The 55,639-nt window shown below is 70.2% G+C and carries 52 protein-coding genes and 1 other RNA gene (1 of these 53 only partly in view); 27 read left to right on the top strand and 26 right to left on the bottom strand.

Features of this window, described 5'->3' with window-relative positions; all coding sequences use genetic code 11:
* The 3 genes from ACFPZ3_RS23610 to ACFPZ3_RS23620 form a co-directional block, all read left to right on the top strand.
* Positions 1-1,094: the 3' portion of a penicillin-binding transpeptidase domain-containing protein gene (locus tag ACFPZ3_RS23610; protein ID WP_379516379.1), read on the top strand. It extends 763 nt beyond the left edge of the window; 1,094 of the gene's 1,857 nt are visible here — the last part of the coding sequence; its start codon lies beyond the left edge, outside the window; its stop codon occupies positions 1,092-1,094.
* A 603-nt stretch (positions 1,095-1,697) separates the two neighbouring features.
* Positions 1,698-2,081: a transfer-messenger RNA gene (ssrA, locus tag ACFPZ3_RS23615) on the top strand.
* A gap of 207 nt (positions 2,082-2,288) precedes the next feature.
* Positions 2,289-2,540, top strand: coding sequence for a hypothetical protein (locus ACFPZ3_RS23620; protein ID WP_379516380.1), 252 nt, complete (start codon positions 2,289-2,291; stop codon positions 2,538-2,540).
* A gap of 243 nt (positions 2,541-2,783) precedes the next feature.
* Here the strand turns inward: ACFPZ3_RS23620 and ACFPZ3_RS23625 are convergent, their stop codons facing one another.
* Together ACFPZ3_RS23625 and ACFPZ3_RS23630 are read right to left on the bottom strand one after the other, a co-directional pair.
* Positions 2,784-2,993 carry a hypothetical protein gene (locus ACFPZ3_RS23625; RefSeq protein WP_379516381.1) on the bottom strand — a complete coding sequence of 70 codons (210 nt, stop codon included), beginning with the start codon at positions 2,991-2,993 and terminating at the stop codon, positions 2,784-2,786.
* A gap of 184 nt (positions 2,994-3,177) precedes the next feature.
* Complete coding sequence (locus tag ACFPZ3_RS23630) at positions 3,178-3,396, bottom strand: EF-hand domain-containing protein (protein WP_379516382.1); 219 nt, start codon at positions 3,394-3,396, stop codon at positions 3,178-3,180.
* Between the two features lie 493 nt (positions 3,397-3,889).
* Here ACFPZ3_RS23630 and ACFPZ3_RS23635 point away from each other — a divergent pair, with 493 nt between their 5' ends.
* The 4 genes from ACFPZ3_RS23635 (at position 3,890) to ACFPZ3_RS23650 (ending at position 6,371) form a co-directional block, all read left to right on the top strand.
* Positions 3,890-4,546 carry a hypothetical protein gene (locus tag ACFPZ3_RS23635; protein ID WP_379516383.1) on the top strand — a complete coding sequence of 219 codons (657 nt, stop codon included), beginning with the start codon at positions 3,890-3,892 and terminating at the stop codon, positions 4,544-4,546.
* Between the two features lie 412 nt (positions 4,547-4,958).
* The gene (locus tag ACFPZ3_RS23640) at positions 4,959-5,384 is read left to right on the top strand and encodes a transposase (protein ID WP_379516384.1); all 426 of its coding nucleotides are present in this window, start codon (positions 4,959-4,961) and stop codon (positions 5,382-5,384) included.
* A gap of 139 nt (positions 5,385-5,523) precedes the next feature.
* The gene (locus tag ACFPZ3_RS23645) at positions 5,524-6,018 is read left to right on the top strand and encodes a DUF6232 family protein (protein WP_379516385.1); all 495 of its coding nucleotides are present in this window, start codon (positions 5,524-5,526) and stop codon (positions 6,016-6,018) included.
* Complete coding sequence (locus ACFPZ3_RS23650) at positions 6,015-6,371, top strand: hypothetical protein (protein ID WP_379516386.1); 357 nt, start codon at positions 6,015-6,017, stop codon at positions 6,369-6,371. The genes ACFPZ3_RS23645 and ACFPZ3_RS23650 overlap by 4 nt, the downstream gene beginning before the upstream one ends.
* 96 nt (positions 6,372-6,467) lie before the next feature.
* Here ACFPZ3_RS23650 and ACFPZ3_RS23655 read toward each other — a convergent pair whose 3' ends face one another.
* Positions 6,468-6,779 (bottom strand): hypothetical protein, encoded by a 312-nt coding sequence (locus tag ACFPZ3_RS23655; RefSeq protein ID WP_379516387.1) that lies wholly within the window; start codon positions 6,777-6,779, stop codon positions 6,468-6,470.
* A 221-nt stretch (positions 6,780-7,000) separates the two neighbouring features.
* On the opposite strand from ACFPZ3_RS23655, the gene ACFPZ3_RS23660 reads away from it, so the two are divergent.
* Positions 7,001-7,417, top strand: a complete 417-nt coding sequence (locus tag ACFPZ3_RS23660; protein WP_379516388.1) for a cyclic nucleotide-binding domain-containing protein — start codon at positions 7,001-7,003, stop codon at positions 7,415-7,417.
* Between the two features lie 18 nt (positions 7,418-7,435).
* The gene (locus ACFPZ3_RS23665) at positions 7,436-9,250 is read left to right on the top strand and encodes a glycoside hydrolase family 15 protein (RefSeq protein WP_379516389.1); all 1,815 of its coding nucleotides are present in this window, start codon (positions 7,436-7,438) and stop codon (positions 9,248-9,250) included.
* Between the two features lie 65 nt (positions 9,251-9,315).
* Here ACFPZ3_RS23665 and ACFPZ3_RS23670 read toward each other — a convergent pair whose 3' ends face one another.
* The 6 genes from ACFPZ3_RS23670 to ACFPZ3_RS23695 are packed head-to-tail and all read right to left on the bottom strand — an operon-like array spanning position 9,316 to position 16,819.
* Positions 9,316-11,682 carry a phosphoketolase family protein gene (locus tag ACFPZ3_RS23670; RefSeq protein ID WP_379516390.1) on the bottom strand — a complete coding sequence of 789 codons (2,367 nt, stop codon included), beginning with the start codon at positions 11,680-11,682 and terminating at the stop codon, positions 9,316-9,318.
* Positions 11,683-11,736: 54 nt separating this feature from the next.
* Entirely contained in the window at positions 11,737-12,363 is a 627-nt protein-coding gene (locus tag ACFPZ3_RS23675) for a GAF domain-containing protein (protein WP_379516391.1), read from the bottom strand.
* 23 nt (positions 12,364-12,386) lie between these two features.
* Entirely contained in the window at positions 12,387-13,733 is a 1,347-nt protein-coding gene (gene accC, locus ACFPZ3_RS23680; RefSeq protein ID WP_379516392.1) for an acetyl-CoA carboxylase biotin carboxylase subunit, read from the bottom strand.
* 10 nt (positions 13,734-13,743) lie between these two features.
* Complete coding sequence (locus ACFPZ3_RS23685; RefSeq protein WP_379516393.1) at positions 13,744-14,211, bottom strand: acetyl-CoA carboxylase biotin carboxyl carrier protein; 468 nt, start codon at positions 14,209-14,211, stop codon at positions 13,744-13,746.
* The gene (locus ACFPZ3_RS23690; protein ID WP_379516394.1) at positions 14,208-15,929 is read right to left on the bottom strand and encodes an acetyl-CoA carboxylase carboxyltransferase subunit alpha; all 1,722 of its coding nucleotides are present in this window, start codon (positions 15,927-15,929) and stop codon (positions 14,208-14,210) included. Before ACFPZ3_RS23690 ends, ACFPZ3_RS23685 begins: the two co-directional genes overlap by 4 nt.
* The gene (locus tag ACFPZ3_RS23695; protein WP_379516395.1) at positions 15,926-16,819 is read right to left on the bottom strand and encodes a tetratricopeptide repeat protein; all 894 of its coding nucleotides are present in this window, start codon (positions 16,817-16,819) and stop codon (positions 15,926-15,928) included. The genes ACFPZ3_RS23690 and ACFPZ3_RS23695 overlap by 4 nt, the downstream gene beginning before the upstream one ends.
* A gap of 127 nt (positions 16,820-16,946) precedes the next feature.
* Between ACFPZ3_RS23695 and ACFPZ3_RS23705 the strand changes: the two genes are divergently transcribed.
* Positions 16,947-18,713 (top strand): cyclic nucleotide-binding domain-containing protein, encoded by a 1,767-nt coding sequence (locus ACFPZ3_RS23705; protein WP_465263566.1) that lies wholly within the window; start codon positions 16,947-16,949, stop codon positions 18,711-18,713.
* A 45-nt stretch (positions 18,714-18,758) separates the two neighbouring features.
* Positions 18,759-19,298, top strand: a complete 540-nt coding sequence (locus ACFPZ3_RS23710; RefSeq protein ID WP_379516396.1) for a DUF4188 domain-containing protein — start codon at positions 18,759-18,761, stop codon at positions 19,296-19,298.
* A 236-nt stretch (positions 19,299-19,534) separates the two neighbouring features.
* Here the strand turns inward: ACFPZ3_RS23710 and ACFPZ3_RS23715 are convergent, their stop codons facing one another.
* On the bottom strand, positions 19,535-22,819 hold the full coding sequence (locus tag ACFPZ3_RS23715; RefSeq protein WP_379516397.1) for an ATP-binding protein: 3,285 nt from the start codon (positions 22,817-22,819) through the stop codon (positions 19,535-19,537).
* A 192-nt stretch (positions 22,820-23,011) separates the two neighbouring features.
* Between ACFPZ3_RS23715 and ACFPZ3_RS23720 the strand changes: the two genes are divergently transcribed.
* The 6 genes from ACFPZ3_RS23720 (at position 23,012) to ACFPZ3_RS23745 (ending at position 28,146) form a co-directional block, all read left to right on the top strand.
* Positions 23,012-24,553 carry a phytoene desaturase family protein gene (locus ACFPZ3_RS23720; protein WP_379516398.1) on the top strand — a complete coding sequence of 514 codons (1,542 nt, stop codon included), beginning with the start codon at positions 23,012-23,014 and terminating at the stop codon, positions 24,551-24,553.
* Between the two features lie 95 nt (positions 24,554-24,648).
* Positions 24,649-25,662 carry an ABC transporter permease gene (locus ACFPZ3_RS23725; protein ID WP_379516399.1) on the top strand — a complete coding sequence of 338 codons (1,014 nt, stop codon included), beginning with the start codon at positions 24,649-24,651 and terminating at the stop codon, positions 25,660-25,662.
* Between the two features lie 22 nt (positions 25,663-25,684).
* Complete coding sequence (locus tag ACFPZ3_RS23730) at positions 25,685-26,242, top strand: cupin domain-containing protein (protein WP_379516400.1); 558 nt, start codon at positions 25,685-25,687, stop codon at positions 26,240-26,242.
* A complete protein-coding gene (locus ACFPZ3_RS23735; protein WP_379516401.1) occupies positions 26,243-27,184 on the top strand; it encodes an ester cyclase in 942 nt (313 codons plus the stop codon).
* A gap of 42 nt (positions 27,185-27,226) precedes the next feature.
* Positions 27,227-27,637 (top strand): ester cyclase, encoded by a 411-nt coding sequence (locus ACFPZ3_RS23740; protein WP_379516402.1) that lies wholly within the window; start codon positions 27,227-27,229, stop codon positions 27,635-27,637.
* A gap of 5 nt (positions 27,638-27,642) precedes the next feature.
* Positions 27,643-28,146, top strand: coding sequence for an ester cyclase (locus tag ACFPZ3_RS23745; protein ID WP_379516403.1), 504 nt, complete (start codon positions 27,643-27,645; stop codon positions 28,144-28,146).
* A gap of 64 nt (positions 28,147-28,210) precedes the next feature.
* Here ACFPZ3_RS23745 and ACFPZ3_RS23750 read toward each other — a convergent pair whose 3' ends face one another.
* The 12 genes from ACFPZ3_RS23750 to ACFPZ3_RS23805 all read right to left on the bottom strand — a co-directional run bounded on the left by ACFPZ3_RS23750 (position 28,211) and on the right by ACFPZ3_RS23805 (position 39,629).
* A complete protein-coding gene (locus ACFPZ3_RS23750; protein ID WP_379516404.1) occupies positions 28,211-28,969 on the bottom strand; it encodes an alpha/beta fold hydrolase in 759 nt (252 codons plus the stop codon).
* Complete coding sequence (locus tag ACFPZ3_RS23755) at positions 28,966-30,105, bottom strand: 3-oxoacyl-ACP synthase III family protein (protein WP_379516405.1); 1,140 nt, start codon at positions 30,103-30,105, stop codon at positions 28,966-28,968. Before ACFPZ3_RS23755 ends, ACFPZ3_RS23750 begins: the two co-directional genes overlap by 4 nt.
* Position 30,106: 1 nt before the next feature.
* Complete coding sequence (locus ACFPZ3_RS23760; protein WP_379516406.1) at positions 30,107-32,422, bottom strand: beta-ketoacyl synthase N-terminal-like domain-containing protein; 2,316 nt, start codon at positions 32,420-32,422, stop codon at positions 30,107-30,109.
* Between the two features lie 18 nt (positions 32,423-32,440).
* Positions 32,441-33,703 (bottom strand): beta-ketoacyl-[acyl-carrier-protein] synthase family protein, encoded by a 1,263-nt coding sequence (locus tag ACFPZ3_RS23765; protein ID WP_379516407.1) that lies wholly within the window; start codon positions 33,701-33,703, stop codon positions 32,441-32,443.
* The gene (locus ACFPZ3_RS23770; RefSeq protein ID WP_379516408.1) at positions 33,700-34,092 is read right to left on the bottom strand and encodes a 3-hydroxyacyl-ACP dehydratase FabZ family protein; all 393 of its coding nucleotides are present in this window, start codon (positions 34,090-34,092) and stop codon (positions 33,700-33,702) included. The genes ACFPZ3_RS23765 and ACFPZ3_RS23770 overlap by 4 nt, the downstream gene beginning before the upstream one ends.
* Complete coding sequence (locus ACFPZ3_RS23775) at positions 34,089-35,339, bottom strand: beta-ketoacyl-[acyl-carrier-protein] synthase family protein (RefSeq protein ID WP_379516409.1); 1,251 nt, start codon at positions 35,337-35,339, stop codon at positions 34,089-34,091. The genes ACFPZ3_RS23770 and ACFPZ3_RS23775 overlap by 4 nt, the downstream gene beginning before the upstream one ends.
* A complete protein-coding gene (locus tag ACFPZ3_RS23780; protein WP_379516410.1) occupies positions 35,336-35,779 on the bottom strand; it encodes a hotdog family protein in 444 nt (147 codons plus the stop codon). Before ACFPZ3_RS23780 ends, ACFPZ3_RS23775 begins: the two co-directional genes overlap by 4 nt.
* Positions 35,764-36,312, bottom strand: coding sequence for a holo-ACP synthase (gene acpS / locus ACFPZ3_RS23785; RefSeq protein WP_379516411.1), 549 nt, complete (start codon positions 36,310-36,312; stop codon positions 35,764-35,766). Before acpS ends, ACFPZ3_RS23780 begins: the two co-directional genes overlap by 16 nt.
* A 5-nt stretch (positions 36,313-36,317) precedes the next feature.
* Positions 36,318-37,091, bottom strand: coding sequence for an SDR family NAD(P)-dependent oxidoreductase (locus tag ACFPZ3_RS23790; RefSeq protein WP_379516412.1), 774 nt, complete (start codon positions 37,089-37,091; stop codon positions 36,318-36,320).
* A gap of 16 nt (positions 37,092-37,107) precedes the next feature.
* The gene (locus tag ACFPZ3_RS23795; protein WP_379516413.1) at positions 37,108-37,506 is read right to left on the bottom strand and encodes an acyl carrier protein; all 399 of its coding nucleotides are present in this window, start codon (positions 37,504-37,506) and stop codon (positions 37,108-37,110) included.
* Positions 37,507-37,731: 225 nt separating this feature from the next.
* Entirely contained in the window at positions 37,732-38,661 is a 930-nt protein-coding gene (gene fabD / locus ACFPZ3_RS23800) for an ACP S-malonyltransferase (protein ID WP_379516414.1), read from the bottom strand.
* 5 nt (positions 38,662-38,666) lie between these two features.
* The gene (locus ACFPZ3_RS23805; protein WP_379516415.1) at positions 38,667-39,629 is read right to left on the bottom strand and encodes a ParB/RepB/Spo0J family partition protein; all 963 of its coding nucleotides are present in this window, start codon (positions 39,627-39,629) and stop codon (positions 38,667-38,669) included.
* Positions 39,630-39,935: 306 nt separating this feature from the next.
* Here ACFPZ3_RS23805 and ACFPZ3_RS23810 point away from each other — a divergent pair, with 306 nt between their 5' ends.
* The 3 genes from ACFPZ3_RS23810 (at position 39,936) to ACFPZ3_RS23820 (ending at position 43,599) form a co-directional block, all read left to right on the top strand.
* The gene (locus tag ACFPZ3_RS23810) at positions 39,936-40,085 is read left to right on the top strand and encodes a hypothetical protein (protein WP_379516416.1); all 150 of its coding nucleotides are present in this window, start codon (positions 39,936-39,938) and stop codon (positions 40,083-40,085) included.
* Positions 40,082-42,304, top strand: a complete 2,223-nt coding sequence (locus tag ACFPZ3_RS23815; protein ID WP_379516417.1) for a TOMM precursor leader peptide-binding protein — start codon at positions 40,082-40,084, stop codon at positions 42,302-42,304. The genes ACFPZ3_RS23810 and ACFPZ3_RS23815 overlap by 4 nt, the downstream gene beginning before the upstream one ends.
* A 158-nt stretch (positions 42,305-42,462) precedes the next feature.
* On the top strand, positions 42,463-43,599 hold the full coding sequence (locus tag ACFPZ3_RS23820) for a sensor histidine kinase (protein WP_379516418.1): 1,137 nt from the start codon (positions 42,463-42,465) through the stop codon (positions 43,597-43,599).
* 3 nt (positions 43,600-43,602) lie between these two features.
* Here the strand turns inward: ACFPZ3_RS23820 and ACFPZ3_RS23825 are convergent, their stop codons facing one another.
* Complete coding sequence (locus tag ACFPZ3_RS23825) at positions 43,603-44,232, bottom strand: response regulator transcription factor (protein ID WP_379516419.1); 630 nt, start codon at positions 44,230-44,232, stop codon at positions 43,603-43,605.
* Positions 44,233-44,619: 387 nt separating this feature from the next.
* On the opposite strand from ACFPZ3_RS23825, the gene ACFPZ3_RS23830 reads away from it, so the two are divergent.
* From ACFPZ3_RS23830 to ACFPZ3_RS23845, 4 genes are all read left to right on the top strand, one after another.
* A complete protein-coding gene (locus ACFPZ3_RS23830) occupies positions 44,620-45,471 on the top strand; it encodes a hypothetical protein (RefSeq protein ID WP_379516420.1) in 852 nt (283 codons plus the stop codon).
* Positions 45,468-46,067: a hypothetical protein gene (locus tag ACFPZ3_RS23835; RefSeq protein ID WP_379516421.1), complete on the top strand. Its 600-nt coding sequence runs from the start codon at positions 45,468-45,470 to the stop codon at positions 46,065-46,067. Before ACFPZ3_RS23830 ends, ACFPZ3_RS23835 begins: the two co-directional genes overlap by 4 nt.
* Positions 46,068-46,215: 148 nt before the next feature.
* Positions 46,216-47,601, top strand: a complete 1,386-nt coding sequence (locus ACFPZ3_RS23840; RefSeq protein ID WP_379516422.1) for a hypothetical protein — start codon at positions 46,216-46,218, stop codon at positions 47,599-47,601.
* Positions 47,598-48,764 (top strand): ARPP-2 domain-containing protein, encoded by a 1,167-nt coding sequence (locus tag ACFPZ3_RS23845; RefSeq protein ID WP_379516423.1) that lies wholly within the window; start codon positions 47,598-47,600, stop codon positions 48,762-48,764. The genes ACFPZ3_RS23840 and ACFPZ3_RS23845 overlap by 4 nt, the downstream gene beginning before the upstream one ends.
* On the opposite strand, the gene ACFPZ3_RS23850 is transcribed toward ACFPZ3_RS23845, so the two are convergent.
* Positions 48,715-49,122 carry a hypothetical protein gene (locus tag ACFPZ3_RS23850; protein ID WP_379516424.1) on the bottom strand — a complete coding sequence of 136 codons (408 nt, stop codon included), beginning with the start codon at positions 49,120-49,122 and terminating at the stop codon, positions 48,715-48,717. The two genes, ACFPZ3_RS23845 and ACFPZ3_RS23850, sit on opposite strands and share 50 nt — an antisense overlap.
* 98 nt (positions 49,123-49,220) lie before the next feature.
* Here ACFPZ3_RS23850 and ACFPZ3_RS23855 point away from each other — a divergent pair, with 98 nt between their 5' ends.
* Together ACFPZ3_RS23855 and ACFPZ3_RS23860 are read left to right on the top strand one after the other, a co-directional pair.
* The gene (locus tag ACFPZ3_RS23855; RefSeq protein ID WP_379516425.1) at positions 49,221-50,183 is read left to right on the top strand and encodes a GlxA family transcriptional regulator; all 963 of its coding nucleotides are present in this window, start codon (positions 49,221-49,223) and stop codon (positions 50,181-50,183) included.
* A complete protein-coding gene (locus ACFPZ3_RS23860) occupies positions 50,183-52,030 on the top strand; it encodes a hypothetical protein (RefSeq protein ID WP_379516426.1) in 1,848 nt (615 codons plus the stop codon). The genes ACFPZ3_RS23855 and ACFPZ3_RS23860 overlap by 1 nt, the downstream gene beginning before the upstream one ends.
* 12 nt (positions 52,031-52,042) lie before the next feature.
* Here the strand turns inward: ACFPZ3_RS23860 and ACFPZ3_RS23865 are convergent, their stop codons facing one another.
* A complete protein-coding gene (locus ACFPZ3_RS23865; protein ID WP_379516427.1) occupies positions 52,043-54,220 on the bottom strand; it encodes an acyl-CoA dehydrogenase in 2,178 nt (725 codons plus the stop codon).
* 63 nt (positions 54,221-54,283) lie between these two features.
* Positions 54,284-55,114: a hypothetical protein gene (locus ACFPZ3_RS23870; protein ID WP_379516428.1), complete on the bottom strand. Its 831-nt coding sequence runs from the start codon at positions 55,112-55,114 to the stop codon at positions 54,284-54,286.
* Here ACFPZ3_RS23870 and ACFPZ3_RS23875 point away from each other — a divergent pair.
* A complete protein-coding gene (locus ACFPZ3_RS23875; protein ID WP_379516429.1) occupies positions 55,109-55,321 on the top strand; it encodes a hypothetical protein in 213 nt (70 codons plus the stop codon). The two genes, ACFPZ3_RS23870 and ACFPZ3_RS23875, sit on opposite strands and share 6 nt — an antisense overlap.
* Positions 55,322-55,639 lie beyond the last annotated feature (318 nt).

Consider the following 55,639-nt stretch of genomic DNA (forward strand, 5'->3'; position numbering starts at 1 on the left):
CCGTCAGCGCGCTCACGCCCGAGACCGAGCAGAAGCTCGGCGGGCCGCAGCGGGCCGGTGACTCGGTGGGCAAGAGCGGGCTGCAGCAGGCGTACCAGGACTATCTGACCGGCTCCACGCAGACCAAGGTCATCACCCTCGACCTGAAGACCGGCCGTCAGGTCGCCCAGCTCGAGGAGTGGCCAGGCCGGCAGAACGTCTCGGTCAAGACCACCATCGACCGAGCCACGCAGGCGGCGGCCGAGCAGGCGGTGGCCGACACGGAGACCAGCGCGCTGGTGGCGGTTCATCGCGACACCGGCGAGATCCTCGCGGTCGGCACCAAGGGCCTGCACCAGGAGCGCGACGCGCTGGCCGGCAAGTTCCCCGCGGGGACGGCGTTCTCGATCGTGGCCGCGGACGCGCTGCTCAAGGAGGGCGTGAGCCCCAAGCAGCGGCTGGCCTGCCCGCAGGAGCGCACGGTGGGCGGGGCCAAGTTCGTGCACGTCGGCCAGCCCACCGGTGTCACGACGTCGGCCACGTTCCAGGAGAACTTCGCCAAGGGCTGCGTGACCGCGCTGGCCTCCCTGGCCCGTCGCGTCACGGCGGACAGACTGACCGCGAGCGCCAAGGCCTTCGGCATGGAGCAGCCGTGGCGGCTGCCACTGAAGTCGTTCAGCGGCACGCTCCCGTCGTTGTCCAGCGACGCCGACAAGGCCAAGGCCATCGCGGGGCAGAACGTCGAGGTGAGCCCGCTCAGCATGGCGCTGGTGGCCGCCACGGTGGCCTCAGGGACCTGGCGGCCGCCCGTGCTGGTGACCGAGCCCAAGTCGCCCGACCCGGCGGCCGAGCCGGTGCCCGCCATCCAGCCGCCCCCGGTGGCCATGGACCCGAAAGTACGCGCCGCGCTGACGGCGATGATGCGGGTCGGCGCGGCCGGCACGCCTGCCCAGGGGGGTAAGGGCAAGGTCTACGGCGTCACGGCCTCGGCGGGGAGCGAGCAGAGCTGGTTCGTCGGCTGGCAGGGCGATGTGGCGATCGCGGTCCTGGCGAAGAACTACGATGCCGGGGCCGTGGCGGGGAGCTTCTTCGCCGGCCTGGGCAACCCGTCGTGACTCGCACAGCGCAGGTGAGCGGCCTGGGCAACCCACGTGAGGGGACTTGAACAACCCACGTGAGAGAGCCTGGGCAAACCCACGGGAGTGCCTGGACGGCTGACGTTCGCTCACCTGGATGGCAGACGTGAGCGGCTTGGACGGCTGACGTGAGCGGCCTGGGCAGCCCAGGTGAGCGGACTTGTACAGCCCACGTGAGCAGGCCTGGGCAATCCACGTGTGCGGGACCGGGACGGCCGACGAATGCGCCTGGATGGCTGATGTGAGCGGGCCTGGGTGGCTCATCGCGGAGGGCCTCGGCAACTCGTTGTGAAATTGTCGCGACGGTGAGCAACCATTCGGACCCCTGGGGGCGTCTTACTGAGTGACTGGGCCCGCTCGGGGGGTTGCGGTCCCAGTCGCCGTGATGAGATCAGGACTTCATCTCGGGGGAAGTCCTGCCGTCCGGACCGGCTCGACCCTGCCGGTCGGCCCCCGGGAGCGCGTGCTGTGTGCCGCGCTCCCGGGGGTTTCGCCATGAGGAATTAAGTTGGCGTTGAGGGCGTTGTCCCCTGTAGATTCAGTGTTGCGCACCCCCTCGCGGGGTGTGTTGACAACTGCACAGGGGGTGACTGGCTTCGACTTCGACTTTGCAAGCCAGGTGAAGCGGGCCGAGGACGGCGGACATAACCTCGTTAATCCTGTGACCGTAAACAACAAGTGCCAATTCCAAGAGCACTGTGGCTGCCAGGGACTCCCTGGCGCTCGCTGCCTAAGTAGCGAAACCACTGTCAGCCCGGGAGCGCCTTCGGCCCGGGGCCTGGCATCGTTAGAAGGCTCAACCGTTCGACCCGGCCACGGGGAAGATCGGGAAACTAAACAGTGGCTGAGCCCGTCGGCGACTCGCCTGCGTGATCGCCGGGGCTGAGAAAAACACAGCAGGCTGCGCCCGGAGAAGCCCTGACTTGGGGTTGAAGGACGCGGGTTCGATTCCCGCCACCTCCACTGTGATGATGCGGCGGGACCCGTACGGGTGCCGCCGTTTCTTTTCCCCACCCCTCCCATGAAGGACTTCACGGGAAGCTGCGCGTCAGAGGGGCCCAGACGTTGCTTCCAGGCGAGCCGACGGCTCGTCCGGAAAGATCACCACGCCGTGGTACGCGGGGCCACAATTGAGCCACGGATGCTCCGAGGCTCCGTCCGGCCGAGGTGAGTGTGTGCCAGTTCGTCAACGACTCTCCTAGCGTCACGCGCGGCCTGCGCGAGGGAAACGGTACATTTTTGACGATCAACGGCGAGTCGCTCGCTGAAGTAGAGCCGATCAAGCGCCGTCGGTTCGTTCCTACGGCTGAGGCGCAGGCCGTTTTCGCCACCGCCCCGGCTGTCGGCTGGGACGAGGTACGCGCTGATCTGGACACGATGATCAATGATGAGCTACGTGATCCGTTTGAGGGGACCGGCCTGTGATCCGGTATGAGCGAGGCGTCCTCGACACCAACATCGTGGCCGCCTTCATGCTCTTTGATCCCACCGAACTGCCGGCAGAGTAAGCGGCGGTCTCGTGTCTGTGGGGGCACGTGCCTGTTGGAGTAGGACGTAAGCCCAGGTCAGCCCCTGCCTTCGCGGGACCTCGCCTATGGCGAAGGGACTAGTGGTTCCGTGTCAGCACGACCAGGGTGGTCTTGCCCGTGCCCGCAGCGCCGGTGATGATCAGACGCCGGTGGCGCAGGCCACGAAACTGTCCGGCCAGGGCGCGGATGTTGCCGGCGTTGCCGCTGAGGACAGCTCCTGCGCCGCGATCAGCTGCGGATGGTCCATCAACGCGCGCTTGCCGGACAACTGCCAGGCGATCGGGATCGGCTGGGGGTCGCCCAGCGCGCGGATGTGCCGAGCCCTTGTGCGCCGGCGTGACATCGCCACGGGATCCCGCATTCGGCCGTGCCGCCGGAATCACTCCATTCTGTTCCAGCACGCGAGCGTCCGTGCGGCACGAGTGGGCTGAGGCGGCAGGTTTAAGGCGGCAGGTCTGAGGCGGAGGGCGGTGGACTGCCGGGTGTTGGCCTGCCGGGCAACCGATTGATCGTTACGGCCGGCAGGCGCGCCGTCACTTCTTCCAGGCCACCAGGAACTCCGCCAGCGAGATGCGCGCGTCCGCGTCCCCATCCTGCTCGTCCGAGGCATGGAAGATCGAGTCGAGCTCGGCGGCGGTGACCTCCTCGCCGCGCGCGTTCATGGCCAGCGTGAACTCCTCGCGCGTGATGTACCCGTCCCCGTCGCTGTCGAACTCCTGGAACGTGGCGGTCGGGTTGTCGAGATCTGGCATGGGTGACCTCTCATCATGCGATGCATGCGATTCATGCGATGTACGGTCAAAGCAACATCGAAGCATGAGCTTGTACGCCGCGAGAGGAGAAACCTGTGATGATCATCGACCAGTTGCCCGCCCGCGTCGTCTCTGATGGCGGGAAAACTGCTCGCCGGTGACGCGGTGACGCGGTGACGCGGTGACGCGGTGACGCGGTGACGCGGTGACGCGGTGACGCGGGGTGTAGACCCGTCCGGAACCCGTACCGCGCCTATCTGGACAATCTCCGCTCGCCATGGTCGAAAACGGCCGTGCGCGGCTGCCTGGACCGGCCCGCCCATGACCGGGCAGGCGCCTCACCGCTCCCCATTGTTCAGGCTGGTGGCAAGCTTCATGGGGACCGATCCCGCCGTGGTTCCGCCTGCCATGTGGAGAACGGGTCTAGCCGAGAGCGCCGACCTCTCGGACTATGAGGGTGACCAACATCCCCCGCAGCTTCAAGGAGGTCAGCGTGAACAGTGCCAAAGCGGGTCGCGCCGGACGGCGGCGATTATGGGCGTGGCGCCGATCGGGCCGCCGGGCCGGCCTGATCAGCTCGATCGCCATCCTGCTTTCCGTGCTGCTTACCCCGAGCGCCGCGCATGCGGGCCTGATCGTCCCCTGCCCCGCGAGCATCACCGAGTGGCGGCGCCTGTTCTACAGCGGCCGCCCGCCGGTGGCCACCTGGGAGGGGTACCGGTTCACGACGCTCTCGGTCACCCCGCAGTTCCTCGTCAGTGACGGACGGTCCCTCGACAACGACACGGACCTGTCCGTCGTCTACAACATCTCGTCCTCGGTGTCCCAGGAGTACTCCATCTCGGCGACGACCGGCATCACCGCGAACGCCGGCGCCTATCTCACCGCCAATGTCAGCTCCACCATCGTGGCGCGCCGCACCACCGCTATCGGGGTCTCCCTGACGGTGACCGTGCCGCCGCGCACCCGCCTGGTCGCCGAGTACGGCGTGGAAGGGTACAACGTCAGCTACGCCGTTGAGGCGTGGCGGACCAGGAAGGTCGGCTCCGCGACGCCTGTCACCGGCGACCGGTGCGAGGAGTGGGGCTGGTACCCGCAGAACACCATCGCCCCCACGCACATCGAAGGGTGGCGGCTGAGAACGGCGTGATCGGCCGTCAGCGTTCCATCGCGTAACGGGCGCGCCGAACCGCCGGCTGTGCGATCCCGTCCCCACCGCCGGGGGATCGGGGCGAGGAGGCGCGCCTCACTCTCCACGAATGTTGCCTGACGCGGCACGATCGTCTCGGAGCCGGTTGCCTCGCCTGGCGTGCGGGGGCGGTGGTGCTCAAGTGTTGCGGACGTTCAGGGCAAAGTGCGACATAAGGCATATTGCTCAAAGAGTCGGGCGATTGCTCCCTTTGGGTTGAACGGGGGTAGCCGTCGGCGATCCAGGTGTATGCGGCCCGCTCCACTTGTCGGGGAAATTCCGTCTTATCCCAATTTGCAGTGCTTTGATAACACTTGTTAGACGGCCGTTCGGACGTCTGTGCAGCCGTTCCGCACGGCGGTACTCCAAAGACATGACCGAAGCGCGTCGTTCCTACCCGAGCGATCTTTCCGACGCACGCTGGAGGCCGATCGAACCGATATTGACGGCCTGGCGCGCAGAGCGGCGCGCCAATGCCCTGGACATCGGCCGCCCGCCCGAGCATGATCTGCGCACCATTCTCGACGCCGTCCTCTACGTCGCCCGCACCGGCATCCCCTGGCGCTATCTGCCGCACGACTATCCGCCCTGGCAGACCGTCTACGACTACTTCGCCCGCTGGCAGGACGACGGTGTCCTCGACCGGCTCGCCGGCCTGCTGCCCCGGGCGGTGCGCACCGCTGTGGGCCGCACCGGCGGGGCCGCCGGCTCGCCGGTTGATCCACTTCCAATTGGCGTCGCCATAAATCGGGATCAGACGGAATTAAGCGACCAATCGGGAATGGGCGGAGACAATTAAATGATCTCCAAACGCAGAGCGGTCCTTTTCTGATTCCAACTTGTTACTGTTCGCCATGGCTTAATCGCTGGCGAATGTGTAGGTTTCAACATTATCTCCAAAAGGGGGGAGTGGATCATTGGGGCCTAGCTACTCATCGGTGGAGATTCAGGTCCGCGACGGGGTGATGCAGGTCGGCAGCGACACCTATACGCTCCGGAACATCACTCATATCGCGCAGCGAAAGCTGGTGGCGGACACGGGGGCCGCCTGGCGGAAATTCATCGTCCGCACGCTGCTCACTCTGTTCGTCGGCGCCATTCTGATAGCCATCATGGGCAACTTCTGGATAGTCGCCCTCGTCGCCGTTCTCGCGCTGCTGGTCTGGCAGCTGGTTTCGGTGCTTCAGCTGCCCCCGGTGTACGGGCTCATCATCGGGACCTCCGGTGTCGAGCGTGAAGCCGTATGGGGGACGCGCAAGGGAGAGATAGACCAGCTGGCCCGAGACGTCACCAAGGCGGTGGGCGTACCTGACGTCCCGCCGATGACCTTCCACATCCAGTCCATCGGCCGAAGCGAAGTGATCAACCAGTACGGGGCCGGCAGCATCGCCAAGGCGACACACACGGGCTCCGGCAACATAGGCGCCAGATGAGCGGCGACATCAACCAGTACGGGGACGGAAGCATCGGCGAGGCGACGCACAGCGGCTCAGGCGACATCGTGGCCGGAGGCAAGCAGTCCTGGTCGCCGCCCCCATCACCTTCGCGGGCGAGCGGTCCCGAGTCGCCGCCGCCGACTCCGTCGCGGGCCGGCGGCAGGAGGAGGCCGCTGATCGCCGCCGTCTGCGCCGTCCTGTCGGCCGTGGTGGGCGCTCTGGTCAACCTGCTCACCTCTTCATGGAGCTGGTGGATATTCGCCGCCGCCGCTCTCGTGCTGTTCATCTGGGCGGCGATCGCCTACCTCGGGGAAGCTGCTCCGCGCGGACGGGATCGGGGCAGGAGATGAGGGGCCTTCCGTAGCCGGATCACGCGAGTCCAGAACAGCAGACCGCCTCTTACCTGCGGTAAGGCCGCAGGTAAGAGGCGTTCGTGCTGCGGGGTGTCAGCGGTATCGTCGGATGGAGCCGACGCCGTTGCGCACCTCTTCCTGCCCGTTCGGGGGAAGGAAGCCCTGGGCCCCGTCGCAGCCTGGCTCGCTGAAGGTCATCCACAGCTCCGGCGCCCCCCTCGACAGGACCCGGAACCTGTCGTAGCGGTAATCGGTGTCGACGCACTGGAAGCCGTCGAATAGCTGAGTCTCCCCGTATTCGTTGGTGGCCAGGGCGTCGGCGGACGCGGCGGTGGGGGTGATGACGATCAGGCCCATGGTGAGAGCGGCCACCGTGCCGGCCAGCTTGGTGCTGAGACGGGACATGGATCTCCTTCTGCTGCCTTGCCGCTCTGTCGAGCGGCATCGCCACCAAGGGTAGTTATGCGGCTACTCACGGCGATGTAGCAGAAGGGTTACGGATCACTGACGTCGGCTTCACGGTACGGCACCGCACCCGCGAAGGGACAGCTTGAACACCTGTGGCACGCCCGGCCGCGCCCGCTACCGTCACCACAGTGGCGGTAACCGGCTGACAGGACAGATCCTTGACCGACAACCTCGCCGAATCCATCGGAAGGCTCGGCATCTTCGCCGACCTCACGCGAAGTGAGCGCCAAGCCCTGGCCGATGAGCTGGCCGAAGAGTCCTTCGCGGAAGGCCGCTGGATCCTGCGGCAGGGCGGGGGTCGCGCCGGGCTGTACATCATCGTCGAGGGCGAGGTCGGCGTGATCGTCGACGACGAGGAACGGGCCACCCTGGCCACGGGCAGCTTCTTCGGTGAGGTGTCCGTGCTGCTCGGGGAGCCGCCGACGGCCGGCATCGTGACGCGGAGCGCACTGCGGTGCCTGGTCATCCAGCCGGACGAGGTCGAGGAGTTCCTGCTGGCCCATCCCCGCGTGATGTATCGCATGCTTCAGACCGAGGTCAGACGCCTGCGCACCGCTGATCCCGAGCGTAACTGACCGTCTGGGGGACACACCGTGGGCGACGCCTTACCCGGCTACCTGCCGATCGCGGAGCACGGCATCATCGGGGACCTGCACACCGTGGCGCTCGTCGGCACCGACGGCACCATCGACTGGTACTGCTGCCCGGCCATAGACGCGCCGAGCGTCTTCGCGGCCATCCTGGACCGCGCCCGCGGCGGCTACTACCGGATCGCCCCCGCCGCCGAGGGCTGGACCACCAAGCAGCTCTACATGCCCGACACCAACGTCCTCATCACCCGCTTCCTGTCCCAGGAAGGGGTGGGCGAGGTGCAGGACTTCATGCCGATCGAGCCGCTGAACGGGCAGGCGCACCGGCACCGGCTGATCCGCCGGGTGCTGGCCGTACGCGGGCAGATGCGGTTCCGGCTGGAGGCGCGCCCGCGCTTCAACTACGGGCGGGACCGGCATGAGACGTTCTTCCACGAGAACGGCGTGTTGTTCAAGGCGCCGGGCATCTCGCTGGCCCTGGAGAGCCAGCTCCCGCTGCGGGCCGACGGCCGCGACGTGGGCTGTGAGTTCGTGCTCGAACCAGGGCAGAGCGTGACCTTCGTGCTCCAGCGGGTGCCGGAGAGCTACATCCCGCGCTCGTACTCCGATGACGAGACCCGGCTGGCGTTCGAGAGCACCGTGCGTTACTGGCGCAACTGGTTGTCGCGCTCGCGCTATCAGGGGCGCTGGCGGGAGATGGTGCACAGGTCCGCGCTGACGCTCAAGCTCATGACGTACGCCCCGACGGGGGCGATCGTGGCGGCGGCCACGACGAGCCTGCCGGAGATGATCGGCGGGGTGCGCAACTGGGACTACCGCTACACCTGGATCCGCGACGCCGCCTTCTCCCTCTACGCCCTGCTGCGGCTGGGCTTCACCGAGGAGGCCGCCGCCTTCATGGGCTGGCTGACCGAACGTTTCCAGGAGTCGAGGTCGTTGTCCGGCCGGCCGCTGCAGATCATGTACGACGTCCGCGGCGGCATCGACCTGAAGGAGGAGGTGCTCGGTCACCTGGAGGGCTACCGAGGCTCAGCCCCCGTCAGGATCGGCAACAACGCCGCCCACCAGCTCCAGCTCGACATCTACGGCGAGCTGATCGACTCGGTCTACCTCTACAACAAGTACGGCTCGCCCATCCACCACGACACCTGGTCGGACCTGTGCCGCAGCATCGAGTGGATCGTGGAGAACTGGGACCAGGCGGACGAGGGCATCTGGGAGGTGCGCGGCGGCAGCCGTCACTTCACCTACTCGCGGATGATGTCGTGGGTGGCCATCGAGCGGGCGATCAGGATCGCCACCCAGCGGGGGCTGCCGGCCGACATGAGCCGCTGGCGCTCGGCCCGCGACACGATCTACCACCAGGTGATGGGCAAGGGCTGGAACGCCGGGCGTGCCGCTTTCGTGCAGCACTACGACACGCACATCCTGGACGCGAGCATCCTGATCATGCCGCTGGTCAAGTTCATCTCGCCGACCGACCCGCGCTGGTTGTCCACCCTGGACGCCATCGGGGGAGAGCTGGTGTCGGACTCGCTGGTGTACCGCTACCACGTGGCGGACGCGGCCGACGGGCTGGACGGGTCGGAGGGCACGTTCTCGATCTGCACCTTCTGGTATGTCGAGGCGCTGGCCAAGGCGGGCCGGCTGGACGAGGCGAGGCTGGTGTTCGAGAAGATGCTCACCTACGCCAACCATCTGGGGCTGTACTCGGAGGAGATCGGGCCTACGGGCGAGGCGTTGGGGAACTTCCCTCAGGCGTTCACGCACCTCGCCCTGATCAGCGCCGCGTACTGCCTCGACCAGCTGCTGGGCTGAGTCAGCCGGTCCAGTCACGGACGAGGGCCGAGTCAGCCGCTCCAGGTCCAGTCGCGGATGAGGGCTCAGCCGGTCCAGGTCCAGTCGCGGATGAGGGCCGGGTCCTCGCCGTTGTCGCGGGCGTACTGGTGGGCGGACAGCCGGGCGTCCACCATCCGCTGACGCAGCCCCGCGGCCGAGACGGCCAGTTCGGGCACCCGGTCGATCACGTCGATGACGAGGTGGTAGCGGTCGACGTGGTTGAGCATGACCATGTCGAAGGGCGTCGTGGTGGCGCCCTCTTCCTTGTAGCCGCGTACATGCAGGTTGTTGTGGTTCGTCCGCCGGTAGGTGAGCCGGTGGATCAGCCACGGATAGCCGTGGAAGGCGAAGACGACCTGCTTGTCCTTGGTGAACAGGGCGTCGAACTCCCGGTCGGGCAGGCCGTGCGGGTGCTCGCTCTCCGGCTGGAGCCGCATCAGGTCCACGACGTTGACGACGCGCACGCTGAGCTGCGGCAGGTGCTCCTTGAGCAGGGCGGCGGCGGCGAGCGTCTCCAGCGTCGGCACGTCGCCCGAGCAGGCGAGCACCACGTCGGGCTCAGAGCCCCGTTCGTTGCCGGCCCACTCCCACACGCCGATGCCGCGCTCGCAGTGCGCGATGGCCTCGTTCATGCTCAGCCACGTCGGGCTCGGGTTCTTGCCCGCCACGATGACGTTGATGGAGTCGCGGCTGCGCAGGCAGTTGTCGGCCACCGTGAGCAGGGTGTTCGTGTCGGGCGGCAGGTAGACGCGGATGATCTCGGCCTTCTTGTTGACCACGTGGTCCAGGAAGCCGGGGTCCTGGTGGGAGAAGCCGTTGTGGTCCTGCCGCCACACGTGGGAGGACAGCAGGTAGTTGAGCGAGGCGACGGGCACCCGCCAGGGGATGCCGCGGGTGACCTTCAGCCACTTGGCGTGCTGGTTGAACATCGAGTCGACGATGTGGATGAACGCCTCGTAGCAGTTGAACAGGCCGTGCCTGCCGGTCAGCAGGTAGCCCTCCAGCCAGCCCTGGCACAGGTGCTCCGACAACACCTCCATGACCCTGCCGCTGGGGGCCAGGTTCACGTCGTTCGGGTCGTGCCTGGCGTTCCAGGCGCGGTCGGTGATCTCGAAGACCGCCGAGAGCCGGTTGGAGTCGGTCTCGTCCGGGCCGAACAGGCGGAAGGTCTCCTGGTTGGCCGCCATCACGTCGCGCAGCCAGGTGCCCAGCACCCTGGTGGGCTCGCTGTCGACGGTGCCGGGCTCGCTCACCTCGACCTTGTAGTCGCGGAAGTCGGGCAGCCGGAGGTCTCTCAGGAGCAGGCCGCCGTTGGCGTGGGGGCTGGCGCTCATCCTGCGCTCGCCCTTCGGGGGCAGCGAGGCGAGCTCGTCGATCAGCGTGCCCGTGGCGTCGAACAGCTCCTCCGGGCGGTAGCCGCGCAGCCACCGCTCCAGCATGGCGAGCTGCTCGGGGTCCTCCCGTACGTCGCCGAGCGGGACCTGGTGCGAGCGCCAGCTGCCCTCGATGGGCAGGCCGTTGAGCTCGCGCGGGCCCGTCCAGCCCTTCGGCGTGCGGAACACGATCATGGGCCAGGCGGGGCGGGCCAGGGAGTGGCCGTGCCTGGCCTGCCACTGGATGGTGGCGATCTGCCGGTAGCTCGACTCCAGGGCCTCGGCCAGGCGCAGGTGCACCTGCCGCGGGTCGTCGCCGGTGACCAGGTGCACCTTGTGGCCGTACCCCTCGAAGAGGCTCACCAGCTCGTGCTCGGGGATCCGGGAGAGCACGGTGGGTGTGGCGATCTTGTAGCCGTTGAGGTGCAGGATCGGCAGCACCGCGCCGTCCCTGGCGGGGTTGAGGAACTTGTTGGAGTGCCAGCTCGCGGCCAGCGGGCCGGTCTCCGCCTCGCCGTCGCCGATGACACAGGTCACCAGCAGGTTCGGGTTGTCGAAGGCGGCGCCGTAGGCGTGCACGAGGGAGTAGCCGAGCTCGCCGCCCTCGTGGATGGAGCCCGGCACCTCGGACGCGACGTGGTTGGGGATGCCGCCGGGGAAGGAGAACTCCCTGAACAGCTTGAGCATCCCCTCCTCGTTCTGGTCGATGTGGTGGTAGACCTCGCCGTACGTGCCCTCCAGGTACGTGTGCGCCACCAGCCCGGGGCCGCCGTGACCGGGCCCCGTGATGAAGATGGACTCCAGGTCGTGCGCCTTGATCAGCCGGTTCATGTGGGTGTAGAGCATGGTCAGCCCGGGAGTGGTGCCCCAGTGCCCCATCAGCCGCGGCTTGATGTGCTCGGGCCGCAGCGGCTCACGCAGCAGGGGGTTGTCGAGCAGGTAGATCATTCCGACCGCCAGGTAGTTGGCAGCACGCCAGTACGCGTTGGTCAGGGCGAGATCCTTGTCGGTCAGTACGGCGTGCGCGTCCGTCTTCATCAGCGGCCCTTCCTGGAGCGGCGAGACATCAGAGGCGGGAGATCAGAGACGAGATCAGAGTCGGTAGGACATCCGGGCCGTCACGACGGCGTTGGCGAGCTGCGAGTACAGGCTCGCGTTGTCGAGGGCGATGGCGGCCAGGCCGGCGAACGCGGTCCCCAGCTCGGCGTCGCGCTCGGTGAAGCGCCGCCCCTCGCGTTTGTTGATGACCTCGACCACGCCGATGGCGCGGTCCTTGACGAGCAGCGGCACCGCTAGGAGGTTCCTGGTCTCGAAGTCGATCGTGGTGCCGACCTCGGTGAAGAAGCGCTCGTCGGTCTTGACGTCGTCCACGATGGCGACCCGGCGGTTGGCCAGCGCCCAGCCCGCGATGCCGGCGCCGGGAGGGATGCGCTGCTCCACCGCCCGCGAGCCGGAGACGCCGGTGGCCACCTTGATCACCAGCTCGCCGGTGTCCTCGTCCACCAGGATCAGCGAGGTGGTCTCGGCGTCGAGCAGCCCGGCGGCCGAGGCCATGATGAACAGCAGCAGTTTCTCGCCGTCGAGCGTGGAGTTGAGCGTGACGGCGACGTCGACCAGCCGTTTGCGGGCGGCCACCTCGTCCTCTACCAGCTTCTCCAGCTCAGAGACCCGGTCCAGCGGCTCGGGAGGACCGGCGCCGGTCTCCACTGTCGATGTCATCGCCCATCCTTCCTGTTGCGGGGTCAGTCCGTCATGTGCCGTTCGATGAAGTCGGTGTAGAAGTCGCCGGAGCGGAAGACCGGATGGCCGAACACCCTCTGGTGGAACCCGATCGTGGTGCGCATGCCGGGCCCCGCCACGCGGAACTCCGACAGCGCGCGGGCCATCCGGTCGAGCGCCTCGGCCCGGTCGGGCGCCCAGACGATGAGCTTGGCGATGAGCGAGTCGTAGTACGGGCTCACCGTCCAGCCGGCCGCGCAGTGCGTGTCCACCCTGGTCCACGGGCCCCCGGGCGGCGAGAACTCGGTCAGCCGGCCCGCGGCGGGCGCGAAGTCGCGGTCGGGGTTCTCGGCGTTGATCCGGCACTCGATCGCGTGGCCGGTCAGCCGGACGTCCTCCTGGCCGACGGTCAGCGGGACGCCCTGCGCCACCCGGATCTGCTCCTTGATCAGGTCGATGCCGGTGATCATCTCGGTGACCGGGTGCTCGACCTGGATGCGGGTGTTCATCTCCATGAACCAGAAGCGGCCCTCCTCGTCGAGGAGGAACTCCATCGTGCCCGCTCCCGTGTACCCCACCGACAGGGCGCCCTTGACCGCCATGGAGCCCATCGCGGCCCGCGTCTCGGGCGTCAGGTGGATCGACGGGGCCTCCTCGATGAGCTTCTGGTGGCGGCGCTGCACCGAGCAGTCGCGCTCGCCCAGATGGATGCCGTTGCCGTAGTTGTCGCAGACGATCTGGATCTCGGTGTGCCGGGCCGAGCGCAGGTAGCGCTCGATGTAGACGGCGCTGTCCTTGAAGACGGCCTGCGCCTGCGCCCGGGTCGTCTGGTACGCGCGCCGCAGGTCCTCCCTGCGCCACACCACGGTCATGCCCCGGCCGCCACCTCCGGCCGCGGCCTTGATGATCACCGGGTAGCCGATGTCGTCGGACACGTCCTGCGCCTCGTCGGCGGTGGGCACGGGCTCGATCGTGCCGGGCAGCAGCGGCAGCCCGGCCTCCCGCATGAGCTGCCTGGCGCTGGCCTTGTTGCTCATGCGCTCCATGACGTGCGGGGGCGGGCCGATGAAGGTGATGTTGTGCTCGGCGCAGATCTCGGCGAAGTACGGGTCCTCCGACAGGAACCCGTACCCCGGGTGGATGGCGTCGGCCCCGGTCTTGAGCGCGGCCCCGATGATGTTGGGAATGTGCAGGTAGCTCCGCACGGTCTGGGGTGGCCCGATCCGGATCGCCTCGTCGGCGAAGCGGACCACGGCGGAGTCGTCGTCGGCGGTGGAGTAGACGGCGACGGAGGCGATGCCCATTTCGCGGCAGGCGCGGGCGATGCGCAGGGCGATCTCGCCGCGGTTGGCGATGAGGATCTTCTGCATCTCGGCCTCGTCAGGGTTCGTCGATGGGAGGCTCGATGAACATCAGTTCCTGGCCGAACTCCACCATCTCGCCGTCGTTGGCCACGATCTTCACGATCCGGCCCGCGCGGTCGGCCTCCACCTTGTTCATGATCTTCATGGCCTCGACGATGGCCAGCTCCTGGCCCGCCTCGACGATGTCGTTCTCGTTCACGAAGGGCGCCGCCCCCGGCTCCGCGGACCGGTAGAACGTCCCGACCAGGGGCGCCACCACGGCGTGGCCGTTCAGCGGCGCCACCTCCACCTCCGCTTCCTGCGCCGCCTCCGCTGCGGGGAGGGGCGTGTGGGGGGCGGCGGCTCTCGCGTGCCACTCGACCTGCACATGGTGGTCCCCGGCCGTGAGCGTCACCCGGCTCAGCGTGCCCGGGAGCGCCGTGGCCAGGGCGCGGGCCTGTCTGCACAGGGACTCGACCAGTTGCTCGTCTTTGCCGTCGATCATCGGGCTCGCTCCTGAAGTCGCAGGACAGGCTGGACCCCTGGCGTGCCGAACAGCCGGAAGCGCTGGTAGCGGGCCTCCAGCAGGGTCCGCGTGTCCAGGGGCAGAAGGTCGTTGAGGCAGGTCACCAGCGCGTGCTTGAGGTTCGTCGCGGCGGTCAGGTGGTCGGCCTGTGCCCCGCCCTCCGGCTCGGGCACGACGGCGTCCATGATGCGCAGCGTCAGCAGCTCCGCGGCCCGCACCCGCAGCGCCTCGGCCGCCTGCGGCGCCTTGGCGGCGTTGTTCCACAGGATGACCGAGCAGCCCTCGGGGCTGATGACCGAGTAGTAGGCGTTCTCCATCATCATCACGCGGTCGCCGACGGCCAGCGCCAGCGCGCCGCCGCTGCCGCCCTCGCCGGTCACGACCGTCACGATCGGCACCGGGAGCCGGGACATCTCCATGATCGACTGGGCGATGGCCACGGCCTGGCCGCGTTCCTCCGCGCCCAGCCCGGGGAAGGCGCCCGGCGTGTCCACCAGGGTGATCACAGGGAGGCCGAAGCGGGCCGCGTACTGCATGAGCCTGATGGCCTTGCGGTAGCCCTCGGGCTCCGGCATGCCGAAGTTGCGCGCCACCAGCTCGGCGGTGTTGTGGCCCTTCTGGTGGCCGATCAGCATGACCGTGCGGCCGGCCAGGCTGCCGAGGCCGCCGACGATGGAGGAGTTGTCGGCGTAGAGCCGGTCGCCCTGCAGTTCGAGGAAGTCGTCGCAGAGGTAGCCCGCGTACTCCAGGGTGGTCGGGCGCGCGGCGTCGCGGGCGCGCTGGACGACCTCCCAGGCGGGGTGCAGCCGCAGCTCGCCTGGGTCGGTGATCGCGGGCCGGCCCTCGCCGACGGGCAGCCGGTCCTGACGCCGCGCGGCGTGCAGGCGCAGCAGTTTGGTGAGCGTCTGGCGCAGGTTCTCCCGGGGCGTGACCAGGTCGAGCATGCCGTGCGCGAGCAGGAACTCGGCCGTCTGGAAGTTCTCCGGCAGCTTCTGCCTGATCGTCTGCTCGATCACCTGGGGTCCCGCGAAGCCGACCAGCGCGCCGGGCTCGGAGATCAGGACGTCGCCGAGCATCGCGTACGAGGCCGTGACGCCGCCGAACGTCGGGTCGGTGAGCACGCAGATGTACAACACGCCGGCGTCCTTCAGCCGGGCCAGCGTCTGGCTGGTCTTGGCGAGCTGCATGAGGGAGACGCAGCCCTCCTGCATCCGCGCGCCGCCGGAGGCCGCGATGATGAGCAGCGGGGTACGCGTCTCCAGCGCCTCCTCCGCGCCGCGCGTGATGATCTCGCCGACGGCCCCGCCCATGCTGCCGCCCATGAAGCCGAAGTCCATGGCGGCCACGACGACCCGGTGGCCGCCGATCGTCGCGTACCCGTAGCTGGCGGCGTCCCGGCGGCCGGTCTTGCGCCGCGCCTCCTCCAAGCGGGTCGTGTACGCCTTGGAGTCCACGAACTCCAGCACGTCCACGCTCGCCACGTCCTGCCCCCGCTCGTCGAGCACGCCGTCGTCGAGCAACTGGCGCAGCCGGTCGGTCACCGAGAGCCTGAAGTGGTAGCGGCATTCCGGGCAGACCCTCAGGTTGCGCTCCAGCCGCTTGATGTACAGGAAGGCATCGCAGGACGGGCATTTCACCCATTGCGTGTCGTCGCTGGACTCTCTGGTCGCGGTGGGGGCCACGAGATCCTGACTCACGATTCGCTCCTCTCCTGGAGGCGAGTCTCCGCATGGATCCTGCGGTGGATGGTCCGCCGCTCCTCAAGACGCAGCTTCAACTCCGAGTAGGCGGGGGCCGACCGCTCGCCCTCGCCGAAGAGGCGGGAGCTGACGAAGGCGAGCAGGTCGGTGGTGAGCCGGTGCCGGTCGATCGTGGTCGCGGTGATGACCAGGTCGAGCGCCCGCCGCCAGCGTTCGCGCCGGATCTCGACCTCGACCATGGCGTGGACGAGATAGCCGGCGTGGCCTGGCTCGGTGTCGAGCTTGCGGAGCATGCGGTACTCCGCCAGCGCCTCGGCCCCGTTGCCGAGGGCCAACTGCAGCTCGGCCACGTCCAGCCTGGCCGGCACGTCGTCCGGGGCGCGGCTCACCAGCTCGGTGGCGGCCTCCAGCGCCGCCTGGGACCGGCCGTTCAGCCGGTGCATGTCGATCAGGCTGCGCAGGGCCTCCACGTCGCCGGGGACGAGCGCGGCCGTCTCCCACAACAGGCGTTCGGCCTCCTCGACCGAGCCGTTGAGGTAGGCGACGTGGCCGAGGTTCACCCGGGCCGCGGGCTCGCCGGGGTCCAGGCGCAGGGCCGTACGCAGCGCGCGTTCCGCCGCGGTGGTCTCGGCCGAGCCGAGCAGCGCCATCGCCAGGTCCCGCCAGGCCACCGCGTCGTCGGGGGTCTGGTCGACCAGCCTGTTGAGGAAGTGGCCCGCGTCGCCGAGGCCGAGCTCCAGCGACGATCGGCCGGCGATGGACAGCAGGCTCGGATGCTCGGGGTTGGCTCTCAGACCCTCCAGCGCCAGCAGGTAGCCCGCCTGGAAGTCCGCCGCAGCGAAGGCTTCCCCTGCCCGTTTGACCAGGTCGTCTATCTGGGTGTCCACGCAAACCTCCGCCTTCACCGGAAGCCGGTTTTGCAGGGACACCCTACGGACCGCCCCGGCGCGGTCATAGGCGCGGCGACCTGAACAGGGCGGGCCCACCGCAGCTCGCCTGGTTAGTGTCCTGCCCATGAGCCAGACAGTGCGGCAGGACAGCTCCGGGGTACGGGCCCGGCCGGAATGGCTGCGCCGGTGCGCGGCCATGGAGGCTCTCGACGACCGCGAGGTGGCGGTGATCGCGGAGCTGGCCGAGGTCGAGGATCTGGGGCCGGGCGAGGAGGTCTTCGGCCAGGGTTCGTCGGGCGACCGGATCTACGTGATCGTGTCGGGGCGGGTGGCGGTCGTCCGCGGTGTCCACACGACCGCCGAGCTGACGCCGGGGGAGTTCTTCGGCGAGATGGCGATGTTCAACGCCTCGGAGCGGGTGGCCGCGGTGCGCACGCTGGAGGACACCCGGCTGGCCGCCATCAGCCGCGAACGCCTCCAGCCGCTCGTGCAGCGGCACGAGCCCGCGGCGGTGAAGCTCATCCAGCAGCTCGGGAGCCTGGCGTTGCACCGGATGCAGCGGGCCGACCTGGAGCTGCGCGAGCGGGGGGACGCGTCGCTGGCGGTGCTGCTGGATGAGTACCGGCAGCTCGGCAAGCAGCTGCTGGCGGGGTGGGCGCTGGCGTACCACACGGTCGGCAAGCCGGGGAAACTCGCCGTGATCTCGACCAAGCCCAGCTCCACGGCCGCGGACCTGTCCGTGGCCTACTCGCCCGGCGTGGCCGAGCCCTGCCTGGCCATCCGCGACGACCCCGAGGCCGCCTACGCCTACACCGGCAAGGGCGGGCTGGTCGGGGTGATCTCGAACGGCACCGCCGTGCTCGGGCTGGGCGACATCGGCGCGCTGGCCGCCAAGCCGGTGATGGAGGGCAAGGCCGTGCTGTTCAAGCGCTTCGCCGACCTCGACGCCTTCGACGTGGAGGTGGCCGAGACCGACGCCCAGGCGCTGGTGGACACCGTGGTGGCGATCGCGCCGACGTTCGGCGGCATCAACCTGGAGGACATCGCCGCGCCCGACTGCTTCTGGATCGAGCGGGAGTGCGTACGGCGGCTGGACATCCCCGTCATGCACGACGACCAGCACGGCACCGCGATCATCGTGGGAGCGGCGCTGCTGAACGCCCTGGAACTGACCGGAAAGCGTCTCGACCAGGTCCGCGTGGTCTTCTCCGGCGCGGGAGCCGCCGGCTTCGCCACGGCCGGATACCTGCTCGCCCTCGGGGCGCCGCGGCGGAACCTCATACTCACCGACGTGTCCGGAGTTGTCCACGCGGGCCGGGACATGCCCGCCTACCTGCGGGAATTCGCCGTGAGCAGCGACCTGCGGACGCTGGGCGAGGCCGTCGTTGGCGCCGACGTCTTCATCGGGGTGAGCGCGGGGAACGTCCTCACGCCCGCGATGTTGCGCACCATGGCCCGCGACCCCGTGGTGTTCGCGCTGGCCAACCCGATCCCGGAGATCGACCCGCGGACGGCCGGGGCGACCAGGCCGGACGCCATCGTGGCCACCGGGCGCAGCGACCACCCCAACCAGGTCAACAACGTCCTGGCCTTTCCCTACGTGTTCCGCGGCGCGCTCGACACCCGGGCCCGCGCGATCACCGAGGGGATGAAGCTGGCCGCCACCTGGGCCATCGCGCGCCTGGCCAGGCGGCCGATCACGGCGGAGGCCGGGTTCGACGGCGACGGGCTGGCGTGGGGGCCCGGCTACCTCATCCCCAAGCCGTTCGACCGGCGGCTGCTGCCCGAGGTCGCCACCGCCGTGGCCGCGGCCGCGATGCGCGACGGGGTGGCGCGCCGCGAACTCGACCTCGCCGACTATCGGGCCGGGCTCGAGAAAGCGCGGTTCTGAGCGGCTGGCATTCCAGCCCGCTCGGTTTTAACCTGAATTTCCCCGATGGTCGTGGAGGTGTTTCCCGTCGTGGCTTCCCCGGTTTTCCCCGGACGTTTCGCCGCCTATACCGACGAGCCGTACGTCGTGTTCATGATAGGCATGCGAATCAACAAGTTCTTCTCGTTACGCAAATGGACCTTCGGCGCCATCTCGTTCGTCCGCATGCTGCGTATGCTGCTGAAGAACCCCGAGAAGGGGTTTCTCGGCGGGCAGCAGATCGTTTACTGGCGGGGCATCGGAATGGTGCAGTACTGGCGGTCGTTCGAGGATCTGGAGCGATTCGCCCGCCAGTCGAGCGATCCGCACGTGCATGTCTGGCGGCAGTACAACCAAATGGTCGGGAACGACGGCACATTTGGTATCTGGCACGAGTCTTATCTCGTCGATCCGGGTAGGTACGAGGCCATTTACGACAACATGCCCGCCTTCGGTCTGGGCACCGTGATGGAGCTCGGGCCGGCGCTCGGCCGGCGCGAGACCGCCCGCAGGCGGCTCGGCGGCCAGGGCGAGCCCGCCGTGCCCTCCCCGCCCCAGCCCGTCTGATCCCCGGACGACCAAAGGCCCGCGCTCCTCCTCTTCCCGCCGCTCTCTGGCGGGAGTGGGAGGGGCGCGGTCTTTTGATGTCCGGCCGAGGCGTTGAATGGCCTACATGTCGCCACGTGAACGGCCCACGGGGCGCCGTTGCGGCGGCCGGCCATGTGCGGGAGTCAGGAGCGTCCTCCTGGAAGGTCCTCGGCCATGGGCGGCGGGTGGGGTGCCGGCGGCTTTGCCGTAAAGGATCATCGGGATAGTTCGCGCAGGTCGGCGGCCAGCCCGGTCAGGCCCAGGCTGGTGGCGTCGGTCAGGGCCTGAGCGGCCAGTTCCTGGCCGCGTTGGCGGTCGCCCGGGCGGTTCAGCCGCGTGAGCAGCTTCGCCCAGTAACACGACACGTACGCGGCCCAGCCGGGGGCCCGCAGGCGGCGGCTCATGTCGAGGGCGACGCGGAAGTGCCGCTCGGCGTCGCCGTGCCGGCCCATGGCGGTGGCCAGCAGGGCGAGCACCCGATCGACCGGCCCGAAGCAGCCCATGCCGGTGAACATGTTGTGCCGCGTGTACGGCGCCAGCAACGCGTACAACGAGGCCGCCGCCTCCTCGTCCGCCAGCTCGTACGAGATCGCGGCCAGATGCACCATGGTCTCGAACCACAGCTCGTCATGCGTGATGCCCGCGAACGCGTCCGCCTTGAGCTGGTCCATGAGCGGCCGCGCGGCCGCCTGCCGCCCCGTCAGGCACTTCAGGTGCGCGTGCACGATCCGCATGAACTGCCAGCCCGGCTGGTTGGACACGAGCTGCGCCACCTCGGGCTCCAGCTCGGCGAGCCGCCCCTGCTGCTCCCTGGCCAGGAACCGGCACCCGGCGAGCATGGCGTCCAGGATCGTCGGCGGGATGCTGGTGTCGTGCCCCTTCTGCCGCATCGCGTTCGCCAGGTGCTCGCCCTCGGCGACCCGCCCGGCCAGCAGCGCCTGGGCGGTGCGCAGGCGCAGGACGTGGAAGGCGAAGATCGGCTGACGCAGCTCGCGGGCGAGGGCGTCGCCCGCGTCGAGCGCCTGGTCGGCGGCGTCGATGTCGCACACCGCGACCAGGCTGGTGTAGCAGGAGATGTGCCCGGCGAACCTGGTCTCCGGGTCGCCGAGCCGTTCGCCGAGTGTGACCAGCTCGCGGGCGACCTCCAGCGCCTCCTCTGAGGTGTCGGGCCCGGCCATCGCCGTGTGCTGGCTGGCCAGGACCCTGGCCAGCACCATGGGGTCGCCCAGCCGCCTGGCCATGTCGACCGCCTGCCGGCTGTAGAGGACGGCCCGCTGCGAGCGTCCCGAGCCGTAGGCGGCGGCGAGCCCGGCCAGCAGCCGGGCCCGCGCGGGGCTGTCGGCGGTGCTCAGCCGTTCCAGCGCCTCCTCCAGCAGCAGGATCTCGCGGCCGTTGATCACCGGGCTCGACGGCCCGAAGTGCACGAGCAGCAGGGCCGCGCTGGCCAGGCGGTCGGTGTCGGGAATCGAGCGGGCGGTGTCGGCGGCGGCGAAGGCCACGTCCCTGAACTGGTCGGCGCCGATGCCGTTGAGCGCGGCGGCCTGGGCCAGTTGCAGGTCGCAGACCAGGGCGGAGCTGCGGCCCGCCGACAGTTCGAGCGCGGCCAGCGCCCGCCCGTAGTGCGCGGCGGCCTGCTCGAACGCCATCTTCCCCATCGCCAGGTCGCCGGCCTGCCGCGCGTACGCGACGGCCCGGTCGGCCTCGCCGACGCCCGCGGCCTCCCCGAAGTGGATCGCCAGCTCCGCCAGCCGGGTGCCGTTGCCGGTCTGCTGTTCGAGCGCCAGCCCGGCGGTCCTGTGCAGCCAGCTCCGCCGGGTGGTGGGCAGGTCCTGGTAGATGCAGGAGCGGATCAGCGTGTGGCCGAACCGGTAGCGCTCGCCCTGCCCCGGCACGGCCGTGATCAGCCGGGCCGCCTCGGCGGACTCCAGGGCCTCGATGACCGGCCCCATCCCGCCGTCGACCACCGCGGCGAGGAGTTGCACGTCGAACTGCTGGCCGATCACCGAGGCCCGCTCCAGCACCTCGCGGACGCTGTGGGGCAGCCGCCCCAGCCGCTGGCCGACCACCTCCCGCACGCCCTCGGGGATGCCCAGCTCGCGGCGGGCCTTGGTCGAGGCCCAGCGCCCGCCCTCGCGCAGCAGCGTGCCCGTCTCGACGAAGTGCAGCAGCACCTCCTCGACGCAGAAGGGATGGCCACCGGTCTCGGCGTGCAGGTGGTGGGCGAACTCCAGCTCTTCGCTGTCCAGCTCGCGCGCCGCCGCCGCGGCCACCATCGCCGCCACGTCCTCCTCCTCCAGCCCGGTCAGCGGCAGCCGGGTGCCACGCCCCGCCCTGCGCAGGTCGGGCAGCAGGTGCATGAGCTGGTGGCGGCGGTCGATGTCGGTGTCCCTGAACGTGCCGAGCACGAGCAGGCGCATCGGCTCGTTGGAGCGCAGCAGGTGGCGCAGCAGGAGCAGCGTCTGCGCGTCCGCCCAGTGCAGGTCGTCCAGCGCGAGGAGTACGGGGGCGATTGTCGACATCGCGGCGAACAAGTCAACCACGGACTCGAACAACCGGTAGCGTTCGGTCTCCGGCTCGGCCCGCAACGGTGGCGCCAGGCCGGGCACCCGGTCGGGCAGCGTCGGCACGAGCTTGGCCAGCTCGCCGCTCAACGGCCCGGTCAGGGAGCGGAGCTGGTCGTCGTCGCAGGCGGCCACGAACTCGCCGAGTGCCTCCACGAAAGGGTGATAGGCGATGCCCATCTCCTCGTCGCACTGACCGAACAGCACGATCGCCCCGGCGTTGTGGACCTCGCCGGCGACCTCGCGTACGAGCCTGGTCTTGCCGACGCCCGGCTCGCCCGACACCAGCACGATGCGTCCGCCACCGCCCTGCGCCCGGCGCTCGCCGGTGCTGACCCGCTTCCACTCGCCCGTCAGCAACGTGCGCTCGGCCTCCCGGCCGACCAGCGGCAGCCGGTCCTCGCGCGCCAGCCCCGCGGGCAACGGCGCGATGGCGTGCCCGACCTCGGAGCGCCAGGCCACCTCGACCGTCTCCAGCGGCTTGGCCAGGCCCTTCAGCTCCAGCGCGCCCACCGAGGTGAACAGCGGGCCGAGCCGGCCGCCGGTCAGCACGCGCACCAGGTCGCAGGCCAGGATCTGCCCGGCGCCGGCGGCGGAGCACAACCGCGAGGCCTCGATCACCGCCGTGCCGAAACAGTCGTCCTGCTCCCACATCACCTCGCCGACGCTGACGCCGATCCGGAGCTGCATGGGGGCCGGCTGGCTCTCCTGCTGGCTGACGCGTAAGGCGCTGCGCTGCACGGCGACCGCCGCCTCCAGCGCCTCCGAGGCTCCGGCGAACACGGCCATCGCGCCGTCGCCGAGCCCCTTGACGACCGTGCCCCCATGGGCGTGGACCGCCTCGCGGACGAGCCGATCATGCGCCCGTCGCTGTTCTTCGCCCGCTTCCTCCCCCAACTCGGCGCGCACCATGGTCGAGCCGACAATGTCGGTGAACATGACGACGGCCAATGCGGGACCGCGTGGCTGAGAATTCTCTACCACGATTTCTGCACCATTAGCTCAATAGCCGACGGAAAGGCGACCAGTTGCTATCAAGAAGAATATCGGCCGGTGGGAATGATATATATCCGCGTCTCGTGCGAGCATCGTCCCCTGCATACAACCACACAAATGCGGGAGGTAGCGACCATGCAAGAACACGCCCCCCAACACCCTCGCGACACCGCCTACGACGTGGTGGTCGTCGGCGCCGGCATCGGCGGGCTGAGCGCCGCCGCCTGTCTGGCCAGGGCGGGCAGGAAGGTGCTGGTCGTGGAGCAGAGCAGCGGGGTGGGCGGGTACGCGCACGCGTTCAAGCGCGGGCCGTACACGTTCGACCCGGCGATGTCGGTGTTCCCGCAGGGGCACGACCACGCGCTGCCCGCCGCCCTGCTCGACTGGCTGGGGGTACGCGAGCGCTGCCGCTTCGTGCCCCTGGAGTCCAACTACCGGGCGGTCTTCCCGGACTACGAGATCGAGACGCCGTTCGGGCTGGAGGCGTTCACCGAGGTCCACTGCGAGCGCTTCCCCCGGTACGCGGGCAAGCTGCGGGAGTTCTTCGCCCTCTGCCGTACCCTGCACAAGCAGGCCCACGAACTGCCGCCCCAGATCGGCCTGTCCGGGCTGGACGAGGCGGCCCGCCGCTTCCCCGTGCTGTTCGAGCACATCCGGTCCACGACCGGTGAGGTGCTGGACGCGTACTTCGACGATCCGCTGGTCAAGGCCGTGGTGAGCGTGTCGTGGCCGTACCTGGGCTCGCCGCCGTCGCGGCTGGACTTCGTCACCTTCTCCACCGTGCTCAACGTCTACCTGGAGGGTTGTTTCTACCCCGAGGGCGGGTTCCAGTCGCTGGCCGACGCGCTGCTGGAGGGCATGTCGCGGGCGGGCGGCGAGCTGGTGCTGAACCGCTCCGTCACCGGGATCCCGATCGAGAACGGCCGCGCCGCCGGCGTCGAGCTGGACGGGGGAGACCTGGTCAGGGCGGGCACCGTGATCTCCAACGCGGACGCCACCACCACCTTCGAGGAGCTGGTCGGCGCGGAGCACATGCCCGGCGGGTTCATGAAGCGGCTGCGCCGGATGAAGCCGTCGCCCTCGGGCGTGATCGTGTTCGTGGCCACCACCCTCGACCTGCCCGCACTGGGCGCGGCGCACGAGGTCTTCCGCCCGCTCCACCTCGACCACGACCGCTCGTACGAGGACCTGCTGGCGGGCCGGCCCAGCGGCATGTACGGCACCGTCCCGACCATGGCCTCGCCGTCGCTCGCACCCGATGGTCAGCACCTGCTCATCGTGCACTGCCTGGCCCCGTACGACATCGGCAGGCCGTGGAAAGGCGAGATCGACGCCTACACCGACCAGGTACTGGACGCGTTCGAGCCGGTCTTCCCCGGCCTGCGCGAGTCGATCACCTACCTGGAGACGGCCGGTCCGCCCGCGCTCCAGCGCCATTCCAGGAACCGGGACGGCGCCGCGTACGGCTGGGAGAACATCCCCAGCCAGACGGGCGGAAAGCGGTCACCACACGTCACGCCCGTCGAGGGGCTGCTCCTGTCGGGCCACTGGACGCAGCCCGGCACGGGGTCCCTGCGGGCCCTGGTCTCCGGCGCCCACACGGCGCAACTCGCGCTGCGGCTCAGCGGGCGTCCGGCCATCGCGTTCGACCATCCGGACTTCCCGCCCGCGGCATAACGCAATTTCGCGCGCCGCGATTTGAACTTCTATATGTCTTTTCGCCGTTCGCCTACAGTCAACCGACATGGCCGACCCATGCAAAGGGAGGAAACATGACGGATGAGAGGACGAATGGGGGAATGAGCGGGCCTCCCGGGCCACCGCCCGGGCTCGCTTTCGCCCAGCCGATAGTCACCGGAATTCTCATCGGCACGGCGTTCCTCGTGATCTTTCTGCTCGCGCTTCACCACCCGGCGCCGAATCACGTGCCGGTGGGCGTGGTGGGCTCCGCGGACGTCGTACGGACTCTGGAGGCGGGCGACGCCATCGCGCCGCACGCGCTCAACGACGCCGGACAGGCCAAAGAGCAGGTGATGAGCGGCGAGATCGACGCGGCGTACGTGGTCGAGGGAACCCAGCACCGGCTGATCGTCGCCGGCGCCCGCGGCCCGGTCGAGAACAGAACCCTTACCGCGTTCTTCCAGAAGTTGTCGGGACAGGCCGCCCTGGAGGTCCAGGACGTCGTGCCGATCTCACCCCAGGACCCGAACGGCATCTCGGTGTTCTACGTGCTCTTCGGCGTGACGCTGGGAGCCTTCCTGTTCGGGCAGACCATGCACGGCTTCCGCCGGTTCCTGTCGCTGGGCAGGAAGCTGCTGGCACTGGCCATCTTCTCGGTGCTGCTCGGGGCCATCTCCTCGGCGGTCGCTCAGGGCCTGGTCGGAGCGGTGCCCGGTAACCCGCTGGGGGTGATGGCCGTCATGGCGCTGCTGGCCGCCTCGGTCGCCGCCTTCACGATGGGGGTGACCACGCTGCTCGGAGACATCGGCGTGGCGGTGTCGACGATCATCGCGCTCATCCTGGGCACGGCGGTGAGCGGCGGCGCCGGTCCCGCGAGTTTCCTGCCCGCGGGCTTCGCGTGGATGTCGCAGGGCATGCCGCCCGGGGCCGCGGCCACGGCGCTGCGCGACGTCGTCTACTACGACGCGGGCGCGGCCCTGGGCCCCGTCGCGGTCATGCTGGTCTGGCTGGCGATCTCGCTCCTGGTCGTCGTCGGCGCTCCGGCGGGGCGCAGGCGTACCGAGCAGGTCGTGCTCCCGGCCGTGAAGACGGCTCCGAGCGCCTGAGCCGCGGAGAGAGGACCTTCAGGTGGCCGATGGATTCGTGCTTCCGCCCGGCGGTGGCGAGCAGGTAGGGCCGGGCCGGATGGGCATCACGATCAAGGTGGGGACCAGGGACGGCGCCGCCGTCTCGATGTTCGAAACCGTCATCGGACCGGGCTTCGACGTGGGCGCTCATGTGCATCGCGGAGCGGAAGAGCTCTTCTTCGTCCTCGAAGGAGAGCTCGACCTCCTCGCGTTCGAGCCACGCGTGCGGACCTCGGGCGACTGGCAGGACTGGGAGTCGGCCGGCGGCAGAAAGGTGGTGCGCGGCGGCCCAGGCAGCTTCATGTACGTGCCACGGGGCTGCCCGCACGCCTTCTCCAACCCGGGACCGGGCGTCGCCCGAGTGCTCTTCCAAGTGACCCCGGCCGGTCACGAGCGTTACTTCCACCAGCTCGCCGACTACATGCGCAGCGGCAGGCTGCACGCCCTGGCCGAACTGCGCAGCAGGCACGACATCGAGCAGCTCACCGCGCCGGGCCGGCGGCCGGCGTTCGACGGCCTCATCGGGCGTGCGGCAGGCATCCAGGAAGGACACCCCTAAATGGGCACCTCAGAGGAGAACAAGGAGATCGTCCGCGGCTTCTTCGCGGAAGTGTGGAACAAGGGCAACTTCGCCTACATGGACACGCTCTACACCGACGACTTCCAGCTCAACGCCCTGTGGCAGAACACCTCGCTGGGTGGTTCGGGCACCGCGGCGCGGGAGGAGGCCAAGGCCACCATCGCCCGCTGGCTCGACGGGTTCCCCGACATGCACGTCACGGTCGAGGAGCAGATCGCCGAGGGCGACTTCGTCGCCTCCCGGCACGTCGCGGTCGGCACCCAGGGCAAGGAGTTCATGGGCATCCCCAACACCGGCAAGCGCGGCGCCGTGTCGGGCATCACGATCAACCGGATCGACGGCAAGCAGGTCGCCGAGACGTGGACCTGCTGGGACGCCGCCGGAATGATGATGCAGCTCGGCATCATCCCCTCCCCGCCGCGCTCAGGACCGCCCGAGGACACCGACGCCGCCTGGGCCGCCCAGAAGCAGCTCGTCGACAGCGGCACCGCGGAGGAGACCAAGGCCGTCGTACGGCGCTTCTACCAGGAGCTGTGGACCGAGGGCCGGCTGGAGGCGGCCGACGAGCTGTTCGCGCCGAACTTCATCGGCCACGCCCCGGGCAACGGGCTCACCCGCGGCCCCGAAGGAGTCAAAGCGCTGGTCGGCGGCTGGCGGGACGGCGTGCCCGACATGACGCTGGAGATCCACGCCCAGTACGCGGAGGGCTCGCGCTGCGCGACGCGCTTCACCGGGCGGGGCACGCACAAGGGCACCTGGCTGGGCATCCCGGCCACGGGCCAGGAGGTCAGCCTGTCCGGCATCGCGATCACACGCGTCATCGACGGCCAGGTCGTCTCCGACTGGGGCGAGTTCGACGTGATGGGGCTGCTCCAGCAGCTCGGCGTGGTGAAGAGGCCCGGTCGCCCGCCCGCCCAGTGATCGATGACAGAAGGAACGGTGAGTGACGTGACGTTGGCGAAGATGAAGGCGACGACCCTGCGCTGCTTCGAGGAGCTCTGGGGTGAGTGCCGCTACGACGTCGTGGACCAGCTCGTGGGCGACGGCTTCGCCTGTCACGCACCAGGCGCCCGTGACATCCGCGGCCGTGCCGCCTTCGAGGCGCTCGTACGGAGCTATCACACCGGATTTCCCGGGCTCAAGATCTCGGTGCGCGGCCAGCTCGGCGAGGGTGAGCTGGTCGTCACCGAGTTCACCATGAGCGGGCAGCACACCGGCTCGTGGGGAGGCGTGCGGCCCACCGGCCGCCCGATGAGCCTCGAATGCGTGGCCTTCTCCAGGTTCTCCTACGGCCTGATCGCCGAGCAGTGGTACGAGTGGGACCGCCGCAAGCTCCTGGAGCAGCTCGCGCTCGTCCCTGTGCTGGCGGGGTGAGAGAGATGACGATGACGCCTCAGGACCGCAACAAGCTGGTCGTACGCAGGTTCATGGACGAGGTCCAGAACGCCCGCGACTTCACGAAGATCCCCGAGTTCTGCCGGCCCGACCAGATCCTCGACCACCCCGAGATGGCCGAGCCGGTGCACGGCCTGGCCATCCTGGAGAAGAAGATCATGGACATGGTCGGCGCGTTCCCCGACATGTCCTTCGCGGCCGAGGAGATCGTGGCCGAGGGCGACCAGGTTGCCGTGCGCTTCCTGCTGACCGGCGTCCAGAAGGGGCGGCTCGGGCCGGTGAAGGCGACCGGCAAGCCGATCAGGCAGTCGGGGATCGCGGTCTACGACCTGCGGGACGGGAAGATCGCGGAGGTCCGCATCCGGGAGGATCTCCTGCAGATGCTCGGGCAACTCGGCGCGATCCCGGACAACCCCCGCCTGATCTTCTGGCTCAACAGGCTGGGGGTGCTCAAGGTGTTGCAGGCCCTCGGCAAGGTTCCGAAGTAGGTTGGGCGTTTCTTCCTGTGACCAGCGCCGTTCCCGGCGCTGGTCACAGTCTTTTTCGGTGCTTTCACAGGGCTTTGAGGAACCTGAGCACGGTTTCCAGCACGCCGCCGGCGTCCTCCACGTGCAGGCCGTGGCCGAGGCTGGTGAACTTCACGTGCCTGCCGCGGGGGAGCAGCACCATGGCCTGCCGTACGTCGGCGTCGGTCATGAGCGCGCCGCGGCCGGGGTCGCCCTGGATCAGCAGCGCCGGGCAGGTGACGCGGGGCAGCAGGGTCGTCGGCCGGTAGTTCTCCGTCAGCCTGCCGTCCCTGAAGTGCGCCATCACGTCGGGGTCGAGCTGCCTGAGCGACTTGGCCACCGAGCGCAGGGCGAGGGGGAGGTCGGACAGGTAGGAGACGGCCAGGTCGGGGTCGATGTGCTCGGGGAAGACGGCCGAGTCGGCGACGATGACGGCCCGTACGAGGTCGGGGTGCTCCGCGGCGAGCGACAGCGCCACCCAGCCGCCCAGCGAGTGGCCGTAGACGATCGACGGGGTGCGCGTCCTGCGGAGCAGCGCGAGGGCGTCGTCGCAGTAGTCCTCCAGCCGGTACGCGCCGGGGGTCCGGCCCGAGGTGCCGTGGCCCCTGAAGTCCATCGCCCAGAGGTTGGCGTGGTCGCGCAGGCCGGGGAAGAGGGGGGCGAAGACCTGCCAGCGTGCGCCCAGACCATGCAACATCAGCAGATCAGGCCCGTCGCCGGAAATTTCGGCATAGTTCAGGGCGATGCCCCCGTTGTCGAGGGTGTGCTCGGCCGGCCGCGAACCCCCGCCACGTTGTGGGCTCACGAGAGGCCCTGTGACGCGGGGGCCGCCGACCAGGTGAAGACGATGCCGCCGTACTTCCACTTGCTGGTCTCGATGGCCAGCAGCATGACGACGTGGCCGGGCTCGACCGCGCCCGTCAGCCAGGCGTGGTCCATGGCCAGCGGCACCGCCGCCGAGCCGGTCGCGCCGACCAGCGCCAGGTTCTCGAAGATCTTCGGCCGCAGCGCCAGCCACTCGGGCGTGAGCAGCCCGGCCTTCTCCAGCTCCTCGGTGATGTAGCCCGCGTTGCCCTCCGGCAGCACGCACAGGTCGACGGTCTTGGCGTGGGCCTTGTCCAGGGTGGCGGCCAGGGCCTCCATGATGACGTGGGGGGTGAAACGCCCGGACTCGACGATGTCGACCTCCAGGTCGATGAGCCGTTTGGCGGCGATCTGGCGGTGCAGCGGCGCGTGGGTGCCGCCGGCGCCGACGATCCGCATCCCTGGCGCTCGCTCGCCGCCGACGCACGCCACCGCGCCGCCCAGGATCCCGCCCTGGACGCCGCTCAGAATGTCGCCGTCGCCGCTCACCGGGTCGCCGTCGGAGGCCCGCAGGACGAGCGCTCCGGCCCCGTCGCCGAAGTTGTAGGGGTTCATCCGGTCGCGCATGCGGATGCGGGCGGGATCCTTGCCCCTGAACACGGGGACCAGCAGCGGCGAGATGACCTCGCTGCCGACCACGACGGCGGTCCGCATGAGACCCCGCTCCAGATAGAGGCGGGCGATGTCCATGGCCTCGACGAACCCGGCGCAGCCCGAGCGCAGCTCCAGCGACGTGCACGCGCGCAGGCCCAGCCGCTCCTGAAGGAAGGTGGCCATGGGCGGCAGCAGGTAGTCGGGGCTGGCCGTCGAGGTGATCAGCAGGTCCACCTCCTCCGGCTCGATCCCGGCCCGCTCCAGCGCCTGCGCGGCCGCGTGGTGGGCCAGGTCGCAGTTGCCCTCCCGGTGCTCGCCGGTGGCCAGGTCCACCACCCAGTGGCGGGAGGTGACCTGCAGCCCCTCCAGCACGTCGGGGGGCAGGGGGCCGACCAGGCGCTCCATCTCCTCGTTGCCGATCGGCTCCCCTGGCAGGTACGAACCGCTGCTCACGACATCGACCCGGCGAAGTGGCTGCGTCATTTCATATCTCCTTCAACAGGATGGCGACATGCGTGCCGCCGAGAGAGGAGCTGGTGATCAGGGCGGGGCCGGTGGAGTGCCCGCGTCGCAGGCTCATCGCGGCCAGCACGGCGTTGAGCGCTCCGCCAGCCCCCATGGGCTCGCCGAGCAGCAGTTTGGGCGCGTACACCTTGGCGTGTTCGCCGAAGACCCGCCTGATGGCCGCGGACTCGGCCTCGTCCGCCGAGCGCAGCCCGGCCGCGCTGGACCAGACGCCGCCGACGGAGGCCGCCGCCAGCCCGGCGCGGTCGAGCGCCATGGTGATCGCGCGTTCCATGCCGCCGCCCGCCGGGTCCCAGCGGCCGGCGCCGCGGCCGTCGGAGGCGATGCCGTACCCGAGCAGCTCCCCGTAGGTGCGGGCTCCTCTGGCGGTGGCGTGGCCGAGCCGTTCGAGCACGACGGCGACGCCCGCCTCGGCCAGCGCGAAGCCGCTCCCGGGCGACAGGACGCCCAGGCCGCGATACGCCTCGGCCACCGTGTCGGTGAGAGTGTCGGCCCCGACGGCCACCATCGCGTCCGCCCGGTCCCCGGCCACCAGGTCACGGGCGTAGATCAGGGCGCCGGCGGAGGCGGCGTGGCCGGTGGTGACGGTGGAGGCGGGGCCGACCGCGCCGAGGTGCATGGCGACCTGGCCGCCGGCGGCGTTGTACACGGTGTTGGGGAAGACGGCCGGGTTGGCGGCCCGCGGGCCCTCCTCGAACAGCGGCCGGGCGAAACGCTCCATCGACTCCATGGGCCCGATCCCGGTGCCGAAGATCACGCCGACGCGTTCGCGGTTGCCGTCGACGATCGGCAGGGCGGCGTCGGCCAGGGCGAGCCTGGTGGCGATCACCGCGAACATGCCGAGCCGGTCCATCCGCCGCCGCTGCTTGGCGGGCAGGAAGTCATTGACGTCCACGTCGGCGCGGCACAGCCGGTCGGAGTCCGCGTACGAGCGGCCCTCGGCGAAGGACGCCCACAGGCCGTCCAGGCCGGCGCCCGCCGCGGTGAGCGCCGACAGGCCGGTGACGACGACCCGGTCGAGATCGGGCGCGGGAGGCGGTTCCGTACGCCGCCGGGTGAGCACGATCGTCGCGTTGGCCCCGCCGAAGGCGAAGTTGTTGGAGATCGCCACGCTCATCTCCAGCGGCCTGGCCACGTTGGGCACGTAGTCGAGGTCGCATTCGCCGTCGGGCTCGGTGAAGTTGGCCGTCGGCGGCGCGAGCTGCTCCTCCAGCGCCTTGACCGTCACGATGCCCTCCACGGCGCCGGCCGCGCCGAGCAGGTGCCCGATCATGGACTTGGTGCTGCTCAGCAGCGCGCCCTTGACGGCGTCGCCCAGGCCGAGCTTGGTGGCCTTGGTCTCGGCGGGGTCGTTCTTGCTGGTGCCGGTGCCGTGGCTGTTGACGTAGCGGACCTCCTCTGGCCGTACCCCGGCCGAGCGCAGCGCCGCCCTGATCGCCCGCGCCGCGCCCTTGCCCTCCGGATGCGGCGCCGTGGCGTGGTAGCCGTCGGCCGACAGGCCGTAGCCCGCCACCTCGGCCAGCGTCGGCAGGCCGAGCGCGCGCGTCAGGTCCGCGCGTACCAGCAGCAACATGCCGCTGCCCTCGCCCAGGGAGAGCCCCAGACGATCCCGCGAGTACGGCGCCGCGGGCTCGGGCGAGAGCGACTCCAGCGAGTTGAACCCGGCGACCAGCACGCCGGACAGCGCGTCGGTCCCCCCGGTGAGCACGGCGTCGGCCAGCCCCAGCCGGATCAGGTCGGCGGCGTACCCGATGGCGTTCGCCCCGGCGGCGCAGGCCGTGTCGATGGACAACACAGGACCCCGCACGTCGTACGCGCCGGCCAGCGCCTCCGCCAGCGCCTGCGGCGGCACGAACAGCGCCAGCCGCGGATCGGCGGGCTCCCCGGCCATCCGCGCCCGGTACCAGTGCTCGCCGCTGATCAGCCCGGCGTTGCAGGTGCCCACCACGATCCCGAACCGTTCCGGCGCCACCGCCTCGCGTACGGCCGGCGCGGCGGCCAGGACCTCCTGGGCCGCGGTCAGGAGGAAGTCGAGCGCCCGGTCGCGCCATCCGGCCGGGTAGCCGACGTCCACGTCGGGCTTGGGCGGCTCCGCGACCTCACCGGCCAGCCGGGTGCGGTAGCCGTCCATCGGCAGGTGGCGTACCGGCCTGATGGCGACGTGGCCCCGTCTGGTTCCCTCCCAGAGATCGGCGACCGTCGGGCCCTGCGCAGTGATCGCTCCGAGGCTCGTGACGGCCACTCGGACGTGCTGCGCGTCAGCTGCGGGCGGCATCGTGGTGGCTCCTTCGTTCTAGACCGGTCGTAGGACGAGCGCGGCGTTCTGGCCCTCGAACCCCCTGGCGACCGCGACCGCGCCGAGTACCGGCAGCTCGCGGGCCTTGCCCGGCACCCAGTCGAACTCGCAGCCGGGGCGCTGGCTCTCCAGGTTGAGTGTGGGGGGAACGGCCTGGTGCCGTACGGCGAGGGCGGCCACGGCGGCGTTGAGCGCGCCGGCGCCGCCCACGAGGTGCCCGGTGGCGGGCTTGACGCTGCTGGCCATCGGCGGGTCGGCGGCGAACACGGCGCGCAGGGCCCTGGCCTCGCTCAGGTCGCCCAGGGGCGAGGCGGTGCCGTGGCTGGCGACGTACGAGATGTCCTCGGGGTTGAGGCGGGCGTCGCGGAGCGCGTTGCGGATGGCGGTGGCCAGGCCGCGGCCCTCCGGGTGCGGGGTCAGCAGACGGTGGGCGTCGGCGGCCATGCCGTACCCGGTGACCTCGGCGTAGACGGTCGCGCCGCGCCGGCGGGCGGCCTCGTACTCCTCCAGCAGCAGGAACGCGGCCCCTTCGCCGAGCACGGCGCCGGTGGCGTCGCGGTCGTACGGGCGGAAGGCCTCCTCGCCCAGGTCGTCGCGGCCGGTGAGCACGCCGACGGAGTCGAGCGAGGACATGCCCCACCACCACACCGGGTCGTCGAAGCCGCCGGCGATCGCGACGTCGGCCTCGCCCCTGCGCACCGCGCGGAAGCCCCGGCCGATGGCGTTCATGCCGGCCTCGCTGGTCCCGGCGAAGTAGGTGTTGGCGCCCTTCAGGCCGAAGGCGGCGGAGATGTAGAACAGGGACGCGCCCTGCAGGCCCTCCACGTAGAAGAGCGGGTGGAAGCCGGAGACGCTCTCGCCGACCTTGGTGACCGAGAAGCGGCCGGACTCGTCGCCGGCCGCCACCACCGCGTCCACCAGTTTGGCCAGGTCGGAGACCTCTTTGCTGCTGCCGGTGAAGAGCGCCGTGCGCTCGCCGTCCAGGCCGTCGGCCAGCCCGGCGTCCCTGACGGCGAGGCTCGCGCCGCTGACCGCGAGCTGCTCGTTGCGGGTCATCTTGCGCAACGAGCGCCGGTCGATGAACTCCTTGGGGTCGAAATCGCTCATCTCCGCGCCGAGGTGGCTGCGCAGCGAGGAGGTGTCGAAGCCGCGTACGCGGCCGACCGCGCTGCGGGAGGCGAGCAGGGCCTGCCAGGTCGCCTCGGCGCCGGTGCCCAGCGCGGTGAGCAGGCCGACGCCGGTGACGAGAACACGTCTCATGTCAGACCCCCATCCGGGACCATCCGGAGCGCGCGGGCGGTCGTCATCGTCCTGCCCTCGACGGTCACCACGGCCGACAGGCGCGCCTGGTGCTCGTCCAGCTCCTCCAGATCGACCCTGATCTCCATTTGGTCTCCCGGCCGGATGAAGTGCCGATAGCGGACCCGGTCGGCGCCCGCCAGCCGCCAGGCGCGGCCCGTCTGCTCCTTGAGCAGGATCTCCGCCAGCAGGCCCGCGCTGCCCAGCACGAGCACGCCCGGCAGGACCGGGCGGAGCGGGAAGTGGCTGTCGAAGATCGTCAGTGTCTGCGGGATGTTGCGCACGCCCGTGGCGCCCTTGCCCGGTTCGACCGAGACGATCCGGTCCAGCGCGATCAGCGGCCCGCTCATGTGGTCTCCCGCAACACGAGGGTCCCGTTGGTGCCGCCGAAGGCGAAGGCGTTGGCCACCACGGCCCGCACCGGCGTCCGGCGGGCGGTGCCGGGGACGTAGTCGAGGTCGAGCTTGGGGTCCGGGTTGTGCAGGTTGATGGTGGGCGGCACGGTGCCGGTCCTGATCGCCAGCACCCCGACCAGCGCGTTGAGCGCGCCGGACGCGGCCGTGAGGTGCCCGGCCATCGACTTCGGCGAGCTGACCACCACCCGGTACGCGTCCGGGCCGAGCACCTCCTTGATCGCCACGGTCTCGCACACGTCGTTGCCCGGCGTGCTCGTGCCGTGGGCCACGACGCAGTCGATGTCCGACGGCCCCAGTCCGGCGTCCGCCAGCGCCGAGGCCATCGACAGGATCGGGCCGCTGCCGTCGGGCGGCGCGTCGGTGATCCGGTAGGCGTTCAGGCTGGAGCCGTACCCGACGAGTTCGGCCAGCACCGTCGCGCCCCGCGCTCGCGCCCCCTGGAGGTCCTCCAGCACCAGGGCGACGGCGCCCTCGCCGAGCACGAACCCGGACCGGTCCCGGTCGAAGGGCCGCGAGGCCCGCGCGGGCTCGTCGTCGTAGCCGGCCGCGAGCGCCCCGAGCAGCGTGAACCCGAGCACGTCCAGCCAGGTCGTCAGGGAGTCGTAACCCCCGGCCACCATGAGCCGGGCGTCGCCCTCCTGGATCTGCCGGTACGCCTCGCCGATCGCGTGCGTGGAGGCCGAGCACGCGGTGCTCACCCCGATCATGGGCCCGAGCAGCCGCCACCGGTGGGCGATCGCCGCGGACGCGACGTTCTGCTGACGGCGCAGCAGGCTCGTCGGCGCCTGCGGGATCACCTCGTGACCCCGCTGGTAGGCCGTCATGACCTGGAGCAGTTCCTGCTCCTCCGGCCGGCCCGCGCTGGCGCCCATCGCGATGCCGCGCTCCTCGGGCGCGTACACGTCCAGCGCTCCCGCCTGCCGGATCGCCTGGTCCGCCGCGGCGAACCCGAAGCCCGCCGCCCGGCTCAGGTGCCGGGCGAAATGGGAGTCCGGCGCGTACGGCCCCAGATCGAAGTCCTTGACCTGGGCCGCGATCCTGACCGGGAACGTCCCGGCGTCGAAGGTCGTGATCGGCCCGACGCCGCTGCGCCCCTCGACCAGCGACGTCCACGTGGTGGCGACGTCGTTGCCGACGGGCGTGACGGCGCCGAGACCGGTGACGGCGACACGGGTGTTCATCGGGCACCTTCCCTCATGAGCTGCAGGCGCAGCCTGGCGGTCTCCTCCGGGGCCTGGAGGTCGTCGGCGTCGATGAGGGCGCACATGATGTCCGAGGCCGAGAGGATGAGACGCTCTCCGACCCGGGCCGTCCCGGCCAGCACCGCCATCTCCTCCGACATGGCGCTCACCTCGCCCTGGAGTTCCAGGACGTCGCCCGGGTGCACGTCCCCCAGGAAGGAGACGTGGCCGATCTGCAGCAGGGCGGCGCGTTTGCGCTGCTCGGTGCTGGCCACGATCAGCCACGTGGCGGCCTGGCAGAGCGACTCCAGCACGAGCGGGGCGGGCATCACCGGGGGCGTGCCCGCCCAGAAGTCCTCGCTGACCGAGGTCAGCTTGCGGGCCCGTACGTGCTTGCGCTGCTCGTACTCATCGATGCGGTCGATCAGATGGAAGCGCATGCGGCCTCCTCGTCCGAGGTGGAAGCGTGGGCGGGCGTCTCGTCCGAGGTGGAAGCGTGGGCGGGCGTCTCGTCCGAGGTGGAAGCGTGGGCGGGCGTCTCGTCCGAGGTGGAAGCGTGGGCGGGCGTCTCGTCCGAGGCGCCTGTGGCCTCCTCGTCCCAGATGGTCACCGCGCCCGCCACGACCAGGTCCGCCGAGTGCGACAGCGACAGGTCGATGCCGACCAGGCCCCGGCGGCGGGCCCGGTCGGCCACCTCGCCGTGCAGTTTGACGTCCGGCTTGCCGAGCGCCCCGTTGACGATCTCCACGTCGGTCCACCGCATGCGCGGGCCGAGGCCGGTGCCGAAGGACTTCAGCACCGCCTCCTTGGCCGCGAAACGGCCCGCCAGGTGCTGGTCGCGGTGGCGCTTGCGCCCGCAGTAGGCCATTTCCCTGGGCGTGAAGAGCTCGGGCAGGCTGTCCGGATGATCCGCGAGCAGGCGGGTCATGCGTGCCACGCCGAGCAGGTCGACGCCGATCCGCACCGTGGTCATGACCGTCACCAGTTCGGCCGGCCGAGGGCCAGTTGCGCCCCGACGCCGCCGTCCACGGGCAGCAGCGTGCCGGTGATGTGGCCCGAGCGCGGGCCGGCCAGGAAGGCCACCGCCTCGGCCACGTCCTCGACGGAGGCGAAGCCGCGCTGGACGATCTGGCGCTTGATGTTCTTGCCGCCGTCCCTGGCCAGCAGCTCCGACACCAGGTCGGTGGGGGCGAAGCCGGGCAGCACCGCGTTCACCCTGACGCCGAAGCGGGCCAGCTCGACCGCGCAGCAGCGGGTGAAGGCGTTGATCGCCCCCTTGGAGGCGGCGTAGTTCGACTCGCCCGTCCAGCCGCGCTCGCCCATCATCGACGACACGTTGACGATGACGCCGTCGCGCTGCCCGGTGAACTGCCCGAGCGCGGCCTTGGTGCAGTTGAAGACGGCGCCGAAGTTGACCTTCATGACGTGCAGCCAGTCCTCGGGCTCCATGTTGAAGATCAGCGCGTCTCTGGCGATGCCCGCGTTGTTGACGAGCACGTGCAGGCCGTCGAGCTCGGCCACGGTCTTGGCGACCACGGCCTGCGCCTGCTCGTAGTCGGAGACGTCGCCCTGGATGGCGACCGCCCGGCCCCTTCCGGCCTCGATCTCGCGCACCACCTCCTCGGCCAGCTCCTGCTGGGAGCGGTAGTTGACGCCGACGGCGGCGCCCGCCCGCGCCAGGCACAGCGCGGTGGCGCGGCCGATGCCCCGGGATGCCCCGGTGACCAGCGCGACCCGGCCTTTGAGATCCATCTGCCCTCCCCGGGGGTCAGACCGCGGCGACCGTCCGGCCGGCCACGAGCGTCACCAGGTTCTCCACGGTGAAATGACCCATGACCTGTTCGGCCGCGAGTTTTCCGGCCAGTTCCTCGATGTCGAGTTGCGGCATCACCTTTTTGAGATGAGCCAGGCCCTTGGCGGTAATAATCTCGTTCTCGTCGCCGAATTCCTCGTCCGGAATTCCGCCCTGCACGTAGTCCGACAGATCCGCCGCCTGAATCTTCACGCCGATGGAGCGTTCGATACGGAAGAGGATGTCGAGCAGGTCGATGGACTCGGCGCCCAGCTCGTCCATCAGCGTGGACTCCGTGGTCACCTCGTCGTCGTCCAGGCCGAGCGCCTCCGCTACCGCCGTGTGGACGGCGTCGTTGATTTCTGCCTTGGTCATGCTTCGCTCCTGCGACTATGACACCCTGGTTGCTGGTCGAGAATCGCACAATGCGCACGAATACGGCTATCTCTCGGAAAACGCCGGAAATTTCGCCGGACATGGCGAAATGGCCGTCCGGTGAAATGCTCCCGGACGGCCGGAATTCGCGGCGCGCTCAGCCCCTGCGGCGGTCAAGCTCAGCCCCTGCGGGCGGTCGAGCTCAGCCCCTGCGGGCGGTCAAGCTCAGCCCAGCAGGCGGTCCAGTCGCCGCGCCTGCCCGGCGCTGTGCACCGGCAGCTCAGGAACGATCTTCATGGCGAAACCCGTCAGCACCCGCCCCGGGCCGGCCTCCACGAACGTGTCGTAGCCGTCGTGCGCCAGCAGTCGCATGGTCTCGGTCCACCTGACGGCCCCCGACACCTGGCGCCGCAGTGCCTCCTTGGCGGCGGCGCCCGTACGCACGTAGTCGCCGGTCACGTTCGCCACCACCGGGATCGCCGGATCGGCGAACGGCACCGCGTCCATGGCCGCGCCGAACTCCTCTATGAGCGGGCTCATGAGGCTACAGTGGAACGGCGCTCCCACCCGCAGCGGCACCACGCGCGCGCCCGCGCCCCGGGCCAGCTCCGCCGCCGCGGCCACCGGCTCCGCCTCTCCCGAGATGACCGTCTGCTCCGGCTCGTTGTAGTTCGCCGGCTCGACGACTCCGCCGTGCTTACCGCTGACCTGCTCGCACAACTCCTCGACGCGCCCGGGGGAGAGCCCGATGATCGCCGCCATCGTGCCGGGGGTGCTCTCGTTCACCCCCGCCATGAGCTCGCCGCGCAGCCGGACCAGCCGCAGCGCCTCGGCGAAGCCGAGGACGCCCGCGCAGGTGAGCGCCGCGTACTCGCCCAGGCTGTGCCCGGCCACCGCCTCGGGCTGCATGCCTCCGGCACGCAGGACGTCAATGATCGCCATGCTCACCACGAAGACGGCGGGCTGGGTGTTCTCCGTCCGCACCAGCTCGTCCTCGGGGCCCTCGAAGCACAGACGCGACAGGGGCAGGCCGAGGATGTCGTCGGCCGCGCCGAACCAGCGCCGCTCCAGCTCCGGATAGCGCTGGACGAAGTCCAGGCCCATGCCCACCTTCTGGGAGCCCTGTCCGGGGAAGAGGAAGGCCACTCGCGTCATCCCGCTCACTCTCCTTGGGCCAGGTCCTCGTGGTCGAGGTCGTTCTGCCTGCGCTGGTCGAGCGTGAGGGCGAACTCGTGCCACTCGTCGCCGCAGGCGTACGCCGCCCGTACGATCGAGTCCACCCAGTGCGGGGGGATCCCCTCGATGATCTTGCTCCACTCGTCGTCGCGAGGCACCCGGGTGTCGAACCAGCGCAGCAGCCTGCGACCCCATTCCGTGTAGCGGAGCGTGGGGTCCTCCGACAACTTCGTCCGGATCCGCCACCAGCCGATCGGCTCACCGGGGCAGGTGCGCCGCCGCGACGGAGTCATGCGCGAGTCGCACTGGCCGCCCGCCCGCTCCAGCTTGGCCGACTCCCTGTCCGGCACGGGACTGCGCCCCTGCCGCATCCGCTCGCGCACGTCGTGCACGGTGCCGAGCGACAGGCCCACCATCCTGGCAACCTCCCGTAAAGAAACGTTGGGCCGGTTGTCAAGGATTTCCCACGCCTGCTGCCGCGCCGCCGCGGTGCTGATGGGCCGGATCCTGCCGTCGCGGCCGATGCGCACGTTCGAGTGTCCGGATTGGTCAGTTGAACGGCGGCGGATCTCGGTGACCGTGCCCGGCGCCAGGCCCACCTGAGCGGCGATAGCCCGATCCGCCCACTGCGGGTACCACGAGATGATGCGCGCGGCGGCCGCCTCCCGGTCACAGAGCGACAGAGGCAGACCGTGATCGGTATTGGCTTTAACGGCCAGCAGGAACGCCTCCCGCTGGTCCACGTCGACGAACTCGACCTGGATCTCCATCAGGCCGGCCAGCTTCGCCGCGCGCAGCCGGTGCATACCGTCGATCACCTGCATCGTCCGCCTGTTGACCAGGATCGGCGGGAGCTCCGGCACCTTCTCCTCCAGCAGGCGCGTGTGCGCGTCGTCCTCGCCGGACAGGCGGGGCGAATCCGCGGGAAGAAGGGAGCTCAGAGGCACGAGAGCGGTAATGTGTGGGCGTCTCAGAAACTGGCTCTGCTCGTCCGGTGATTCGACGAGACTGGCGGAACCGGACATGAAGCACTGTCCCCTTCGAGTGCGCGTCGGTGACCTTCCCCGTTGGTGCCAACAAGCTCATTCAGAGTGACAGAGCCGGTCCCCGCGCAGGTAGGGCAGGCATCATGCCTGCGACATGAATCTTTCATGTCGCGACGCGCGCCATTTCCGGTGGAATTTGCCCGGTGGATTGCCAACAATCACTCGCGTCCGCCGCCAATCCGGCGCGCGTTTCGAGAGGTGTGCACCATGAGTAATTCCACGGCGCTTGTATTGGAGATCGTCGAATTCGATGGGCTGACCGGGGACCTGAACGCGTGCGGGGTCGTCGCGACCGATCTCTGCTACACCTGCTGGTGCCTGCACGACGGCGACGGTGACGGCAGGCGACCACGGTGACTACGGTCCTCGGGTTCAAACGGCACCTCCAACCGGCCGTCGTGGCCGGCGAGGGCGCCTATCTCTTCAGCGAGCAGGGCGTCACCGCCCTCCGCGGCAGCCACGTCGAGCTCCTGGCCAGGCTGCTGGACGGTACGAGGACGCGGCACGAGGTGCTCTCCGCGGCACCTGACGCGGCCGCTCCCGAGGCGCTGGCCGAACTCGTCGCCCGGCTGTCGGCGGCCAACCTGGTCGCCGAGTACCCGACCGAGGTGGCCGACCACCAGGCCGCCGCGTACTGGGAGGCCGCAGGCCTGGAAGGGGCGGTCGCCGTCGATCGGGCCGCCGCCACGTCGGTCAGGCTCCTGACCCTCGGTTCCGTCGACGCGGCCAGGGCGGTGCCGGCCTGCCGCGCGGCGGGCGTGGAGATCAGCGCGGGGGCGGAGCTGACCGTCGTGCTCTGCGACGACTACCTCGATCCGCGGCTGGCCGCGGTGGACGCCGAGCACCGGGCCACCGGGCGCGCCTGGCTGCTGGCCAAGCCGGTGGGGACGACGTTGTGGGTGGGGCCGGTGTTCGAGCCGGGCCGGGGCGCCTGCTGGACCTGCCTGTCGCACCGGCTGTGGGGCAACAGGTGGGCGGAGGCGCAGGTGCAGCGCGCGCTCAACGAGACCAGGCCGGCGCCCCGCCCGGCGGTGAGCATCACGGTGAGCCTGGACATGGGGTTCGGCCTGGCGATGCTGGCCGCGATCCAGTGGGCGGCCGGGCTGCGGGAGCCAGGCCAGCGCGACATCCGCACGTTCGACACCCTGCGCATGCGCAGCCGGCGCCACCAGCTCGACCGCAGGCCGGAGTGCGAGACCTGCGGGGACCCGCGGCTGGTCCTGCGGCGGTCGTGGCAGCCGGTCCTGCTCGGGTCCAGGCGGAAGGTCTCCTGCGAAGGCGGCGGCCACCGCTCCAGCACCGGGCAGGAGGTCTACGACCGTTACCGGCATCTGATCAGCCCCGTCACGGGCCTGGTGGCCGAGCTGCGGCCGCACCCCCGCGCGCCGGAGTTCACCCACGTGTACGTGGCCGACGAGAACCCCATGCTCAGGCCGACCCGCCCGGGAGCCATGCGCCCGAGCCTGCGCAGGAGGAACGGCGGCAAGGGGGTGACCGATCTGGACGCCCGGGTCAGCGCGTTGTGCGAGGCGCTGGAACGCCGCTCGGGCACCTTCCACGGGGACGAGGCCCGCCTGCGCGCCGGTTACGAGCAGGTGCGCGAGCTGGCCGTGCATCCCAACGCCTGCCAGCTCTACGACGAGCGCCAGTACGCCGGCCGGGCCGAATGGAACGCCACCCACGCGCCCACCCAGGACGTGTGCGAACCGCTCGACGAGAGGGTCCCCATCGACTGGACGCCGCTCTGGTCGCTCACCCACGACAGGCAGGTCCTCTTGCCCACCTCGATGCTCTACTACGGCACGCCGCCGGAGTCCGGACACGGTTTCACCCGCGCGGACTCCAACGGCGCGGCGGCGGGCAGCAGCCTGGAGGACGCCGTTCTCCAGGGGCTCCTGGAGCTCGTCGAGCGGGATGCCGTGGCCGTATGGTGGTACAACCGCACCCGGCAGCCGGCCGTGGACATCGACGCGTTCGCCGACCGGTGGATCGCCCGGCAGCACGAGGGTCATGCCGGGCTCGGGCGCGTGATCTGGGCGCTCGACCTCACCACCGACCTCGGCATCCCCGTGGTGGCCGCCTTCTCCCGGCGGGTGGGGGAGCGGCCGGAGGAGATCGTGTTCGGCTTCGGCGCCCACTTCGACCCGCACCTGGCGCTGCGCCGCGCGCTGACCGAGGTGAACCAGCTCCTCCCGCTGGTCCTGGGCGACGAGTACGGCCTGACCGACCCCGAGGCGACGCGCTGGTGGCGTGAGGCCACGGTCGAGGAGCACCCGTATCTGCTCCCTGACCCCGCCAGGCCTGCCGCCGCCCACGCGTGGACGCCCACCGGGGACCTGCTGGACGACGTGCGGGCCGGCGTCGCCGCGATCGCCCGCCAGGGAATGGAGGTGCTCGTGCTCGACCAGACCAGGCCCGACATCGAGTTGCCCGTCGCCAGGGTCGTGGTGCCCGGTCTGCGGCATTTCTGGGCGCGGTTCGGCCCGGGCAGGCTCTTCGACGTTCCGGTGCGGATGGGCCGTCTCGCGGCGGCGACGCCGTACGAGGAGCTGAATCCTGTGCCGTTGTTCGTGTAGCTCGGAATTACCCGACGGGTCGGTTACGCTCATGGCGTCATATACGGGGGCCGGAGGGCCGACACGTGGTCGAGCAGGACAGGAAACCACAGAACTGGTCCACTGCTCTGGGGGAAATTCGACTGGCCCCGAGACTGGCGCGAACCATTGTCGCGGTCGTGATCGCCAGTTACGGAATCGTCGACGCCATCAAAATCATCAGCTCGGGCAAACCCACTCCGTTCGTCCTCGTCAGCCTGATCGACATGGTCGTCATCCTGCTGATGCAGGTGCTCCACTTCGCGCGTGCGGACCGGCGCAACGGACGGCACAGGAGGACCGCGCTGGTCATCCAGGCGGTCCTGGTCTACCTGCCGCTCTACTGGCTGGGCAGCGGCTGGCTGAGCATGCCGAGCGTGCTGGCGAGCAGTTGCCTGCTGGCGCTGACCTCGAGGGCGGCCTGGTCCGCCTTCGGGGCCATCGTGCTCAGCAACGTGGTCCTGCAGGGCGTGTTCGACGGGTTCGACCCGTGGTCCCTCACCTATGTGCTCAGCGCCTCGGTCAACGGGGCCCTGATCCTTTACGGCCTGATCCGGCTGTCGGAGACGGTCGGGGAGCTCGACCAGTCACGGGCCAAGATGGCGCAGATGGCGGTGGAGAAGGAGCGCCTGAGGTTCGCCCGTGACCTGCACGACCTGCTGGGATACAGCCTGTCCACGATCATCCTCAAGATCGAGCTGTCCCGCCGGCTGGGCCGCGACACCTGGGCGCGGGCCGTGGACGAGCTCGACGACGTGCTCAACATCGCCCGGCAGGCGCTGGCCGACGTACGCAGGGTGTCCAGCGGCTACCGTCAGTTGTCGCTGGACGCGGAGCTGAAGTCGGCCAGGTCGATCCTGGGCGCCGCCGGCATCGACATCACGATCAAGTCCCCGCCGGACATGGCCGAGCTGTACGAACAGGCCAGCACCGCCCTCTCGACGGCCCTGCGCGAGGGCGCCACGAACATCCTGCGCCACACCGACGCCACGGTCTGCGAGATCGCCGTCGAGCGCACCTCCGACCAGGTACGCCTGCTCGTCACCAACGACGGCCTGCGCAGCGACATGGGTGAGGACTGCATCGGCAGCGGGATCGCCAACCTCGTCATGCGCGCGGAGACGCTGGGCGGCCGGCTCACGGCCGGGACGCTGCCCGATCGTAGATTCCAGTTACTGGTCGAAGTGCCCGCCCGTCCTCCCGCCCCGCCCGCTTCCCAGGACGGCAAGGAGAGCCCCGCCGGGCGCCTGCGCGGCCGCTGGGCCAAGAGGCGCTGAGCGTCACAACCAGCCCATCTCCTCCGCGATGCGCAGGGCGTCGATCTTGTTGCGGGCGTTGAGCTTGGTCACGCTGGTGGTCAGGTAGTTGCGGATGGTCCCGGTCGACAGGAAGAGCTTCTTGGCGATCTCCTCGGGGTTCTCGCCCCGCCCGGTCAGCCTGAGCACCTCCGCCTCCCTGTTGCTCAGCGGGTTCTCGCCGCTGTCCCAGGCCATGAGGGCGAGCTGCGGATCGATCACGCGCTTGCCCTGGAAGACGTCCCTGATGGCCTGCGCGAGCTGCTCGGGAGGCCCGTCCTTGAGGATGAACCCGGACACCTGCGCGGTGAGCACCTTCCGCAGGATTCCCGGTTTGCCGAGGCTGGTGAGGATGAGCACCCGCACCTCCGGCAGGTGCACACGCAGTTGCGCGGCGGCGTCGAGCCCGTTCAGCCGGGGCATGTTGATGTCGATCACGGCCACCTGCGGGCGATGCTTCCGCGCCGCCGGCAACACCTCGTCTCCCGCCTCGACCTCCACGAGCACCTGAATATCGGGCTCCAGGTTGAGTAACGAGACCAGTGCATGGCGCAACATTGCGACGTCCTCGGCCATCAGGACGCCGATGTCCTTCTCCCCGGCTGACCGGATCACGAGGCCCATCATAATTTGCCCGGTAGGAAAACCCTATAGCCGGAGAACGACGCGGAAATCTCGTACGCCGTTTCGCGACCGTCCTTAACTGCCTATTAACCTGGCTAGAACCTAAAACCGCCGCCGTTCGCAGAATGCACCGAGCGGTATTCGGTATTTCCCATTTCCTGGCGGGTCGCGGCGCGGTCCCCGGCGGTGTCCGCCTTGCGGACATCTGTCCGCAAGGCGGTCCGCGGCCAGAATGACGCCACAAATCTGCCACTCCGTCACCAATCATTGCAGTACGTGTGCTTAGGTGTTCCTTTGACAAGTCCTGTGCCGGAGTGGGGTTGAAGGGTGTCAAGGTACGACTGGCGTCACTCGGTGTTCGCGCCTGTGGTGAGCCTGATGGTGTCCGCTGTGTTGCTGGTGGCCGGAGCCGTGAAGGCGCTGCTGGAGTTCGTGGGCGCGTCCACGGCCCCGCCGGCGGCGGAGCTGGTGGTCACGCTCATCATCGCGGTGTTCCTGATCACCGTGCTCCGGATCGCCAGGGCCGTGCCGGATCTCCGCCGGGAGAGCGCCGCGACGGCGCGGGCCGTGGCGAACGTCTCGTCGGTGCGGCCGAGCGAGGACACGCTGGTGGGGCGGCGGCTCAAGCTGTTCAAGGAGGCGGCAGAGGCCGGTAGCGACGCCGAGTCGGTGCTCAGCGCCCGCTCCGCGCTCGACGAGAGCGAGATGGCCAACAAGAACCACATCGACCACGCGCTCATCTGGGCGCTGCCGGTCTTCGGGTTCATCGGCACCGCGCTGACGATGGCGTCCATGGTGGGCTCGTTCTCCGACGCCCTGGACAGCCAGGGCGACCCCGGCGTGCTGATCACCGCGCTCAAGCAGCACGTGTTGCCCGAACTGGCCTCCGCGTTCGGCGTCACCATGATCGCGCTGTTCCTGAGCGTGCTCGCCTTCGGCGCGATGGCCCTGGTCGAGCGGGCGGAGCGGTCAGGCGTCGTGGCCGCCGACGAGGTGTTCCTGATCTACATCGCGCGCCTGCCCGCGAAGGAGGCGGGCGCCTCCGTGCCCGGGATCCAGGGGCTCACGCGGGAGCTGGCCCACGTGCAGGGGCTCACGCACGAGCTGGCCATGTCCCGCGGCAGGACGGAGGAGCTGGTCAAGGGGCTCGACGCGCTGCGCACCGCGGTGGAGCGGCTGAGCGCTGTGGAGAGCCGGCCGCAGAAATACACCCTGGTGAGGGAGCCGTGAGGAGGCGGCCCGCCAGGTCGTTCGCACCACCGCTCGACCTGCGCTTCATCGACCTGTTCATGGCCATCGTGCTCGCGCTGTCCTTCGTGGCGATCATGCTCACCGTCGTGACGCGGATGTTGCCGACCGAGGGCGCGACGCCGCCCCCGCGCCAGCAGCAGAGCGTGGCCCAGCTCGAGAAGCGGCTCGACGCCGCCGTACGCGCCCAGCGGGTGGCCGAGGCCGAACTGCGCACCACGCGGGATCAGATCGCCGAGCAGAACGCCTTCGCCCTGCCCTGGTGGCTGATCGGGTTCTGCGCCCTGCTCGGCGTGCTCGCGGTCTTCATGAACTGGCGGGTCCGGCTGTGGAACAAGGGCAGCCTGCCGCGCTGGTGGACCTGGCTGCTGGTCACCGTGGTGGTGGCCGTGGTGACGGTGGTCATCAGGTCGCTGAGCGACGGCCAGGGCTACCTGCTGCTCGCCGAGATCCCCTGGTGGGGGGCCGACATCCTCTGCCTCGGGCTGCTGCTGGTCGCGCACGTGCTGATCTCCGACATCCGGGACAGGAACACGGCGCTGGGCCAGATCAGGACCCGGCCAGCGGCCGGCCGTTAATCGCGTCGCGTCGGTGCCGGACGCCGGGTAAGGTCCGGAACCAGACTGGCCGCGGGACTTCGGTGCGACTTCCGGAAACCGCCTATTAAGCGATGCTTCGCAGCTCGTGCCCCCATTCCCCGGCCAGTCTCCAACCCCGGGGGAGCCGATGGAGACCTACGCCGACCTGATCGAATGCGAGGACGTGCTGCTCTTCGCGAACGCGGCGATCACCTCGACCGGCCAGCGTGAGTTCCACAGCGCGGCCGGCGAGCAGCGGCTCTCCCTCGCCTTCCTGCACAGCTACATCCACGGCAACTACCCCGACCTGTACGCCGCCACGCTGGCCCTCGACATCAACGACCACAACGCCGCCCTGATCATCGCCAACCTGCTCAAGCGGAAGGGCGGAAGCGGCGACGCCCGGCTGATCGCGCGGCGGCTGGGCCGGATGAGCCCGCCCCGCGCCTACCGGCTCTTCCAGGAGTTGCGGCGCGCGGGCGTCAACAACCGGCGCACCCGCGCGCTGGTGCGCGACTGGCTCGCCGCGCGGCCCGACCTGGCGTTCGACGCGGTGAAGTACCGCAGCGCGGTGAAGTCGGCGGTGCGGCACGCGCACCTGCGGCCCGAGGGCGAGCTGGGCGACTTCCTGTTCGCGCCGTTCAGCAGGTCCCGCTACGACACGCCCGTTCTGGAGGCCTGGCGGCGGGCACACTACGACAAGGGCGCCCTGTACGACCTTCCCTACACCGTCGCCGAGGGCTTCGCCGCCCGCCACGGCATCAGCAGAGCCGTCTTCCTGGAGCGCATCGCGCCTCGCCTGACCCGGCTGGAGCGGCTGCGGCTGACGAAGTCGGCGGAGCGGGACGGCGGGCGCACCGAGGCGGACCTGGCCGCGATGCCGCTGGTCAGGGTGGCCTCCTACGTGTTGTCGCTGGCAGGCGGGGAGCGGGCGCGGCGGCGTACCGAGTTGGTGGCGGCGCTGCGGGCGTCGGCGGCGCGGGCGGCCGGGGCGCGGGCCGGCACCTGGGGGAGCGTGGCGGCGGTGCTGGACGACAGCTTCTCCTCCTTCGGCTCGACGGTGAAGCGGCGCCGGCCGCTCGCGGTCGCGCTGGCCTGCCACTACCTGCTGGAGGCGCTGGCCGGGACCTACCGCGGCCTGTGGGTGTCGGGCGGGCCGGACCCGATCCTGGTGCGCCCGACCGGGCCCACACCGCTCGGGCGGCGGGTCATCGACGCGCTCGAACAGCGTCCCGACCTGCTCGTCGTCGTCTCCGACGGCTGGGACAACGCGCCGCCGGGGCTGGCGGCCGAGGTGCTGCGCGTCTGGCGGCGCAAGCTCGATCCCGCCGGCGAGGTGGGCATCGTGCACGTGAACCCGGTCTACGACGCCGGGCGGTTCGACGTGGGGCGGCTGTCGGCGATGGTGCCGACGGCCGGCATCCGCGACGCGGAGGACCTGCCCGCGCTGGTGGAGCTGGCCAGGTTCGCGGAGGGGCGGACCGGGCTCGCGGAGTTGCGCGCGTACCTGGCGGACCGGGCGGCGCGGCGATGATCGACTTCACGGGGCTGGAGACGCGGCCCGCGCAGACGTGGGGCGCGATGCGGCTGGTGCCGCTCGTCCGCCGCGAGCCCATCGAGGACCTGCGCCTGCACGCCCTGATGTACGACGAGTTCGCCGCGGTGTCCCTGCCGGACCGCTCCTACTACACCTCGTACATCCCGCACGCCTTCGTCGCGTCGTGGACGGAGGACGGCACCCCGGCCGCCGCGTACGGCACCCGGATCGGCGACCCGGGGCCCCACATGCCCATCAGGACGCGGCGCAGGATGGACCGCGGGATGGCCCGCCGGGTGGACAGGAACCGGCTCAGGTTCCTGCCCCTGCACCTGGCTCTGGAGGGCTTCCTCGCGCTGCACTTCGGCGGTCCCGTGATCGCGTGGGAGGAGTGGTCGCGCCAGGCGGTGGCGAACGGCCTGTCCCCCCGGGCCGAAGCCGCCTACAGCGGCGCCGAGGTGCGCGGGCTGGAGGACGCGCTCAAGGTGTTCGAGATCTACCCGGGGCAGTGCGGGCTGCTGCTGTACACCGCTGACGCGCTGGCCTGCGCCTTCGTGGTGCCGCATCCGGAGGACTACCGGCTGCTGCACCCGACGCTCGTCGACGACCTGTTCGGCGACCTCATCTACGAGTACGCCCTGCTCCACCCCGCCAGAGACTTCCCCGCGGTGATCGACGAGAGCCGGGTGTCCTCGCTGAGCGACCTGCGGGACCAGGCCGGGCTGCGGGAGCGCGAGTGGGCCGAGTTCCACGACTCGGTGATGACGGGCGGGCTCCTCCGCGCCCCCGCGCGGGTGGAGGAGGTCCATCGGATGGGCCGGTTCACGCTGAGCCGTTTCCTGCCGTCGTTCGAGCGCAAGGCCGACAACCACATCGGGGAGACGATCACCGACGGGGACGGGCGCCTGGCCTACCTGAAGACGTTCAGGCTGTCGGAGCAGCAGAGCCGGCGAGGCTACCTGCTGAGCCGGCTGCACGAGCACGAGTGGAGCATGTCCGGCACCGCCGCCGCCCTCGGGATCAGTGAGCCCGAGCTGGGCATGCGGATCAAGCGGGCCGGATTCGGGCACCTGCTCCGGCAGGACGTCCTCGACCTGTACCGCAAGGCGCTCAATGAGCGCAGCCGGCGTACTCGTCGAGGCGGCGCAGCATCGCGATGAGCATGAGCGGGAACATCGCCACGTGCGAGACGATCATGAGCGCGCCGCCGTCGATGACCCCCAGCCACAGCAGCGGGAAGAGGGGCACGACCGGCGCGAACATGACCGCGCACATCTCCAGCGTGGGCGCCCAGCCGTGCCCGCGGAACCGCATCCACGCGGCCATGCCGACGGACATGTTCAAGGCCATCGAGAGATACCAGAGCTCCGGCTGCTCGGCGTGGGAGACGCCGAGCCCGACGGCGGACTGGAGCGCGCCGAGCGCGAACATGCCGACGAACATGGCGATGATCATCTCGGCGTAGTGGAGGGCGAACCTGCCCCAGCGGCGGCCGGTCTTGGCGGTGGTCGTTGTCATGCACCGACTGTGTCCCGCCGGGGTGCGGGAGGCCAAGGGAAGCGGGGGAGGAGGTCCGGAAACTTGGGTTCTTCGTCCTTCGGACCTACAGTCGGATCATGGAGCCGAGACGGGTCGTGGTCGTGGCGTACGAGGCGGCCGAGTTACTCGACATCGCCTGCATCACCTCGACGCTGGAAGGCGCCAACTGGCACGGCGCGCAGCCCTACTACGAATACCGCGTGGCCACCCCCGGCGGCCACCCCATCGTCACCGGCACCGCGCTGACCCTGCACGCCCAGCTCGCCCTGGAGCGGATCACCGGGCCGCTCGACACGCTCGTGATCTCGGGCGGGATCGGCCACGAGGACGCCGCCGCCAACCCACTGGTCGTGGGCCACATCCGCAGGCTGGCCCGCGAGAGCCGCCGGGTGGCCTCGGTCTGCACGGGAGCCTACATCCTGGCCGCCACCGGCCTGCTCGACGGACGCCGCGCCACCACCCACTGGAACCAGGCGCACGTGCTGGCCAGCCGCTTCCCCGCCGTCATCGTGGACCCCGACCCGATCTTCATCCGCGACGGCAACGTCGCCACCTCCGCCGGCGTCACGGCCGCGCTCGACCTCACGCTCGCCTTCGTCGAGGAGGACAACGGCCCCGAGCTGGCCAGGACCGTCGCCAGGAACCTGGTCACCTACCTCCAGCGGCCCGGCAACCAGGCGCAGATGAGCATGTTCGTGGACGCCCCCTCACCGGCCAACAGCCTGGTCAAGCGGACCATCGCCTACATCTCCGCCCATCTGCGCGAAGACCTGGGCACGGCCGCGCTGGCGGCGGAGGCGGGCGTCAGCGAGCGGCACCTGACCCGGCTCTTCCTCAAACACCTGAGCCAGACGCCCGGCCGCTACGTCAGGCAGACCCGTACCGAGGCCGCCGCCCATCTGCTCGCCACCACCTCGCTGCCGATGGCCGCGGTGGCGGTGCGCTGCGGGTTCGGGACGGCGGAGACGTTGCGGCAGGCGTTCATCGACCGCTACGGCATCCCGCCCTCCCGCTACCGCCTCTCCCAGGCGGCCGGCTGATGGGGACGACGACGGCGCAGGCCGACGGGGTGAGCCGGCGATTACGCGCCGGCGACGCCGTGCTGGCCGCCGGGCTGGTGATGGTCGCGGTGCAGCTCGTGTGGAAGTTCGAGCTGGTCAGGCAGACCTACTTCCGGCAGGACGACTTCCACTACATCATCCGCGGCCAGGAGAGCGGCTTCACCTGGGACTACCTCATGTGGGTGGACGTGGGCCACCTGCTGCCCGGCGGCTTCGGCATCTCCTGGGCGATGGCCCGCCTCGGCGGCTACAACGAGCTGCTCGCCCACAGCACGACGATGGTGCTGCAGGCCGGGGCGAGCCTGGCGTTGCTGCGGCTGTTGCGCCTGCTGTTCGGGGCGCGGCCGGCGATCCTGGTGCCGCTCGGCCTCTATCTGCTGACCCCCATGACGATCCCGTCGCTCTCGTGGTGGGCGGCGGTCCTGGAGACGCTGCCGCTGCAACTCGCGCTGCCGATGGCGCTGTCGGCCCACGTCCTGTACGTGCGCGACGGGCGGGCGCGGCATGTCGTCGCGGCGTGCGCCTGGACGGTGTTCGGGCTGCTGTTCTTCGTCAAGGCCGCGTTCATCCCGGTGCTGATGCTGGTGATCACCGCGATCTGGCTGAAGCCCGCCTGGTGGCGGTTGTGGCGGGCATGGGTGCCGTACGCGGTGATCCTGGTGGCGTACTCGTGGGTCTTCTTCACCGGGTTGTTCGGCTCCGTCCAGATCAACGACGCGACGCAGACCCCGAAGCTGCCCGGCCTCGGGGTGGCGGGGGAGTTCGCGTGGGTGCTGGGGAGCCGGGCGCTGGTCCCGTCCGCGCTGGGCGGGCCGTGGCAGTGGCGGCCGATCGAGGACGACTACGCCATGGCCGCCACGCCCGAGCCCCTGGCCTGGGCCGCGCTCGGCGTCGCGGCGATCGTGGTGGCGGTGTCGGTGCTCTACCGGCGGCGGGCCTGGCTCGCGTGGTCGATGTTGCTGGGCTACTTCCTGCTCGCCGACGTGGTGCCCGTCCTGCTGGGACGCATCGACCTGCTCGGTCCCGGCGTGCTCGGGTACGAGCTGCGGTACCTGGCCGCCACCGCCACCGTCGTCGCCATCGTCGCGGGCCTGGCCTTCATCCCGCTCGACGGCGAGGAACGGCCCTGGCTACGCTCCCGCTCGCCGCTCCGATGGGCCTGGACGCCGCTGGCCGCCGTCGTCGCCGCGGGCTCGCTGTTCTCGGCCACCGCGTACGCCGACCGCCCCCTCGGCAGCACCGCCCGCGGCTACGTGGAGACGGCCAGGCAGGCGCTCTCCCGCGTGCCCGACGGCACGGCCGTGCTCGACACCCACGTGCCGCCCGGGGTCGCCGCCGCGGTCTTCTTTCACGACTACGCCCTGCACTCCAGGCTCCTCGGCGTGCCGGACCCGTGGCCGGTGGCCTGGACGCGGCAGCTCTCCGGCCCCCTGCAGAACCCCCTGACGTTCGACGCGCGGGGCCGCCTGCGGCCGGTGGCCATCGACGGCCTCACGATCAGGCAGCGCGGCTCCTGCGTGCCGGTCGGCCCTCAAGAGGTCCGTTTCCGCCTTCCCGCGCCGCTGACCGGCGGCGCGTACACGGCGCAGATCTCCTACCTGAACGCGGCCGAGACCACCCTGTCGGTACGCCTCGGCCTCGGAGTCGCGCAGGTTCCCGCTGGCAAGGACCTCGGCAGGACGTTCGCCCAGCTCAACGGCGAGGGCACCGAGCTGGCCATCCGCACACTCGGCGGCCAGGGCGCCTGCGTCGGCGAGATCAGGATCGGCCGCCCGATCCCGGACGAGGACGGCACGGCCATCCCCCCACAACCCGTGAGGGGATAGGCCGCTCGGCCGCTACTTGCCCGGCTCGGGGTCCCTGGGCAGGCCCAGCATGCGCTCGCCGATGATGTTGAGCTGCACCTCGGTGGTGCCGCCGTAGATGGTCATCGCCCTGGTCGCGAGCACCGCCCGGTTCCAGTAGCCGGCGTCGCCGAGCTTCATGTCGGCCGCGATCACGGCCGCGGGGCCGAGCAGCTCCACCGCCGTCTCGGAGACGTGCTGGGCGTGGGAGGTGGACAGCAGCTTGCGCACGGAGGCGTCCGCGCCCGGCTCGGTCCCGGCGAGCTGCTTGAGCGTCACCCGCAACGACAGCGCGTTGATCGAATGGCCCTCGCAGACCACCTCGGCGACCTGCTGCGCCTCGATCGGCGTCAGCTCCCGCCCCAGCCGGCCTGCCAGGCCCAGCAGGTCGCTCACCGACGAGCCGGTGCCGCCCGAGCCGGACGAGAGCGAGACACGCTCGTTCGACAGCGTGTTGCGGGCCACCTTCCAGCCGTCGCCGACCTCGCCCACGACCAGGTCGTCCGGCACGAAGACGTCGTCGAGGAATACCTCGTTGAACAGGTTCTCGCCGGTCATCTCGGTCAGCGGCCTGACCGTGACGCCGGGGGCCTTCATGTCGACCAGGAAGTACGTGATGCCCTCGTGCTTGGTGCCCTCGCTGGAGTTGCGGGCGATGCAGATGCCCCACTCGGCCACGTGGGCGACGGAGGTCCAGATCTTCTGGCCGTTGAGCTTCCAGCCGCCCTCGACCTTGTCCGCCTTCATCTGCAACGAGGCCAGGTCGGAGCCGGCGCCGGGCTCGGAGAAGAGCTGGCACCAGATCATCTCGCCGGCGAGCGTCTTGGGCAGGAAACGTTCCTGCTGCTCAGGCGTGCCGTACGCGGCGATCGACGGCACCACCCAGGCACCGATGATCATGGCGGGCAGGCGTACCCTGGCGGCCTTGAGCTCCTGGGCGATCAGCACCTGCTCCAGGGGCCGGGCGTCGCGGCCCCACGGCTTGCGCAGGTGGGACATGACGAACCCGCCCTTGGCCAGGGCCCGCTTCTGCTCCTTGCCCTCCAGCTTCGCGATCTCCGCGATCTCTGCGCGGATCGACTCGCGCAGCTCCTCGGCGTCCTCCGGCAGGTCGATCTCCATCTCGCGGGAGACGCCCTGCAGGGAGAGCTCGGTCACCGTGGCGGCCCAGCCGGCCGAGGAGCCGAGCAGGGCGCGCAGGGTGAGCGCGCGGCGGTAGTAGAGGTGCGCGTCGTGCTCGAAGGTGTAGCCGATGCCGCCGAAGGTCTGGATGGCGTCCTTCGCGCACTGTACGGCGGCGTCGGGCGCCATGACCCCGGCCACGGCGGCCGCGAACTCCAGCTCTTTTCCGTCCGCGCGGGTGGCGTCCCAGACCGTGGCCCGGGCCTGCTCCAGCGCGACGAGCATGCGGGAGAGCTTGTGCTTGATGCCCTGGAACTGGCCGATCGGGCGGCCGAACTGCTCGCGTACCTTGGCGTAGCCGGCGGCGGCTGTGACGCACCACGAGGCCAGGCCCGCCGCCTCCGCGCCGAGCAGGATCGCGGCCAGATCGCGCACGTCGGCGCTCTCGACGCCGCCCAGGATGCCCTCGGCGGGAACCACGACCTCCGACAGCTCCACCTTCGCCACCGGCCTGGTCAGGTCCAGTGACTTCACCTCGGTCACGGTGGCGGAGGAGGCGTCGATGAGCACCCACTCCTCACCGTCGGCCGTGGTGACCGGCAACACCAGGGAGTCGGCCAGCGAGCCGCCCAGCACGGGCTCGGCCGTGCCGGACACGACCAGCGAACCGTCCTCCATGCGGGTGCCGCTCAGCTTCCCGGTCAGCGCGACCGCGCCGGTCAGCGTGCCGTCGGCGAACGACTCCAGGTGCTCGGGGCGCTTGGAGACGTTGATCACGGCGCTGGCCAGCACGGTCGGCACGAAAGGCCCCGGGGCCATGCGCTCGGCCAGCGCCTCGATGGCCACGGCCGCCTCAAGCAGCCCGTAGCCGGAGCCGCCGTACTCCTCGGGCACGTGCAGGCCGAGCAGTCCCTGCTCGGCGAGCCCCGGCCAGAACGCGGGGCGGCGGTCCACCCCGGCGCGCAGCAGCTCCGAGGGAATGTTCCGCTCGGCCCAACCACTCACCGATTCGCGGAGCGCCTCGTGCTCCTCGCTCAACCCGATCGCCATTTACTCATCCTCCAGCCAGGTCCCAGTCCATGCCAGAACCATATTCTAGAGGATGCTTCTGGCCTAGAGCGGACGAATCTGGGCGACAAGGGTGTTCAGGTCAGGCCAGTGAGACTTGTTCGCCTCGGGAATCGAGCCCAGGAGCATCGCGGGCTTGTTCTTGCCGACCTCGATGATCGTCACCACGGCCTGGGCCTCCTGCTTCTTGCCTTTCACGGTGTAGGAGACCTTGTAGCCGAGCGTCCAGCCCTTGCCGAGCGGGATCTTCTGGGAGGCGGTCCACTCGTCCAGGGTGGCGCCCTTGGGGTACTGGGAACGCATCGCCCAGCGGGCGGCCAGCGTGGCGATCTCGCGGTAGTCGGCGTTCGTGGAGGGCTTCTTCAGAGGCGTGTCACCAGGGAACATCGCCGAGGCGACCACCGTGTGCGGGACCTCTACCTTGCCGATCCGCTGCGCGATCGAGAACGGCGGGAACGACTTGGCCTTCCACGGCGAGGCGAACCTCGGGTAGGTGATGCCCACGGTCTTGTCGGTGATCGTGCCGGCGACGACGGACGCCGTGCCGGACAGCGTGGCGAACTTCTTGCTGTCCGGTACGGGCGGCAAGACGATCGGGGTCTCACTGGGCGTCGGGCTGGCCGTCGGGGTGGGGGTGGCGCTGACGGTGGGCACCGGCGCGACCGTCGCCACCTGCTCGCCCGACTCCTGCCGGGTGGGCACGTCGCCGGAGAACACCACGAAGATCAGCAGCACCGCCAGGACGGTGCCGAGGATGGCGCCGACCAGGTAGACGGCCTTGATCGGGATGTCGCTGAAGCGGCGGTTCGGGGGAGGGGGCGGGAGCGGCGGGATGGGCGGCAGCGGCGGCTGGTCGTAAGGCGGCCGCGGGTGCATGAACGGCTGCTGTGGCGGCTGGCCGGGTCCCATTCCCATGCCCTGATGCGGGCCCTGCCCCGGGCCCTGGATTCCCTGTCCCTGGTGCGGGCCGTGACCTGGTCCCTGGCCTTGACCTGGTCCCTGTCCCTGACCTGGGCCTTGGCCTGGCCTCTGGCCCTGGTTCGGGCCTTGGCCCGGGGGGCGCGCCGGCTGTTGTGGCGGTGACTGGGCCGGCGGCGGCTGGCTGAGAGCCTGGTTCCTGGCCTGGGCCTGGTTCTGCGGTTGGCCCTGCGACGGGTTTTGCGGCTGCTTCTGTGGCTGCTTCTGTGGCGGGTTCTGTGGCGGGGCGGCGGGCTGGCTCGGGGGCTGGCCTGCGGGCTGCGGCTTTACCGGGCCGGACGCCGGAGGGCGAGAGATCTTGATGGTCTGCTCAGCCTGCTCTTCGGGCATGACGACCTTGCGGAACGGGGTGGTTGGTGAATCATACCTACGTCTCTGCTCGCCGTCGTCCGCCATGGCCTTGAGGTTACGTCACTACAGAGC

The sequence above is a fragment of the Nonomuraea insulae genome, from assembly GCF_042656245.1.

Bases quoted from the DNA above. Each gene is read 5' to 3' on its own strand.
- ACFPZ3_RS23735 (WP_379516401.1), top strand. From the start codon at position 26,243: ATGGGCACCTCAGAGGAGAACAAGGAGATCGTCCGCGGCTTCTTCGCG.
- ACFPZ3_RS23810 (WP_379516416.1), top strand. From the start codon at position 39,936: ATGAGTAATTCCACGGCGCTTGTATTGGAGATCGTCGAATTCGATGGG.
- ACFPZ3_RS23870 (WP_379516428.1), bottom strand. From the start codon at position 55,114: ATGCACCCGCGGCCGCCTTACGACCAGCCGCCGCTGCCGCCCATCCCG.
- ACFPZ3_RS23630 (WP_379516382.1), bottom strand. From the start codon at position 3,396: ATGCCAGATCTCGACAACCCGACCGCCACGTTCCAGGAGTTCGACAGC.
- ACFPZ3_RS23745 (WP_379516403.1), top strand. From the start codon at position 27,643: ATGACGATGACGCCTCAGGACCGCAACAAGCTGGTCGTACGCAGGTTC.
- ACFPZ3_RS23865 (WP_379516427.1), bottom strand. From the start codon at position 54,220: ATGGCGATCGGGTTGAGCGAGGAGCACGAGGCGCTCCGCGAATCGGTG.
- ACFPZ3_RS23655 (WP_379516387.1), bottom strand. From the start codon at position 6,779: ATGTCCCGTCTCAGCACCAAGCTGGCCGGCACGGTGGCCGCTCTCACC.
- ACFPZ3_RS23685 (WP_379516393.1), bottom strand. From the start codon at position 14,211: ATGATCGACGGCAAAGACGAGCAACTGGTCGAGTCCCTGTGCAGACAG.
- ACFPZ3_RS23770 (WP_379516408.1), bottom strand. From the start codon at position 34,092: ATGAGCGGGCCGCTGATCGCGCTGGACCGGATCGTCTCGGTCGAACCG.
- ACFPZ3_RS23670 (WP_379516390.1), bottom strand. From the start codon at position 11,682: ATGAAGACGGACGCGCACGCCGTACTGACCGACAAGGATCTCGCCCTG.
- ACFPZ3_RS23780 (WP_379516410.1), bottom strand. From the start codon at position 35,779: ATGCGCTTCCATCTGATCGACCGCATCGATGAGTACGAGCAGCGCAAG.
- ACFPZ3_RS23855 (WP_379516425.1), top strand. From the start codon at position 49,221: ATGGAGCCGAGACGGGTCGTGGTCGTGGCGTACGAGGCGGCCGAGTTA.
- ACFPZ3_RS23760 (WP_379516406.1), bottom strand. From the start codon at position 32,422: ATGCCGCCCGCAGCTGACGCGCAGCACGTCCGAGTGGCCGTCACGAGC.
- ACFPZ3_RS23675 (WP_379516391.1), bottom strand. From the start codon at position 12,363: ATGACATCGACAGTGGAGACCGGCGCCGGTCCTCCCGAGCCGCTGGAC.
- ACFPZ3_RS23795 (WP_379516413.1), bottom strand. From the start codon at position 37,506: ATGACCAAGGCAGAAATCAACGACGCCGTCCACACGGCGGTAGCGGAG.
- ACFPZ3_RS23705 (WP_465263566.1), top strand. From the start codon at position 16,947: ATGAGCCAGACAGTGCGGCAGGACAGCTCCGGGGTACGGGCCCGGCCG.
- acpS (WP_379516411.1), bottom strand. From the start codon at position 36,312: ATGACCACGGTGCGGATCGGCGTCGACCTGCTCGGCGTGGCACGCATG.
- ACFPZ3_RS23790 (WP_379516412.1), bottom strand. From the start codon at position 37,091: ATGGATCTCAAAGGCCGGGTCGCGCTGGTCACCGGGGCATCCCGGGGC.
- ACFPZ3_RS23755 (WP_379516405.1), bottom strand. From the start codon at position 30,105: ATGACGCAGCCACTTCGCCGGGTCGATGTCGTGAGCAGCGGTTCGTAC.
- ACFPZ3_RS23720 (WP_379516398.1), top strand. From the start codon at position 23,012: ATGCAAGAACACGCCCCCCAACACCCTCGCGACACCGCCTACGACGTG.
- ACFPZ3_RS23845 (WP_379516423.1), top strand. From the start codon at position 47,598: ATGATCGACTTCACGGGGCTGGAGACGCGGCCCGCGCAGACGTGGGGC.
- ACFPZ3_RS23860 (WP_379516426.1), top strand. From the start codon at position 50,183: ATGGGGACGACGACGGCGCAGGCCGACGGGGTGAGCCGGCGATTACGC.
- ACFPZ3_RS23640 (WP_379516384.1), top strand. From the start codon at position 4,959: ATGACCGAAGCGCGTCGTTCCTACCCGAGCGATCTTTCCGACGCACGC.
- ACFPZ3_RS23650 (WP_379516386.1), top strand. From the start codon at position 6,015: ATGAGCGGCGACATCAACCAGTACGGGGACGGAAGCATCGGCGAGGCG.
- ACFPZ3_RS23710 (WP_379516396.1), top strand. From the start codon at position 18,759: ATGGTCGTGGAGGTGTTTCCCGTCGTGGCTTCCCCGGTTTTCCCCGGA.
- ACFPZ3_RS23765 (WP_379516407.1), bottom strand. From the start codon at position 33,703: ATGAGACGTGTTCTCGTCACCGGCGTCGGCCTGCTCACCGCGCTGGGC.
- ACFPZ3_RS23715 (WP_379516397.1), bottom strand. From the start codon at position 22,819: ATGTTCACCGACATTGTCGGCTCGACCATGGTGCGCGCCGAGTTGGGG.
- ACFPZ3_RS23775 (WP_379516409.1), bottom strand. From the start codon at position 35,339: ATGAACACCCGTGTCGCCGTCACCGGTCTCGGCGCCGTCACGCCCGTC.
- ACFPZ3_RS23840 (WP_379516422.1), top strand. From the start codon at position 46,216: ATGGAGACCTACGCCGACCTGATCGAATGCGAGGACGTGCTGCTCTTC.
- ACFPZ3_RS23830 (WP_379516420.1), top strand. From the start codon at position 44,620: ATGGTGTCCGCTGTGTTGCTGGTGGCCGGAGCCGTGAAGGCGCTGCTG.
- ACFPZ3_RS23740 (WP_379516402.1), top strand. From the start codon at position 27,227: ATGAAGGCGACGACCCTGCGCTGCTTCGAGGAGCTCTGGGGTGAGTGC.
- fabD (WP_379516414.1), bottom strand. From the start codon at position 38,661: ATGACGCGAGTGGCCTTCCTCTTCCCCGGACAGGGCTCCCAGAAGGTG.
- ACFPZ3_RS23725 (WP_379516399.1), top strand. From the start codon at position 24,649: ATGACGGATGAGAGGACGAATGGGGGAATGAGCGGGCCTCCCGGGCCA.
- ACFPZ3_RS23850 (WP_379516424.1), bottom strand. From the start codon at position 49,122: ATGACAACGACCACCGCCAAGACCGGCCGCCGCTGGGGCAGGTTCGCC.
- accC (WP_379516392.1), bottom strand. From the start codon at position 13,733: ATGCAGAAGATCCTCATCGCCAACCGCGGCGAGATCGCCCTGCGCATC.